The organism is Achromobacter sp. K91, from assembly GCF_003576205.1.
GTDB lineage: Bacteria > Pseudomonadota > Gammaproteobacteria > Burkholderiales > Burkholderiaceae_B > Achromobacter > Achromobacter aegrifaciens.
Map to the genome: position 1 here is coordinate 1 of NZ_QWFB01000030.1, position 55,966 is coordinate 55,966.

At 60.6% G+C, this 55,966-nt stretch carries 55 protein-coding genes (1 of these 55 cut by a window edge); 31 read left to right on the forward strand and 24 right to left on the reverse strand.

What is annotated here, in order from left to right:
* Positions 1-558 (reverse strand): carbon monoxide dehydrogenase subunit G (locus tag DXK93_RS11555; RefSeq protein ID WP_119450293.1); only part of this gene is annotated, 558 nt, incomplete at its 3' end.
* Between the two features lie 91 nt (positions 559-649).
* Positions 650-1,897 carry an O-antigen ligase gene (locus tag DXK93_RS11560; RefSeq protein WP_119450123.1) on the reverse strand — a complete coding sequence of 416 codons (1,248 nt, stop codon included), beginning with the start codon at positions 1,895-1,897 and terminating at the stop codon, positions 650-652.
* A gap of 653 nt (positions 1,898-2,550) precedes the next feature.
* On the opposite strand from DXK93_RS11560, the gene DXK93_RS11565 reads away from it, so the two are divergent.
* The 3 genes from DXK93_RS11565 (at position 2,551) to DXK93_RS11575 (ending at position 6,169) form a co-directional block, all read left to right on the forward strand.
* Positions 2,551-3,654 carry a glycosyltransferase gene (locus DXK93_RS11565; RefSeq protein WP_119450124.1) on the forward strand — a complete coding sequence of 368 codons (1,104 nt, stop codon included), beginning with the start codon at positions 2,551-2,553 and terminating at the stop codon, positions 3,652-3,654.
* Between the two features lie 171 nt (positions 3,655-3,825).
* Positions 3,826-4,866 (forward strand): lipopolysaccharide heptosyltransferase I, encoded by a 1,041-nt coding sequence (gene waaC / locus DXK93_RS11570; protein WP_119450294.1) that lies wholly within the window; start codon positions 3,826-3,828, stop codon positions 4,864-4,866.
* A gap of 1 nt (position 4,867) precedes the next feature.
* Entirely contained in the window at positions 4,868-6,169 is a 1,302-nt protein-coding gene (locus DXK93_RS11575) for a 3-deoxy-D-manno-octulosonic acid transferase (protein ID WP_119450125.1), read from the forward strand.
* 35 nt (positions 6,170-6,204) lie between these two features.
* On the opposite strand, the gene DXK93_RS32130 is transcribed toward DXK93_RS11575, so the two are convergent.
* Genes DXK93_RS32130 through DXK93_RS11585 form a run of 3 tightly spaced genes read right to left on the reverse strand, consistent with a single transcriptional unit; the run spans position 6,205 to position 8,046 of the window.
* Positions 6,205-6,378, reverse strand: a complete 174-nt coding sequence (locus DXK93_RS32130; RefSeq protein WP_166738313.1) for a hypothetical protein — start codon at positions 6,376-6,378, stop codon at positions 6,205-6,207.
* Positions 6,379-6,394: 16 nt separating this feature from the next.
* Positions 6,395-7,201: a type III pantothenate kinase gene (locus tag DXK93_RS11580; RefSeq protein ID WP_119450126.1), complete on the reverse strand. Its 807-nt coding sequence runs from the start codon at positions 7,199-7,201 to the stop codon at positions 6,395-6,397.
* The gene (locus tag DXK93_RS11585) at positions 7,198-8,046 is read right to left on the reverse strand and encodes a biotin--[acetyl-CoA-carboxylase] ligase (RefSeq protein WP_119450127.1); all 849 of its coding nucleotides are present in this window, start codon (positions 8,044-8,046) and stop codon (positions 7,198-7,200) included. The genes DXK93_RS11580 and DXK93_RS11585 overlap by 4 nt, the downstream gene beginning before the upstream one ends.
* 93 nt (positions 8,047-8,139) lie before the next feature.
* Between DXK93_RS11585 and DXK93_RS11590 the strand changes: the two genes are divergently transcribed.
* Genes DXK93_RS11590 through DXK93_RS11610 form a run of 5 tightly spaced genes read left to right on the forward strand, consistent with a single transcriptional unit; the run spans position 8,140 to position 12,341 of the window.
* Complete coding sequence (locus DXK93_RS11590) at positions 8,140-9,273, forward strand: ABC transporter permease (RefSeq protein WP_054457082.1); 1,134 nt, start codon at positions 8,140-8,142, stop codon at positions 9,271-9,273.
* The gene (locus DXK93_RS11595; protein ID WP_054457079.1) at positions 9,273-10,112 is read left to right on the forward strand and encodes an ABC transporter ATP-binding protein; all 840 of its coding nucleotides are present in this window, start codon (positions 9,273-9,275) and stop codon (positions 10,110-10,112) included. The genes DXK93_RS11590 and DXK93_RS11595 overlap by 1 nt, the downstream gene beginning before the upstream one ends.
* Positions 10,099-11,055, forward strand: a complete 957-nt coding sequence (locus tag DXK93_RS11600; RefSeq protein ID WP_199728289.1) for an MlaD family protein — start codon at positions 10,099-10,101, stop codon at positions 11,053-11,055. Before DXK93_RS11595 ends, DXK93_RS11600 begins: the two co-directional genes overlap by 14 nt.
* Positions 11,055-11,654: an ABC-type transport auxiliary lipoprotein family protein gene (locus tag DXK93_RS11605; RefSeq protein ID WP_054457293.1), complete on the forward strand. Its 600-nt coding sequence runs from the start codon at positions 11,055-11,057 to the stop codon at positions 11,652-11,654. Before DXK93_RS11600 ends, DXK93_RS11605 begins: the two co-directional genes overlap by 1 nt.
* 33 nt (positions 11,655-11,687) lie before the next feature.
* Positions 11,688-12,341 (forward strand): alpha/beta hydrolase, encoded by a 654-nt coding sequence (locus DXK93_RS11610; protein ID WP_054457076.1) that lies wholly within the window; start codon positions 11,688-11,690, stop codon positions 12,339-12,341.
* Between the two features lie 33 nt (positions 12,342-12,374).
* Here DXK93_RS11610 and DXK93_RS11615 read toward each other — a convergent pair whose 3' ends face one another.
* Complete coding sequence (locus DXK93_RS11615; protein WP_119450129.1) at positions 12,375-13,016, reverse strand: HD domain-containing protein; 642 nt, start codon at positions 13,014-13,016, stop codon at positions 12,375-12,377.
* Positions 13,017-13,148: 132 nt separating this feature from the next.
* On the opposite strand from DXK93_RS11615, the gene DXK93_RS11620 reads away from it, so the two are divergent.
* The 6 genes from DXK93_RS11620 (at position 13,149) to DXK93_RS11645 (ending at position 18,341) form a co-directional block, all read left to right on the forward strand.
* Positions 13,149-14,114, forward strand: coding sequence for a GlxA family transcriptional regulator (locus DXK93_RS11620; protein ID WP_119450130.1), 966 nt, complete (start codon positions 13,149-13,151; stop codon positions 14,112-14,114).
* A gap of 155 nt (positions 14,115-14,269) precedes the next feature.
* The gene (locus DXK93_RS11625; protein ID WP_118933510.1) at positions 14,270-15,535 is read left to right on the forward strand and encodes a D-alanyl-D-alanine carboxypeptidase family protein; all 1,266 of its coding nucleotides are present in this window, start codon (positions 14,270-14,272) and stop codon (positions 15,533-15,535) included.
* Positions 15,536-15,664: 129 nt separating this feature from the next.
* Complete coding sequence (locus DXK93_RS11630; protein ID WP_054457068.1) at positions 15,665-16,531, forward strand: D-amino acid aminotransferase; 867 nt, start codon at positions 15,665-15,667, stop codon at positions 16,529-16,531.
* Between the two features lie 161 nt (positions 16,532-16,692).
* The gene (locus DXK93_RS11635) at positions 16,693-16,968 is read left to right on the forward strand and encodes a YbeD family protein (RefSeq protein WP_054457066.1); all 276 of its coding nucleotides are present in this window, start codon (positions 16,693-16,695) and stop codon (positions 16,966-16,968) included.
* Between the two features lie 18 nt (positions 16,969-16,986).
* Complete coding sequence (lipB, locus tag DXK93_RS11640; protein ID WP_054457064.1) at positions 16,987-17,625, forward strand: lipoyl(octanoyl) transferase LipB; 639 nt, start codon at positions 16,987-16,989, stop codon at positions 17,623-17,625.
* The gene (locus DXK93_RS11645) at positions 17,622-18,341 is read left to right on the forward strand and encodes a tetratricopeptide repeat protein (RefSeq protein ID WP_119450131.1); all 720 of its coding nucleotides are present in this window, start codon (positions 17,622-17,624) and stop codon (positions 18,339-18,341) included. The genes lipB and DXK93_RS11645 overlap by 4 nt, the downstream gene beginning before the upstream one ends.
* A gap of 52 nt (positions 18,342-18,393) precedes the next feature.
* On the opposite strand, the gene DXK93_RS11650 is transcribed toward DXK93_RS11645, so the two are convergent.
* Positions 18,394-19,206 carry a substrate-binding domain-containing protein gene (locus DXK93_RS11650; RefSeq protein ID WP_054457060.1) on the reverse strand — a complete coding sequence of 271 codons (813 nt, stop codon included), beginning with the start codon at positions 19,204-19,206 and terminating at the stop codon, positions 18,394-18,396.
* 171 nt (positions 19,207-19,377) lie between these two features.
* On the opposite strand from DXK93_RS11650, the gene lipA reads away from it, so the two are divergent.
* From lipA to wecB, 9 genes are all read left to right on the forward strand, one after another.
* A complete protein-coding gene (gene lipA, locus DXK93_RS11655) occupies positions 19,378-20,382 on the forward strand; it encodes a lipoyl synthase (RefSeq protein WP_054457058.1) in 1,005 nt (334 codons plus the stop codon).
* A 241-nt stretch (positions 20,383-20,623) separates the two neighbouring features.
* The gene (locus tag DXK93_RS11660) at positions 20,624-21,442 is read left to right on the forward strand and encodes an ABC transporter permease (protein WP_119450132.1); all 819 of its coding nucleotides are present in this window, start codon (positions 20,624-20,626) and stop codon (positions 21,440-21,442) included.
* A complete protein-coding gene (locus DXK93_RS31995) occupies positions 21,432-22,724 on the forward strand; it encodes an ABC transporter ATP-binding protein (protein WP_158598555.1) in 1,293 nt (430 codons plus the stop codon). The genes DXK93_RS11660 and DXK93_RS31995 overlap by 11 nt, the downstream gene beginning before the upstream one ends.
* Before the next feature lie 120 nt (positions 22,725-22,844).
* Positions 22,845-24,155, forward strand: coding sequence for a glycosyltransferase family 2 protein (locus DXK93_RS11670; RefSeq protein WP_119450133.1), 1,311 nt, complete (start codon positions 22,845-22,847; stop codon positions 24,153-24,155).
* A 117-nt stretch (positions 24,156-24,272) separates the two neighbouring features.
* Entirely contained in the window at positions 24,273-24,818 is a 546-nt protein-coding gene (gene rfbC / locus DXK93_RS11675) for a dTDP-4-dehydrorhamnose 3,5-epimerase (protein WP_119450134.1), read from the forward strand.
* A 305-nt stretch (positions 24,819-25,123) separates the two neighbouring features.
* Positions 25,124-28,495, forward strand: a complete 3,372-nt coding sequence (locus tag DXK93_RS11680) for a methyltransferase domain-containing protein (protein ID WP_225596926.1) — start codon at positions 25,124-25,126, stop codon at positions 28,493-28,495.
* Positions 28,496-28,545: 50 nt separating this feature from the next.
* Complete coding sequence (locus DXK93_RS11685) at positions 28,546-30,726, forward strand: glycosyltransferase (protein WP_119450136.1); 2,181 nt, start codon at positions 28,546-28,548, stop codon at positions 30,724-30,726.
* 12 nt (positions 30,727-30,738) lie between these two features.
* Complete coding sequence (locus DXK93_RS11690; protein ID WP_119450137.1) at positions 30,739-32,109, forward strand: glycosyltransferase; 1,371 nt, start codon at positions 30,739-30,741, stop codon at positions 32,107-32,109.
* A gap of 30 nt (positions 32,110-32,139) precedes the next feature.
* Positions 32,140-33,261 carry a non-hydrolyzing UDP-N-acetylglucosamine 2-epimerase gene (gene wecB / locus DXK93_RS11695; RefSeq protein WP_119450138.1) on the forward strand — a complete coding sequence of 374 codons (1,122 nt, stop codon included), beginning with the start codon at positions 32,140-32,142 and terminating at the stop codon, positions 33,259-33,261.
* 110 nt (positions 33,262-33,371) lie between these two features.
* Here wecB and DXK93_RS11700 read toward each other — a convergent pair whose 3' ends face one another.
* Genes DXK93_RS11700 through DXK93_RS32615 form a run of 6 tightly spaced genes read right to left on the reverse strand, consistent with a single transcriptional unit; the run spans position 33,372 to position 38,099 of the window.
* Complete coding sequence (locus DXK93_RS11700; protein ID WP_119450139.1) at positions 33,372-34,118, reverse strand: glycosyltransferase family 2 protein; 747 nt, start codon at positions 34,116-34,118, stop codon at positions 33,372-33,374.
* A gap of 3 nt (positions 34,119-34,121) precedes the next feature.
* Positions 34,122-34,523 (reverse strand): capsular biosynthesis protein, encoded by a 402-nt coding sequence (locus DXK93_RS11705; RefSeq protein ID WP_233564544.1) that lies wholly within the window; start codon positions 34,521-34,523, stop codon positions 34,122-34,124.
* Entirely contained in the window at positions 34,516-35,982 is a 1,467-nt protein-coding gene (locus DXK93_RS11710) for a hypothetical protein (RefSeq protein WP_119450141.1), read from the reverse strand. Before DXK93_RS11710 ends, DXK93_RS11705 begins: the two co-directional genes overlap by 8 nt.
* Positions 35,979-36,857, reverse strand: a complete 879-nt coding sequence (locus tag DXK93_RS11715) for a lysylphosphatidylglycerol synthase domain-containing protein (protein ID WP_119450142.1) — start codon at positions 36,855-36,857, stop codon at positions 35,979-35,981. The genes DXK93_RS11710 and DXK93_RS11715 overlap by 4 nt, the downstream gene beginning before the upstream one ends.
* The gene (locus DXK93_RS11720; RefSeq protein WP_119450143.1) at positions 36,854-37,681 is read right to left on the reverse strand and encodes a glycosyltransferase family 2 protein; all 828 of its coding nucleotides are present in this window, start codon (positions 37,679-37,681) and stop codon (positions 36,854-36,856) included. The genes DXK93_RS11715 and DXK93_RS11720 overlap by 4 nt, the downstream gene beginning before the upstream one ends.
* 1 nt (position 37,682) lies before the next feature.
* Positions 37,683-38,099 carry a GtrA family protein gene (locus DXK93_RS32615; protein ID WP_119450144.1) on the reverse strand — a complete coding sequence of 139 codons (417 nt, stop codon included), beginning with the start codon at positions 38,097-38,099 and terminating at the stop codon, positions 37,683-37,685.
* Between the two features lie 191 nt (positions 38,100-38,290).
* On the opposite strand from DXK93_RS32615, the gene DXK93_RS11730 reads away from it, so the two are divergent.
* Together DXK93_RS11730 and DXK93_RS11735 are read left to right on the forward strand one after the other, a co-directional pair.
* Positions 38,291-40,015: a hypothetical protein gene (locus tag DXK93_RS11730; protein WP_147400238.1), complete on the forward strand. Its 1,725-nt coding sequence runs from the start codon at positions 38,291-38,293 to the stop codon at positions 40,013-40,015.
* Positions 40,016-40,039: 24 nt separating this feature from the next.
* Entirely contained in the window at positions 40,040-41,224 is a 1,185-nt protein-coding gene (locus tag DXK93_RS11735; RefSeq protein ID WP_119450146.1) for an acyltransferase, read from the forward strand.
* 94 nt (positions 41,225-41,318) lie between these two features.
* On the opposite strand, the gene rfbA is transcribed toward DXK93_RS11735, so the two are convergent.
* The 5 genes from rfbA to DXK93_RS11760 all read right to left on the reverse strand — a co-directional run bounded on the left by rfbA (position 41,319) and on the right by DXK93_RS11760 (position 45,930).
* Positions 41,319-42,200, reverse strand: coding sequence for a glucose-1-phosphate thymidylyltransferase RfbA (gene rfbA / locus DXK93_RS11740; protein ID WP_119450147.1), 882 nt, complete (start codon positions 42,198-42,200; stop codon positions 41,319-41,321).
* Positions 42,197-43,093, reverse strand: a complete 897-nt coding sequence (gene rfbD, locus DXK93_RS11745; protein ID WP_119450148.1) for a dTDP-4-dehydrorhamnose reductase — start codon at positions 43,091-43,093, stop codon at positions 42,197-42,199. The genes rfbA and rfbD overlap by 4 nt, the downstream gene beginning before the upstream one ends.
* Before the next feature lie 8 nt (positions 43,094-43,101).
* Positions 43,102-44,064, reverse strand: a complete 963-nt coding sequence (locus DXK93_RS11750; RefSeq protein WP_233564545.1) for a glycosyltransferase family 2 protein — start codon at positions 44,062-44,064, stop codon at positions 43,102-43,104.
* A gap of 66 nt (positions 44,065-44,130) precedes the next feature.
* Complete coding sequence (gene rfbB / locus DXK93_RS11755; protein WP_119450149.1) at positions 44,131-45,192, reverse strand: dTDP-glucose 4,6-dehydratase; 1,062 nt, start codon at positions 45,190-45,192, stop codon at positions 44,131-44,133.
* A 177-nt stretch (positions 45,193-45,369) separates the two neighbouring features.
* Positions 45,370-45,930, reverse strand: a complete 561-nt coding sequence (locus DXK93_RS11760; RefSeq protein ID WP_119450150.1) for a cob(I)yrinic acid a,c-diamide adenosyltransferase — start codon at positions 45,928-45,930, stop codon at positions 45,370-45,372.
* Between the two features lie 201 nt (positions 45,931-46,131).
* Between DXK93_RS11760 and DXK93_RS11765 the strand changes: the two genes are divergently transcribed.
* A complete protein-coding gene (locus DXK93_RS11765) occupies positions 46,132-46,437 on the forward strand; it encodes a copper-binding protein (RefSeq protein ID WP_054457046.1) in 306 nt (101 codons plus the stop codon).
* Between the two features lie 127 nt (positions 46,438-46,564).
* Here the strand turns inward: DXK93_RS11765 and hslU are convergent, their stop codons facing one another.
* From hslU to DXK93_RS11790, 5 genes are all read right to left on the reverse strand, one after another.
* The gene (hslU, locus tag DXK93_RS11770) at positions 46,565-47,899 is read right to left on the reverse strand and encodes an ATP-dependent protease ATPase subunit HslU (protein ID WP_054457045.1); all 1,335 of its coding nucleotides are present in this window, start codon (positions 47,897-47,899) and stop codon (positions 46,565-46,567) included.
* 73 nt (positions 47,900-47,972) lie between these two features.
* Entirely contained in the window at positions 47,973-48,512 is a 540-nt protein-coding gene (gene hslV / locus DXK93_RS11775; protein WP_013396837.1) for an ATP-dependent protease subunit HslV, read from the reverse strand.
* Positions 48,513-48,661: 149 nt separating this feature from the next.
* Complete coding sequence (dksA, locus tag DXK93_RS11780; protein ID WP_006389752.1) at positions 48,662-49,126, reverse strand: RNA polymerase-binding protein DksA; 465 nt, start codon at positions 49,124-49,126, stop codon at positions 48,662-48,664.
* Positions 49,127-49,252: 126 nt separating this feature from the next.
* Positions 49,253-50,371: a GTP-binding protein gene (locus DXK93_RS11785; RefSeq protein ID WP_054457043.1), complete on the reverse strand. Its 1,119-nt coding sequence runs from the start codon at positions 50,369-50,371 to the stop codon at positions 49,253-49,255.
* Positions 50,372-50,758: 387 nt separating this feature from the next.
* The gene (locus tag DXK93_RS11790; protein WP_013396835.1) at positions 50,759-51,265 is read right to left on the reverse strand and encodes a Fur family transcriptional regulator; all 507 of its coding nucleotides are present in this window, start codon (positions 51,263-51,265) and stop codon (positions 50,759-50,761) included.
* 330 nt (positions 51,266-51,595) lie between these two features.
* Here DXK93_RS11790 and DXK93_RS11795 point away from each other — a divergent pair, with 330 nt between their 5' ends.
* From DXK93_RS11795 to DXK93_RS11815, 5 genes are read left to right on the forward strand one after another with little or no spacing between them, the layout of a single operon-like run.
* A complete protein-coding gene (locus DXK93_RS11795; RefSeq protein WP_119450151.1) occupies positions 51,596-52,315 on the forward strand; it encodes a metal ABC transporter ATP-binding protein in 720 nt (239 codons plus the stop codon).
* A complete protein-coding gene (locus DXK93_RS11800) occupies positions 52,312-53,178 on the forward strand; it encodes a metal ABC transporter permease (protein WP_054457039.1) in 867 nt (288 codons plus the stop codon). Before DXK93_RS11795 ends, DXK93_RS11800 begins: the two co-directional genes overlap by 4 nt.
* Before the next feature lie 22 nt (positions 53,179-53,200).
* Complete coding sequence (locus DXK93_RS11805; RefSeq protein WP_119450152.1) at positions 53,201-54,184, forward strand: metal ABC transporter substrate-binding protein; 984 nt, start codon at positions 53,201-53,203, stop codon at positions 54,182-54,184.
* Entirely contained in the window at positions 54,145-54,828 is a 684-nt protein-coding gene (locus DXK93_RS11810) for a DUF1007 family protein (RefSeq protein ID WP_054457036.1), read from the forward strand. The genes DXK93_RS11805 and DXK93_RS11810 overlap by 40 nt, the downstream gene beginning before the upstream one ends.
* Positions 54,828-55,835: a nickel/cobalt transporter gene (locus tag DXK93_RS11815; RefSeq protein ID WP_119450153.1), complete on the forward strand. Its 1,008-nt coding sequence runs from the start codon at positions 54,828-54,830 to the stop codon at positions 55,833-55,835. The genes DXK93_RS11810 and DXK93_RS11815 overlap by 1 nt, the downstream gene beginning before the upstream one ends.
* Positions 55,836-55,893: 58 nt before the next feature.
* Here DXK93_RS11815 and xerC read toward each other — a convergent pair whose 3' ends face one another.
* Positions 55,894-55,966: the end of a tyrosine recombinase XerC gene (xerC, locus tag DXK93_RS11820; protein ID WP_054457032.1), read on the reverse strand. 923 nt of this gene lie beyond the right edge of the window; 73 of the gene's 996 nt are visible here — the last part of the coding sequence; its start codon lies beyond the right edge, outside the window; its stop codon occupies positions 55,894-55,896.

The following is a 55,966-nucleotide window of genomic DNA, read 5'->3' on the forward strand; positions in this document are numbered from 1 at the left end:
GGTGTGATACCCCCAGAAAACCGCGAGGCCAAGCACCACCATGATCCAAGACCAACGCGAATTGGACGGCCCGCGCGGCTCTGGTTCGGGGGGAGGGGGCGGCGGCGCGAGGCAGGGCTGGGCGGCCATGTAGTCGATGAAGGTGGCGAAGAACTTCTCGATGATCTTCTCGCCGGCCTTCAGCACCAGCCCCTCGCCGCATTCGGCCAGCTTGCCTCCGGTCATCCCCGCGACCGTGTAGGCCACGCGGGTACCCTGGTCCTTGGTGCTGAGATTGATCTGGGCGGTGCCGATGGCCAGACAAGCCGCACGGCCCTTGCCTTCGAACACCAGGGTGCAACTGTCGGGGGCATTGACGTCCGAGAGCAGGATCTCGCCGTCATAGTCCGTGTCCAGGCCGGCAATCTTGGCCCGCAGCGTGACCGCGTACTCCGTGTCGCTGCGCTTGTCGACAGCGATGCATCCGGGGATACATCGCTGTAAAACGGCCGGATCCGTCAGAGCGTCCCAAGTCTGGTGCTGGGTTGAAGGAATCCACTGGGCATCTGCAATGCGCATGGCTGTCTCCTTGGGAGAGTCACAGCCCTATTGTGGCCCTAGTTGCGCATTTTGACTATGGCCGCAGTGGTCGCAGGCATCCGGAGATTTGCTACGCGTACGCGCTTCGCTTCTTGTCGCTCAAGACCAGCAGCCACGCCAGCAGCGTCACATATAGCGAGATATTGTGCATTGAACGGAACATGAGCTCCGTCAGCCCGAAGATCGCGAACCCCAATGTCAGGGCGGTTCCCATGGCGGCAGCGACGCGGACCGGCTCGGGGTTTGTTGCGGTCATCCTGCGCAAAAAGATGCCAGCAGGAACAAAGTACAGCAGCGTTAGCGCCAGGCCGCCCAATAGCCCATAGCTGGCCAGCATCTGCAGCATGTCATTATGGGGTTCGCCGAAGTCTTGCGCGACAAAGGGCGAAACGACTCCCGTGGCCACTCGCGCTTCAAGTTCTGGAACGAATCTGGCGGTGCCCCCCAGGCCGAAGATGGGTTCCGCTTCGATCATTTCGCTCGTGGCTCGCCATAGCTGCAGCCGGATACAGACGGAGGTGTCTTCGGTGGCGTTGGCGCCTTGGCATGCCTGAAATTCGTTGATGCCTTGTTCAACGCGGGTGCGCAAGGCTTGATTGGTTGATCCGATGGCAACAAGAATGGCAACGCCTGCGATCAACAGGCCGAATGCGCGGAAAGGATGTCGCAGATGGCCGAACAACCACATCGCAAGGAACAGGAACAGGGGGATCGCCATCCACCCGGTGCGCGTCTGGGTGAGCACGAAGCCCGCGAAAACGACGATGACGGTCAGTGCTTTGACTGACTTTTCAAGTCGCGGGTGCTTTGTCAGTTGCCATCCCATGCTGCAAAAGGTGATGAAGAGCCAGAGCAGCATCAGATTGCTGTAGGTGACCGCGTTGTACTGCGGCGTATTAGGCCGATTCCAGGCAGGAAAGACCAGCCAGAAGACAATACAGGCCGAAGCCCACCCCGCAATCAAGATGCCCCAGGACGCATTCCGGAGCGCCGCCGGGTTGATGCTCAGCAGCGCGCCCAGAATGATGGGGAAGCCAAGGCTGATGCGCAGGCCTCGTTCCAGGGACGGACCATGGGTAATGCCATGTGCATACTGGCTAAGGCCAATTGCACAGAAGGAGACGAGCAGGGCTGCAATGACCCACTTGTAGTCCTTCAGGTCGCGCCAAGTCGCCTGCCATCCTCCCTCCCGGGCGAAGCACCGAACCAGGCACAGCGAAAAAATCAGGTAGAACAGCGCGCTACCGCCGCCGACCGTCATGGTGGCGATAGGCAAGATCCCGAGCAGGGCGACGAGGATAGAAGGCAGAATGGCCATGACTGGAGGCGAAGAAGGAGGGATGCCCGAGGCCGACACCGGCTTGGACGCATCCACCGCTAATCAATTTCTATAATTATGAGGGAGGGTTCGATAAATTAAATCGAATGCAAAAAGGGATGAACAACAGGGCATTGTATCGTTGTCTCCCTGTCAGGGTCGGTCTGCTAGCGCTTATGGGCGTGGAAGGGCAGCCACGGCGATACAGAGGGAGCCATAACTGCGGGGCCCCTGAGCGGGGCGTTTTTGGGAATTGGTACCCGGATGAAATGCTGGCCCTAGGGCCGCCGCTTCGCTTCCTTCAGTTGGCATTCATCACGAATGAACGCCGCATCCTGAACGGCTTTGACACAGGCACTTCAGCCAGGCAATTGCGACAGACTTCGGGCGAGCGGCTGGGTCTAGAGGCAACGGGGTTGTGAGAATGCGTCCCAGCTTGAATGAGTGCCTGGATCCCCATTGTCCGAGAGGCCCGCGTCGAAAGCTTCATCGCGGAGAGGCCAGTTCGTTGTTGGCACATTTTTGATGAAAGCCTCTTTATATTATTTTGCAAACCCTGGTTCCATTCTTTTCCACAACTGGCCAATTCGTTTGCATGTTTTATCTCCGTCTGACGCTACAATCGCGCCAGCTCCCTTCCGGTTACCTTCGCAATGCTGTACGTCCTTGTCGCGTTCTTGGTTTCGCTCATATCAACTTTGTTGATTGTGCGCTACCGCTCTTGGCATGATGGCCTGACGGCTGATCATGATGTCGAGGGCGTGCAGAAGTATCATTCGGTTCCTGTTCCCCGAATCGGCGGATTGTCACTGCTGATGGCCAGTGGAGTGACGTGTGCTCTAGTCGCAATTCGCGAGCCCGAAGTGCTTCCGAACCTAGTGATACTGCTTGTCGCCTCCATGCCCGCCTTCTTGGGTGGATTTGTTGAAGATCTGACCAAACACGTCAGGGTTTTGGTTCGGCTTGGTTTGGCGATGTTGTCCGGGGTAATTGCTTATTATTTTTTGGGCGCGGCGATAACTCGCTTGGATATTATTGGAGTTGATTGGTTGTTGCAGTTTTCAATGGTGTCGTTTGTTTTCACCGCCGTGGCTATCGGCGGCGCCGCGAATGCGATAAATATAATCGACGGATATAACGGTTTGGCGGCGGTGGTGTCGGCAATGATATTGGCCGGCTTTGCCTACGTTTCTTTTTATTTGGGCGACCGTTTCTTGTTGATTGTGGCGTTGAGCACCCTGGGCGGTATTGTCGGGTTTTTGGTGTGGAATTATCCGCATGGCCACATATTTCTCGGAGACGGCGGGGCCTATTTTCTGGGATTTGTCATCGGCGAATTATCGGTGCTGATGCTGGCACGACATCCGGAAGTTTCGGCTTGGTTTCCGCTGCTGCTGTGTATCTACCCCGTGTTTGAGACCTTGTTTTCCATCTATCGCAAGAAATGGCTGCGTGGCCGTTCGCCCGGGGCGCCGGATGGCGTGCACTTGCATATGCTGATTTACAAGCGGCTGGTGCGCTGGGCGATCGGTTCGCGGGAAATGCGCCACCAGACACAACGCAACGCCATGACTTCCCCCTATTTGTGGCTGCTGTCGTCGCTTGCCGTCATACCCGCCGTATTGTTTTGGCAAGAGCCTTATCTGTTGATGCTCTTTACGGCGGTGTTCTCGACGACATATGTGGTGCTTTACCGTCGACTGGTCTTGTTTCGCATGCCCAAGTGGATGATCTTGAAGAAAAAGAAGGGGCGTTGACCTTGCCGCAGCGAGCAGTAGCTGCGCATTTGTTTTAGCGCTGGGCGCGATCTCGTGCGCATGGTTGCGATTGATCGCGGGCAAGCACAATGTTGTTGTAAAGTTCGGGCTGCGTTGAGCGGCGTCTGCCACTATCAGGCCGAGGGTCGCGCCAAGCACGAATCTTTGCACATGCCTACAAGAATCCTCATCGTCCGCACCTCATCCCTAGGTGATCTCGTGCACATGTTGCCGGCAATATCCGACATTGCCCGCCATGTGCCCGATGCCCAGATCGACTGGATCGCGGAAGAAGCCTTTGCCGACATTCCTGCCTGGCATCCGGCGGTCAATCAGGTCATCAAGGTTGCTCATCGCCGTTGGCGCAAAGCCTGGTGGTCGGCGGAGGTGCGGGCGGAGCGCAAAGCGCTGAAAGAGCGGCTGCGCTCGGTGCAGTACGACATCGTCCTGGACATGCAGGCGCTCCTGAAATCCGCCTGGCTGGTGCGCCAGACCCGTGGCGTACGGCACGGGCTGGACTGGCGCTCGGCGCGCGAGCCGTTGGCGTCGCTGTTCTACAACGTGCGGCACAGGGTGGAATTCTGGCAGCCGGCGGTGATCCGCCAGCGCAAGCTGGCTGCCCTGACGTTCGGCTACCAATACGCCGGTGCGCCCGATTTCGGTCTGCAGGCTTTTGCGCGGCAGGCGACGCAGCCTGCGGCGGACCCCGTGCTGGAAGTCGGCAGCGAGGGTATGAACGTCGGCGAACTGCCGCGCTTGCACCATCTGGATACGGACCGCGGCTACGCCGTGATCATGCCGTCGGCCAGCCGCGACGACAAACTCTGGCCGGAAGAAGACTGGCGCGTCGTGTTCCGCCGCCTGCGCGAGGCCGGCTGCACCCTGAAATTGTTGGCGGGGAACGAGCAGGAGGCCGAGCGGGCCCGCTTGCTGATCGCCGGGATGGATGGGGCTGAGGTGATGCCCCGCATGGACCTGACGGCGGTGGCGCGTTTGCTGGCTGGGTCCCGCCTGATGGTGGGGCTGGACAGCGGTCTGACCCACCTGTCGGCCGCCCTGGGCCGGCCCACCATCGGCATTTACCGTGCGTCCACGCCGGTGCGCACGCCGCTGGTCGGTTCCAGCTACACCGCCAGCCTGGGCGACCGCGGGGCTTCGCCGTCGCGCGAGGCCGTGATGGCGGCGGTGGAGCAGGCCTTGGCCGCCCAGTGACATGAATCGCGGCGTTTACTCGCTGGCGCTCAGGGCTCTATCACCGCTGGTCTGGCTGTGGATGGGCCACCGCGCCCGGCGCGCGGGCGGACAATGGGAAATCTTCTCTTCTGAACGCTTCGGCCACGCCGCGCCTGCCACGGCTACAGCCGCTGCCGCGTCCTGGACCGCACCGGTCTGGGTGCATGCCGTCAGCCTGGGCGAGACGCGCGCCGCACAGCCTCTGCTGCAAGCCTTGCTGGACCGCGGCCTGCCGGTGTTGCTGACGCACATGACAGCCACCGGCCGGGCCGAGGGCGCACGCCAGTACGCGGATGCGATCGCCCACGGCCAGTTGCGCCAGGCATGGCTGCCTTATGACTTTCCCGGCGCGACCCGCCGTTTCATGGCGGCGTATCGGCCGCGTTGCGGCCTGCTCATTGAACGTGAGATCTGGCCGAATCTGCTGGCGGCCGCGCGCGGCGCCGGCGTGCCGATGGCGTTGGTGAGCGCCCGGTTTTCGGCGTCGTCGCTGCGCCAGGCGGGCAGGATGGGCGGCGTGATGCGTGAAGCGCTGGGCGGGCTTGACTCGGTGCTGGCGCAGACCGCGGAGGACGCGGACCGGCTGGTGCAGGCTGGGGCGCCGCAGCCCGTCGTGACGGGCAATCTGAAATTCGATCTGGTCTTGCCGGCGCCGCAGGTTGCCGCGGGGCAAGCCTGGCGCGAACAGCTGGGCCGGCGTGTGGTGGCGGTGGCCAGCACGCGGGAGGGCGAGGATAGCGGTTTCATCGAGGCCATCAAGCGTCACGCCGCGATGCCGGGCGCGCCCTTGTTCCTGTTGATTCCGCGTCATCCGCAGCGCTTTGATGAGGCTGCGCGTCTGTTGTCGGAGGCCGGGCTGCCGTATGTCCGGCGTTCCGAAGGCGTAGCGCCGGGGCCGGGTACGGCGGTGCTGCTGGGCGACACGTTGGGCGAGATGGCATTCCACTACGCCGCGTCGGATGTCGCGATCGTGGCGGGTAGCTTTGCGCCGCTGGGCGGGCAGAATCTGATTGAGGCCTGTGCGGCGGGCGTGCCGGTCATCGTCGGCCCGCACACCTTCAATTTCAAGCAGGCGGCGGAAGACGCCATCGCGGCGGGCGCGGTGCTGCGCGCGGCCGACGCTGGCCAGGCGGTGGAAGCGGCCATGGCATTGCTGACGGACGAGCCGCGCCGCCAGCGCACGGCTGAGGCGGCGCTGGCATGGTTTCGCATGCATTCGGGAGCCACGGGGCGCACGCTGGACGCGCTGGCGCCTTGGTTGGAGGCAGGAAAGGGGGGCTAGCGCCCGCTTCACCGGCGTGTGCGCCGGATGGGGCTTCAGGGGGCGGCAGGCGGAGTCTTGGGAACCAGCGTCACCGCGCCCGGATTCAGTTCCTGATTGAAGCGGCGCGGGTCGCGGCCTTCGTCCTCGGGACGCACGCCCAGCCAGCCCTGGCCCAGCGCATAAACCCCCAGATTCGCCAGCAGGATGAGGATGAAGAGCACGCGCATGGCCGGGGTCTCCCGTTCAGGCTTGGTCGTCCAGGGTGGCGCGGGCGACCGCGGCCAGGCCGTCCAGGACGGGGTGATCCAGATAGATGGGCACGGGGGCCGCACCTTCGGTGCCGCCCGCGTCCGCCAGCAGGCGTTCGATTTCCTGATGCACTTCGGGCCAACCGCCGCCCGCCGCGTAGATCTGCGGCGTCTGGCCGTAGCGCTGGCGTCCCGCCAGCCATTGGCGCACGACGGCGCCGGCCTGCGCGGCGGCGATGCCGGAGGCGATGGCTTCGTGCGTGTCCGTGGGATAGGCCACGACCTGGCCGTTGGCGATGGGCAGGTTGGCGGTGCCGTGGGCCAGCGCGCTGCGCATCATGGCCGGGCCTGGCAGGATCAGGCCGCCGGCAAAGACGTTGTCGGGGCCGACGGTGTCGATGGTGGTGGCGGTGCCGAAGCTGGCCAGCACGAAGGGCGGGTGCGCGCCAGGCAGGCGCGACAGCACGCCCAGCAGTGAGGCCCAGCGGTCGGCGCCCAGCTGCGTGGGCGTCTTGTAGCTGTTGACCAACCCCAGCGTGGTTGCTTGCGACGGCGACCAGGTCACCGTGCAGCCATGTTTTTGCAGGATGGCGGCGATGGCCGCGCCGCGGGCGTCGCCGGCGACGTTCACGCCCAGCGCGCGCAAGGGGCGGCGCGGCAAGGCGGACAGCCAGCGGTCCAGGGCGTCCAGGTCCAGCCCGTCGAAGGCGACCGCCGCGGGTTCGCGCGGCGTGTCGGGGTTGCTGGCGTCCAGCCAACCCACCTTGAGACGGCTGTTGCCGGAGTCGATGAGAATAATCATGCTTGGCGTCGAATCGAGATTTCACCGACCAGGATCGGTTGGGTGCCCTCGGGGGTTTGCACCAGCAGGCGGCCTTGTTCGTCCACGCCGCAGGCGGTGCCGCCTAGAAGAATAGCGCCCTTGTCCAGCACGTTGACCTTGCGGCCGGCCAAAGCGTCCACCTGGTCGAAACGCGGCCTGAAGGCGCCAAAGCCTTCGTGCTCCAGGGTCTGGACCGCTTCCAGCCAGGCCATGGCGCTGGCGCAGACCAGGTCGGCGGCGGAGGCCTGGCGGGCGGCGGCTGCCTGCACCTGGCTCCAGTCGGCGACTTCGCGTTCCAGCGCGAGCGACAGCCGGGCGGCGTCGGTCAGGTTCACGCCCATGCCGATGACGACCGTATGGCCGGCCTCGCTGCCGCCGGGGTTGCGGGCGGTCTCGACCAGTACGCCTGCCAGCTTGGCGTCGTGCCACTGCACGTCGTTGGGCCACTTCATGCACAGCCCGGCGACTTGCGGGCCGGCGACGGTGCGCAGAGCTTCGCAGGCGGCGATGCCGGCCAGCGGCGACAGGGCGGGCAGTTGCGCGGGCGGCAGGTGCACGTCGAAGGCACAGGAGAACATCAGCGTGGAGCCCGTGCGGTTCTGCCACGGACGGCCGGCGCGGCCGCGGCCGGTTTCCTGCAGGTGCGTGCCCAGCAGCCAGGGTTTGCCGCCGCTGCCTGCGCGAGCGCGGGCCAGGAGGTCGGCATTGGTCGATCCGGTGCTACCGATCCAGGAGATGTCCTGGAAGGCGGGCAGGCGCGTGCTGAGCGTGCGGGCCAGGGTTTCCGGCGCGGGCAGGTCGATGGGGCTGGCTTGAGCGGACATGGCGGCGATTGTAGGGCACGCGGCCCGCGCTCGCGGTCTGCCGGCGCCAGCGTTTATGATTGGCGATACATTTTGCATCGGTATTCTGTCTTCATGCCGCATTCCGCTTCGTCCGCACCTGCCGCTGCCGCGCCCTTCCGTTTCGAAGGAGGCGTGTGCCATGTGGCCGGCGACTGGAGCGTGCTGGCGCTGGCAGAGCCTGGAGAGGTCCAACGCCGCCGCGAGGCGCTGGCCTGCGCCACCGATGGCGGCGCGCGCTGGGACCTGCACGGCATCGGCCGGCTGGACACGATAGGCGCGCTGCTGATCTGGGAAGCCTGGGGCCACAAGCTGCCCGAGCGCGTGCGCTGGTCCGCCGGCCAGCAGGACGTTTTCAACGCGCTGGCCCTGAACAAGGGCGAGACCCCGGCCGCCGCGCCCAAGCGCGACCCATTGAGCTGGCTGCGTGCGATGGGCGAGGCGATCTTCCAGGCTATCGACAATGGCCGCGCCTTGCTCATCATGCTGGGGCAACTGGTCCTGGACCTGGGCGGCATGCTGCTGCGCCCGCGGCTGGGGCCGTGGCGCGAAATTTCGGCGCAGGTGTACCGCACCGGCGCTCAGGCGCTGGGCATCACGGCGCTGGTCGGGTTCCTGATCGGCGTGGTGCTGTCCTACCTGTCGGCGCAGCAGCTACAGATGTTCGGCGCCGACCGTTTCATCGTGCGTCTGCTGGGCGTATCCATCGTGCGCGAACTGGGGCCGGTGCTGGCCGCCATCCTGGTGGCGGGCCGTTCGGGCTCGGCCATCACGGCACAGATCGGCGTGATGCGGGTGACGCAGGAACTCGATGCGATGCTGGTCATGGGCATTTCGCATGGGCAGCGCCTGATCCTGCCGCGGGTGGTGGCGCTGGCTGTGACCATGCCGTTATTGGTGCTGTGGACGGACGCCATGGCGCTGTTGGGCGGCATGCTCGCCGCGCAGATGCAGCTGGGCGTGTCGGCGCAATGGTTCCTGCAGTCGCTGCCGGACGCGATTTCGCTGACCAACTACTGGATCGGCATCCTCAAGGGCGTGACCTTCGGCATGTTGATCGCGCTGATCGCCTGCCATTTCGGGCTGCGCATCCAGCCCAACACGGAAAGCCTGGGTCGCGGCACCACCACATCGGTGGTCACCTCGATTACCGGCGTGATCCTGCTGGACGCGCTGTATGCCGTGATTTTCAGCTCGGTGGGCATCTGATGAACAGCGCCGCCCAGCACAAGCTTTTCACCGAGGATGGCGTTACGGTAGAACCCGTCATCACCGTGCGCGGGCTGCGCACGGCGTTTGGCGACCACGTGGTGCACGACAATTTGGACCTGACCGTCTTCCCCGGCGAGATCCTGGTGCTGGTGGGCGGCTCGGGCACGGGCAAGACGGTGCTGCTGCGGCAGATCATCGGGTTGGACCGGCCGGCCGCGGGCACGGTGCGGGTGCTGGGTCATTCGCTGTTCGAACTGACGGCGGCTGAACGCCGGCGGCTGTCCTATCGCTGGGGCATGCTGTTCCAGGCGGGGGCGTTGTTCTCCGCGCTGTCGGTGTTCGACAATGTGGCCTTGCCGCTGCGCGAACTGCGCACCGTGCCGGAAGACCTGGTGCGCGATGTCGTCATGTGCCGGCTGGCGATGGTGGGCCTGTCGGCGCGCGATGCCGACAAGCGGCCGTCGGACCTGTCCGGCGGCATGGTCAAGCGCGTGGCGCTGGCGCGTGCGCTGTCGCTGGATCCGGAGCTGCTGTTCCTGGACGAACCCACGGCTGGCCTGGACCCCCTGCGCTCCGACGAGTTCGTGGACCTGGTGCGCAGCCTGCACCGGCAATTGGGATTCACCGTCGTCATGGTGACGCACGACCTGGACACGCTGCTGGCGCTGGCCACGCGCGTCGCCGTGCTGGCGGACAAACGGGTGATCGTGTGCGACACGGTGCCGGAAGTATTGAAGGTCGATCACCCGTTCATTCACACGTTCTTCCTGGGCGAGCGCGGCCTGCGCGCGCTGGGGGATCTGGCGCCGAAGGGATTGCATCATGGAAAACCGTAGTCATGCGCTCATGGCCGGCATCTTCACGCTGGCCTTGCTGGCCGCAGCCGCTTTGGTGGCCATCTGGATCGGACGCGACCGGACGCAGCTGCAGCCATACGAAATCGTCTCCGCCACCGCCGTCAGCGGCCTGAACCCGCAGTCCACGGTGCGCTACCAGGGCGTGCCGGTGGGCAAGGTGCAGTCGCTGGCCCTGAACCCGGACAAGCCCGGGCAGGTGCGCATCCGCATCGGCGTGGCGCCGAACACGCCGATCACCGAGTCCACCTGGGCCGAACTGGGCGTGCAGGGCGTGACCGGCATTTCCAACGTGGAGCTGCGCGATGACGGCACCTCGATGAAGCGGCTGGCGTCGTCGGCCGCGCATCCGGCAGCCATTCCGCTGCGCCCCGGTTTTCTCGACCGCATCGAGCAGCGCGGCGGCAAGCTGATCTCCAACGTCGAGGAGGTCACCGAGCAGCTGCGGCGCGTGCTCAGCGAGCAGAACGTGCAGGCGCTCACCGCCACGCTGCAGAACGCCACCGACATCACCCAGTCGCTCAGGGGCGCCAGCCAGGATCTGGCGCCCACGCTGGCCAAGCTCGGTCCCCTGATTGATTCGCTGGACAAGACCTCGCGCCAGGCCGACCGCGCCGCGCGGGAAGTCGGCGACCTGGCCGCGCAGGCCCGCCAGTCGCTGGCGCGCCTGAACGCGCCCGACGGCCCCCTGTCCGCCGCCACCAGCAGCCTCAACGACATCGCCCTGGCCGCCGCGCGGCTGGATGGCGAGACCCTGCCCGCCATCACCAGCATGGCCACCAACGTCAGCGCGGCCGCGCGCGGCGCCACCGTTACTCTGCGCCGTGTGGACAACACGCCGCAATCGTTCCTGTTCGGCCCGGCGCCCCGCGAGCCCGGGCCCGGCGAGGCCGGTTTTGCAGGCTTCGGGAGATCGCCCAAATGATGAAGATGCGTAGCGCCGTTCTAATCCTGACGCTGGCCCTGGCCGGTTGCGGCATCGGCCGCGTGGCAGCCCCGCCTTCGGTATTCGACCTGGGCCTGGACTCCCGGCCCACGCCGGCCTTGCCCGCGCGCGCGCCGCTTGCGCTGGTCTTCCAGGCCGTGCCCAGCCTGTCCGACACGGGGGTGATCTGGCGCGTGGGAGACAGCGCCGCGCCCAAGGCCTATGCCAGTTACCGCTGGGCCTCGCCGCCGGCGGACCTGGTGCGTCAGCGCCTCACGGAGCGCCTGTCGCGCCAGGGGCCGGTGCTGGACGAGCGCGTCACCCTGCAGACGCCGCAATTGCAGGTGTCGTTGTCCCAGTTCGAACAGGTATTCGCGGCCGACGGCCAGTCCAGCGAAGGCCGCGTGCTGCTGCAGGCGGTCTTGCTCAGCGGCCGCAGCGTGGTGGGCCAGACGCGCATCGAGGCCCGCGCGCCCGCGCCCACGCAGGACGCGCAGGGCGGAGTCGCGGCATTGCGTCAGGCGACGGACGATGCCGCGGACCAATTGGCGCAGTGGCTTGCCACGACGCCCAAGCCCGCCGCCAGGCCGGGCGGTTAAGATCGCTGTTTTTCCCGCATCCTGAGTCACGCCATGTCCGCACGCACTGAAACCCACGCCTTCAACGGAGCCGCCGGCCGCATCGATTGCGCCGTGGACTGGCCCGCGGGTACGCCGCGAGGCTGGGCGCTGGTTCTGCATCCGCACCCGCTGCAGGGCGGCGCGCGCGAGAACAAGGTGGTCACGACCCTGTCGCGCGCCTGCGTGCAGCATGGCCTGGTCGCGGTGCGGCCCAATTTCCGCGGCGTCGGGCAGTCCGAGGGCGTCTTCGACAAATCCGTGGGCGAAACCCAGGACATGCTGGCGGTCGTGGCGCAGATGCGCGAGCTGCACCCGGAACTGGCCCAGGCGCCGTGGGTGCTGGCCGGCTTTTCGTTTGGCACTGCCGTCGCCGCGCAGACCTATGCCGCCCTCGCCGAGCAGGGCGACACGGTACTGCCCTCCGCCCTGATGCTGATGGGCCCCGCCGTGAACCGCTTCCAGTCGCACGAAGTGCAGGTGCCGGACGATACGCTGATGGTGCATGGCGAGGAAGACGAAGTCGTGCCGCTGTCCGAAGCCATGGACTGGGCGCGCCCGCGTTCCATCCCCGTGGTGGTGGTGCCGGGCGCATCGCACTTCTTCCACGGCAAGCTCCTGGTGCTGCGCCAGCTGGTGCAGGCGCGGCTGAAGGTTGCGCTGGACTAAAACCGGGGGCGCCGCTCGCGCGGCGCAGCAGGTTCAGGCCGGCCAGCGCGAGCCGCGGATCACGCTGCAAAAATTGCCGGGCCTGAAGGCCGGTTCCTTGTCGGCGATGACATCGGCCTTGACGTTGCCGAAGGTCGTCTGCGGCTTGTGTTTGATGCCGTCGTAGAACGCCTGGATGATTTCTTCCTTGAAGCCTGGCCCGCGTGGATGCGCAGCGACCACGGCTTCGCGCTGGGTGTCGCTGTAGTCGCCGTAGGTCAGGCCCAGCACGTCCATTTCCACGCCCGCCGTCACCAGCGCGACCACCGGATGCATGAATTCGGGAATGCCGGGCGTCGTGTGCAGCGCAATGGCGGTCCACACCAGATCGATGTCCTGTTGGGCGATGCCGCGGCTGCCAAGGAAATCGCGCGCCGCGTTGGCGCCGTCCACTTCGAAGCGGCAGCAGTCGCTGCTGTGCTGATGCGTCAGGCCCATGTCGTGGAACATGCAGCCGCAATAGAGCAATTCCGGGTCGAACTTCAGTCCGCGCCGCTTGCCGGCAAGCGCGCCGAAGTAGTAGACCCGGCTGGAATGGTGGAACAGCAGCGGGGTGGCGGTGTCGCGCACCAATTCCGTGATTTCGCGGGCGAGCTTGCTGTCGGGGATCTGAATGCCGTCGATGACAGGGTTCATGGCGGGAGTCCTTGCGTGGGGTGGGGGTTCGATAAATTCTCCCGCCGCACTAGAATGGCTTCAATTGTCGTAATACGCCAGATTCCGCCAAAACATGCGATTTCCCGACGCCTGGCGGCCAGGCGCGATGCCATGACCAAGACCATAGCCATTCTTGCGCTGCCCGGCGTCCAGATGCTGGATGTCTCCGGCCCCCTGGACGTATTCGCCCAGGCCAATGTCGAACTTGGACGCGAGCTATATGCGCTGCGCGTGGTGGGCTATGAGGCCGGGCCCATCCGCTGTTCGTCGGGCGCGCGCCTGCTGCCCGACCTGGCGGTGGGCGATCCGATCGCGCGCCTCGATACCCTGTTGGTCGCCGGCACGCCGCAGGCCGCCAGCGCAATGCTCAGCAGTTCCGCCTTGCGCTGGCTGCGCGTGACGGCCCGGGGCGCCCGGCGCTATGGCTCCGTCTGCACTGGCGCGTTCATGCTGGCCGCAGCCGGCCTGCTGGATGGCCGGCGCGTGACGACCCATTGGAACGCGGCTGCGCAATTGCGCCTGGCCTATCCCAAGGTGACCGTCGAGGAAGACGCCCTGCATGTGCGCGACGGCAAGGTGCGCACTTCCGCCGGCGTCACGGCCGGACTGGATCTGGCGCTGTCGCTGGTGGAGGAGGATCTGGGCCGGGAGGTGGCTGCCAACGTGGCTGCGCAGTTGGTGATGTTCTTCAAGCGCCCCGGCGGACAACTGCAGTTCAGCCGCAAGGGGCAGGCCGGTCCGGTCGGGCGCTCGGCCCTGCAAGAAGTCCAGCGCTGGGTCGCCGGCAATCCCGGGCTGCCGTTGTCGGTGGACGCGCTGGCCGAGCACGCCGGCCTGAGTCCCCGGCATTTTGCGCGGCTGTTCCATGCCGAGGTCGGCGTCACGCCGGCCGCGTGGGTGGAGATGACGCGCATCGCTGCGGCCCGCGCGCTGCTGGAGGCGGGCGCCGCCACGCCCAAGCAGGCGGCCGCGCAATGCGGCTTTGCCAACGTCGACACCTTGCGTCGCGCCTTCGTCAAGCACGTGGGGGTTTCTCCGGCCGTGTACCGCCGGCATCACGGCGGCGGTACGGATTGATCCGTTGCCACATCCCGAGGGCGGCAGGTTGCATCAAGTTGCATGTTTTAAATGCGCGGGAACCCCAGGCGGGCCGGACGGGTCTGATCGACTGCCTATAATTGTCAGCCACTTGCCCCGCGCCGGCGGGCGTCATTACTGGACCCACGTTGCCGATGAAGAATTTGCCTTACTCCGCTCACTCCCCCGTTGTCTTTACCCGTCGCCTGCTGTCAGGCGCGGTGCTGTCAGCCATGCTGGCGGCTTCGATGCCGGTCTGGGCGCAGCAGGCTCCCGCCGCGGCGCCCGCCGCAGCCGCCGGCGCCGCGGCCCCGGCGCCGAATGCTTCGGCGGTGGTGCCCGTGGGCGACGTCTCGGCCGTGCCGGCCCCCACGATCGCGGCCAAGGCCTGGATCGTGATGGACGTGAACAGCGGCCAGACCCTGGCCGCTTCCAACCCGGACATGAAGGTGGAACCGGCATCGCTCACCAAGATCATGACGGCCTATGTCGTGTTCAACGCGCTGGACGAAAAGCGCCTGACGCTGGAGCAGACCGTGCCGGTGTCCGAGCGCGCCTGGCGCACGGGCGGTTCGCGCATGTTCATCGAACCGCGCAAGCCGGTAACGGTCGACGAACTCAACCAGGGCATGATCGTGCAGTCCGGCAACGACGCCTCCGTGGCCCTGGCCGAGGCCGTGGGCGGCAGCGAGGCTTCGTTCGCTTCGCTGATGAACCAGGAAGCCGAACGCCTGGGCATGCGCAACACGCACTTCATGAACGCCACGGGTCTGCCCGATCCGCAGCATATGACGTCCACGCGCGATCTGGCGATCCTGTCGTCGCACCTGATCACGGATCATCCGGACCACTTCCACTACTACAAGCAGAAGAGCTACACCTACAACAAGATCACCCAGCCCAACCGCAACCGCCTGCTGTGGGCCGACCCGTCGGTGGACGGCATGAAGACCGGCCACACCGATTCGGCCGGCTATTGCCTGGTGTCGACCGCGGTACGCGGCGACCGTCGCATCCTGGTGGTCGTGGTGGGCACGGACAGCGAAGCCACGCGCGCCGAGGAAAGCCTGAAGCTTCTGAACTGGAGCTTCCAGAACTTCGATACCGTGAAGCTGTTCGACAAGAGCCAGCCCGGCATCGATGCGCGCGTCTGGGAAGGCACGGTTGAAAACGTCAAGCTGGGCCCGCCCAACCCCGTGTCGATCGCGGTGCCGCGCGGCAAGGCCGGCGACCTGAAGCCGGTGGCGCAGCGCACGGATCCGCTGATCGCCCCGCTGGCCAAGGGCCAGCAGGTCGGCACCCTGCAGTTCACGCTGGACGGCAAGGTGCTGCGCACCGAACCGCTGGTGGTGCAGGATGCGGTCGAACGCGCTGGCTTCTTCGGCCGCATGGTCGATACCGTCAAGCGCTGGTTCGAGTAATTCCGCCGCGCCGCGGGCGCTATCGCGGGTGTAAGCTAGCAACGGGCGTTTCGCATGAAACGCCCGTGCTCTATTCACGGGACGGACCGGACGGTTCGTCCCTCTCCATTTCATATTCAGGAGTGCCTCATGATTCCGGGCGTGCCGGGCGAAAGCCAGGTGTATCTCAACGGTGAGTTTCTGCGCGTGGACGAGGCCAAGGTCTCCGTCCTGGACCGCGGCTTCATTTTCGGCGATGGCATCTACGAAGTCGTCCCCGTGTACCAAGGCAATGCGTTCCGCATGGCCGAACACCTCAACCGCCTGGACCGCAGCCTCGCTGCCCTGCGGATCGCGCAGCCCTTCGACCGCGCGGGCTGGATCGACCTGATCCAGCAATTGCTGGCGCGCACCAACCTTGAAACCTGCATCGTCTACCTGCAGGTGACGCGCGGCGTGGCCAAGCGCGACCACCAGTTCCCCTCGACGCCCGTGGCGCCGACGGTTTTCGGCATGATCTCGGCCTGGGCGCCGCCGCCTGCCGCGCAGCGCGAACGCGGCTTGAGCGCCATCAGCATCCCGGACGAGCGCTGGCTGCATTGCGAGATCAAATCGGTGTCGTTGCTGGGCAACGTGCTGGCCAAGCAGCAGGCCGTCGATGCGCAGGTCGACGAAGTGGTGCAGTTCCGCGACGGCTATCTGACCGAAGGCTCGTCCACCAATATCTGGGTGGTCTCCGGCGGCAAGCTGCTGGCGCCGCCCAAGAACAACCTCATTCTGGAAGGCATCCGCTACGGCCTGATGGGCGAGCTGGCCGCCGAGGCCGGCATCCCGTTCGAGTCGCGCCCGATCTCGCGGCAAGAGGTGGAAGAGGCCGACGAGCTCATGCTGTCCTCGGCCACCAAGGAAGTGCTGGCCATCGTCTCGCTGGACGGCAAGCCGGTGGGCTCGGGCAAGCCCGGCCCTGTTTTTGCACAATTGCGGGCGGGTTATGATGCCCGCATCGCCGCGCTCTGAGTCCGGCGTTACCGGGCGGCTCCCGCGGGGCCGCCCCGGCGGCCTTGCCGGCTGGCGGTTTGCCCCCATATAGACAAGATCTGGCCGCCCCGTGGCAGGCTCCCCGGGTGCAGTATCGAGCCGTGGCCGCGCCCTGGGGGGCAACACCTTATAGGCACATCATGCAACATATCCCGCCCGAAGACTCCCTCATCGAATATCCCAGCGACTTTCCCATCAAGGTCATGGGCAAGCAGCATCCCGAATTCGCGCAGACGCTGACCGAAGTCGTGCTGCAGTTCGATCCCGAGTTCGACGCCGCCACGGTGGAAATGCGGCCCAGCAAGGGCGGCAACTACATGGGCCTGACCTTCACGGTGCGCGCGACCTCGCGCGAGCAGCTGGACGCGCTCTACCGCGCCCTGCACGGTCATCCGATGGTGTCCATCGTCCTCTAGCGCAAGAGCAGGACAGCTGTGATCAAGTGGCTCGCGCGGCCTGCCGACTACCTGTCGGTCTGGCACGACATGCAGGCGTACACCAATCTGCGCGGCGCAGATACGCCTGACGAGATCTGGCTCTGCGAACACGCGCCGGTCTACACCCTGGGGCAGGCAGGCCTGCCTCAGCACGTGCTCAACCCCGGCAACATTCCCATCGTCCATTGCGACCGCGGCGGGCAGGTGACCTACCACGGTCCTGGCCAGGTCATGGCCTATGCGCTGTTCGACCTGCGCCGCGCCGACATCTACGTCAAGGAATACGTCAATCTGCTGGAAGGCGCGGTCATCGACACGCTGGCCCAGATGGGCGTGGCCGACGCCTGCCGCAAGCCCGGCGCGCCGGGCGTCTACGTGCCCGATCCGGACGGGGGCGAGCTGGCCAAGATCGCGGCGCTGGGCATCAAGATCCGCAACGGCCGTGCCTACCATGGCGTGTCGTTGAACGTGCAGATGGACCTGACGCCGTTCCTGGGCATCAATCCCTGCGGCTATGCGGGCCTGCGCACCGTGGACATGGCGGCCTGTGGCGCGCGCCGCGAGCCCACCGAGACGGGCGAAGCGCTGGCGCGCAATCTGGCGCAGGCCTGGGACCGCGCAAGGAACAAAACATGAAGACCTTTAGCGCGGCCGACGTGGCCGCAACCACGCCAGAAGAACTGGCCCGCCTGCGCGAACAAGGGCCGGCCGAGGACTATGCGGCCTGGATCCGCGCGGCGGCCGAACTGGGGCTGATCGAAGCCCAGACCATCTACGGCCAGATGCTGCTGGACGGCGCCGGCGTGGAGCGCGATCCGGAACAGGGGCTGACGTGGTTCAAGCGCGCCGCCCATGCCGATCACCCCATGGCCATCAACATGGTGGGCCGCTGCTACGAGAACGGTTGGGGCGTGCCGCGTGACGACACGGTCGCGGCCTACTGGTTCCGCCTGGCCGCGGACAAGTGTCTGGACTGGGGCATGTACAACTATGCTCACATGCTGCGCAGCGGCCGCGGCAGCGTGGCGCAGGATCCCGCGGCGGCGCTGGCCCTTTACCAAAAGGCGGCAGACGCCGGCCACGTGAAGTCCATCGGCGTCGTCGGCCGCTTTTACGAGGCTGGCGAGGTGGTCGAGCAGGACATGGAACGCGCCTTCGACTGTTATCAACGCTGCGCCGAAGGCGGCGATTTCCGCGGCATGTTCCACCTGGGTCGGCTGCTCTTGCTGCGCGGACGGAAGCAGGACGCCGTGCAATGGCTGGTGCGCGTGCCTGAAACCGCCACGCCTGCGTTTCTGCAGGAAGCCAACACCATGCTGCAGGACAGCGGTTTTCCGGCGTTGTACGAGTAGGAGAGGTGTAGCGCGGCAGGGCAGAGGTAAGCACTCTCGCGCTTTACGCATCCTACGTGCTCAGTCTTTCCTCAAAAACCACTTCCACCGTAATCCGCTCGCCCGTGCCGCATTCGCCATCCAGGCGGTCCAGCAGCAACTGGCCGGCGCGCCGACCCAGGAGGGCGGCGTCGGCGCCCAGGGTGGTCAAGCCCTGCGCCCACTGCGCGGCGCTGCCGTCGTCCGAGTAGCCCAACACCGCCAGGTCCTGCGGCACGTGCAGGTCGCGGTTGTGGGCTTCCGAGACCGAGGCCGCGGCCAGCAGATCGCTCGTGCAGAACACCGCATCGAAGATCGTGTTGGTGGTCAGCAAGCGCAGGAAGGCCATGCGGCCGTCGTTCATGTGCTGCACTTCAGGCTGCACGATGTCCGCTGCCAGTTCCAATCCGAGTGCGGCTGCGCTGCTGATGAAGCCTTCGCGCCGGGCGCGTTCCCACGGGTTGTCGGCGCTGACGCAGGCGACGCGCGCATGGCGCTTGGCGGCCAGGTGCCGCGCCGCCATGCGGCCGGCTTCCGCGTTGTCGACCACCACGGCGCCGTCCAGCGGCTGTGCGGACAGGCTCCAGGTCTCCACGACGGGGATCTCCAGCGCCGCCAGGGCAGCGCGCAAAGCAGGATCGTCCAGCGGGCCGATGGCCAGGGCGGCGGCGGGGCGCAGCTCGCCCAGCAGGGGCTGTGACTGGGCCTCATGCCAGGGGCCGGCGGCCAGGTAGTAGCCCGCAGGCAGCAGCAATCCGGCGCAGGCCTGGATGGCGCGGGCCGCGGGCGCCCAGTCCAGTCGGGGTGCGATCAGAGCGATGGGGCGGGGCGGGGGCAGGGAAGACATGGGCAAAACCGGCGGATTCGTCAGGCGTGACGATAACCCAGCCCGGCTGCGGCCAAGGAGGCTTGCCGCCCGGGGGACGGGACCCCGCGCGGCGGATCCGGGCGGCGGAGGGTAAAATGCCGTTTTTGTCTCAGACCCGGCGCGCGCTCGCGCCGGTCATGAAGGTGCTCCATGTCCACGCTCGCCGAGTCTCCTGTTCCCTCGAACGAATCCGCCGCTGCGCCCGCGGAAGCGGTCTACGATCCGACGCAAAAGCAGAAATCGCAGGCCAAGACCGCGCGCATCCCGATCAAGATCGTTCCGGCCGAGCGCCTGAAGAAGCCTGAATGGATCCGCGTGAAGGCCGCCGCGCCCGGCTCGCGCTTCTACGACATCAAGCGCATCCTGCGCGAGCACAACCTGCACACGGTGTGCGAGGAAGCGTCCTGCCCGAACATCGGTGAATGCTTCGGCAAGGGCACGGCCACGTTCATGATCATGGGCGACAAGTGCACCCGCCGCTGCCCCTTCTGTGATGTGGGCCACGGCCGCCCGGATCCACTGGACACCAACGAACCCCTGAACCTGGCGCGCACCATCGCCGCGATGAAGCTGTCCTATGTCGTGATCACCTCGGTGGACCGCGACGACCTGCGCGACGGCGGCGCCGGCCACTTCGTGGATTGCATCACGCACATCCGCGAACTGTCGCCCAGCACCCGCATCGAGGTGCTGGTGCCCGATTTCCGCGGCCGCCTGGACCGCGCGCTGACCATCCTGAACGCCGGTCCCCCGGACGTCATGAACCACAACCTGGAAACCGTGCCGCGCCTGTACAAGCAGGCGCGCCCGGGCTCGGACTACATGCACTCGCTCAAGCTGCTGGCCGAGTTCAAGAAGCTGCACCCTGAAGTCCCCACCAAGTCCGGCCTGATGCTGGGCCTGGGCGAAACCGACGAGGAAATCCTGCAGGTGATGCGGGATATGCGCGAGCACAACGTGGACATGCTGACGATCGGGCAGTATCTGCAGCCGTCGGAACACCATCTGCCGGTGCTGCGGTACGTGCATCCGGATACTTTCGCCATGTTCGAGCGCGAGGCTTATGCGATGGGGTTCTCGCATGCGGCGGTGGGCGCGATGGTGCGGTCTTCGTATCATGCCGACGAACAGGCGCATGCGGCTGGGGTGAATTGACCTGCCGGCATCAGAAGCGCCGTTGGTTGGTGGGTCATGGTGGCGGCCGCGTGTCCGCGGAAATTCTTGAGAAATAGCGCATGACCCTGCTAGAGAAATATAGCGATAGCATGCGTGCCTGCGTCATGCCGGGTTGTCCCTATTCGGCATCCGAATCCCGAGTTCACTTGCGCTACCCGTCGCGGCCAATTGGTACGATGGGTGGGCGTCGCGCTGTGGCACCAATGGAGGTATTTCCACAATGAGGCAGTTTCCGAGCAATCCGCTTGCGCTTGTATCGAGCGGGGTGCGTAACGGAGGTTTGATCGTCGCTTCAATCAAGCGAGAAGTGATTGGGCGCTATAAAGGCTCCGTCATGGGATTGATGTGGTCGTTCATCAATCCCATCATCATGCTTGCGATCTACACCTTCGTGTTTAGTGTCGTCTTTAAAGCACGATGGAATACTGGCAGTGACTCTCGAACCGAGTTTGCCTTGGTATTGTTTTTGGGACTGATCGTCTTCAATCTTTTTGCCGAGTGCTTTAACAAGGCGTCTGGATTGATTGTTGGTAATCCAAATTTCGTCAAGAAGGTGGTGTTTCCGCTGGAAATTCTGCCCTGGATTACGCTAGGTGCCGCTCTGTTCCATACGTTGATAAGCTTGGTGGTATGGCTGCTGGCATATATGGTCCTATTTGGCGTGCCTCACTTGACCACGCTTTATGTGCCAGTGATCCTGGTGCCGTTTTGCCTTTTTATCTTGGGGCTATGTTGGATACTGGCATCGCTGGGTGTGTACTTGCGTGATGTGTCCCAGTTCATCGGAATCATGACGACCGTGGTGATGTTCATGTCGCCCATTTTTTATCCGCCCCAACAGTTGCCTGAACCATATCGTCACTTGCTGTACCTGAATCCGCTTACTTTCATTGTCGAGCAAATGCGCGCCGTAGCCTTTTTCGGTAACCCGCCGGATCCGTTGGGATTGGCGCTATACGCTGCTGCGGCGGCAGTGTTTGCATGGCTGGCATTTGCGTGGTTCCAGAAGACCAGGAAGGGGTTTGCTGATGTCCTCTGAGACTTCGATATCGGTATTCAATGTCAGCAAGTGCTATCACGTTTATGAACGTCCGCGCGATCGTCTTTTGCAAATGTTGGCGCGCGGTCATAAGCAGTTCTTTAAGGAATTCTGGGCGCTGAAGGATATCTCGTTCGAGATAAAGAAAGGCGAGGTGATCGGCATCGTGGGCCGCAACGGCTCTGGCAAATCGACCCTTTTGCAGCTTATTTGCGGCACCTTGAATCAGAGCGCGGGCGAAGTGTCTACCGTCGGACGGGTTGCTGCGCTGCTTGAGTTGGGGTCCGGCTTTAATCCCGAGTTTACGGGGCGTGAGAATGTCTTCCTCAATGGCGCAATCCTGGGTCTGACTCGTCAAGAGATTGCTTCCAAGATGGATCGCATTCTTGCCTTCGCGGAAATCGGCGATTTCATTGACCAGCCGGTCAAGACTTATTCCAGCGGGATGTATGTCCGATTGGCGTTCGCCATCCAGGCCAATATCGATCCGGATATTCTGATCGTCGATGAAGCCTTGGCGGTTGGCGATGCCTATTTCACCCATCGGTGCATGTTGCGCTTTGAGCAATTACGGGAACGTGGAACCACGATTCTCTTCGTATCTCACGACGCGAATGCGGTGAGGTCGTTGTGCGAGAAATGCATCTGGTTGGAAAACGGTCAAATGGTCGCTTTCGACACGGCATCGAAGGTGGTCGACCGTTACTTGGCGGCGCTTTTCGGGTATGAACAGGGCGAGGCCCAAACGCCTGCAGCTCAGGTGGAAGATCAGCCTGCTCCTACCAGTCCAGCTGCGGGCATCGAACGGGAAATTCCCAATATCGATCGGCGTATCGGGGATGGTATCTGTTCGATTATCGGTGTAGGTCTTTACGACGAAGAGATACGCCCGGCGCAGACAGTCATCCATGGTTCTCGAGTCGTTCTTCGGTTTAGTATCCGAAATGAGTCCATGGAAGCGGGTGAGAAGATCATTGCGGGCTATATTTTTCGTACTCAGAAAGGCATAGAGCTGGCCAGCACGAATAGTGATGTCGAGAAGACGACTGTGAATGTCGGAGGGGTAGGCAGCATTACGACGGTAACGTTCACTGTCGATTTGCCGCTGCTACATCCTGGCTCTTACGCATTCAGTCCCGCAGTCGCATACCGTTCCGAGCTGGGTGATATAAAAATGGCAGACCGCGTGGAAAATGCCATTGTTTTCATGGTGTCATCAGAGAGACAGGTGCACGCGATGATGAATTTTCCGACCACCGTTTCGGCGATGTGTGGCGAATGATTGTCAGAATCAGGCCGCCAGCTGTGTTCAGCGCACGAAGGAAATTTCAGGCGTTGCTCGCGTGGCGGGATTTTTACAGGTTGTCTGTTCGCAACTCGCCGAACAATAGCAGGGGCATTTATGAGTAGCCATCCATCCAAGACTAACATTCACGCTTCCATCATTGTTTTGGCGTACAACAATCTCGAGGAGACCACGGCGCCTTGCCTGGAATCGATACTCGAGCATACCGACCTGACTCGTCACGAATTGATTGTTGTCGATAACGCATCCAGTGATGGTACGGCCGAATATCTGCGCCAGTTTCAATCGAAGCATCCATATGTTCGGATGTGCTTGAACGATGTAAACAAGGGATACGCCGGCGGCAACAACGACGGCATGCGGCTCTCCAATGGACGCATCCTTGTCTTGCTGAATAACGATACGCTTGTGGGGCCAGGCTGGCTGGAGCCGTTGGTAGAAGTGTTGGATAAGGATCCCAGTGTTGGAATGGTCGGCCCTGTAACCAACTCAGCTGGTAATGAGCAACGAGTCGTGCTGCCAGAAGTCACTCAAGACGCCTTCGTACCAGCTACCGTTTCCTATCTGGCTCTACAAAGCGGCATCTATTCCGAAACGGAGAAATTAGGATTTTTCTGCGTGGCCATACGTCGGGATGTCATTGACAAGATCGGGATGTTGGACGAAGCCTTCGGCATCGGCATGTTCGAAGACGATGACCTCTGCGTGCGGGCGCGAAAGGCCGATTATCGACTGCTGATCGCGGAAGGCTCTTTCGTATATCACAAGGGTAGTGTCTCTTTCAGCAAGTTGGGGGCTGAAAAATATCAGGGTTTGTTTTTCAAGAACCTCGCTTATTTCTTTGAGAAGCACAACATAGCGTGGACTTACACGGATATTGCCATCGCTGCATGGAAGCGACTTAAACAGGACATGCGGAGCGCGATATCGGGAGATGCGGCCGCGACTGCCAGGGTGAACAGTAGAGCTTCACTAATGGACGAAACCTTGGGCCAGGCGCGACGCCAGGAAGAGACTGCCTTGCAGTCGTCGTCTACTGACCTGTCCAACCGGATTGCCGCGAAGAAGCACGCTGAACTAATGGCAATATCAGATTGGGCAACGTCGCTCAAGGAGGAAAACGCAAAGCTGTTGCACGAGCACGCTCAACTGATGGAAATGTCGGATTGGGCAGCGTCGCTCAAAGAGGAGAACGCAAAGCTTCTGCAGGAGCATGCCGAACTGATGGAGATGTCAGATTGGGCAACGTCGCTCAAGGAGGAGAATGCAAAGCTGTTGCGTGCGCTGGACGAGCAGGGACGGATGCTCGAAAGTACCGCGCCGACAGCCGCTCCCGGGGTGCTGCCCGCCGCTCGCGCCTTGGCGCGCGCGGTGAAAGGCAGTCTCAAACAGCTCATCCGCGGATAACCAAGCCGTGCTTTAGCGTCATGGCTTGGAGCTCACGGCGAGGGGCCGCATCTTTGGAAAGTGCGGTCAAGCTGCGGCCATTGTCTGCTTGAATGTCTTGAAGAACGAGATGCTTGTATGAATATCATTCAAACCGAAATACCTGAAGTCCTGCTTATCGAGCCTCGCGTTTTTGGCGATGAGAGAGGATTTTTCTTTGAGAGTTTTAATAGTCGAAGTTTCAATACTGCGGTAGGGCGGGATGTCAATTTCGTTCAAGACAATCACTCTCGCTCCGCACAAGGAGTGCTCAGAGGCCTGCACTATCAGATCGTCCAACCGCAAGGTAAGCTGGTGCGGGTGGTAACGGGATCGGTGTTCGATGTCGCGGTAGATATGCGCAGGGGCTCTCCCACGTTCGGAAAGTGGGTAGGTGAGGTTCTGAGCGCGGACAACAAGCGGATGTTGTGGGTCCCTGAGGGCTTTGCGCATGGCTTCCTGGTGCTATCCGAGACCGCGGACTTCTTGTACAAGACCACGGACTTCTATGCACCGCAGCATGAACGCTGCGTGATCTGGAGCGATCCTACATTGGCGATAGATTGGCCTGCCGATGTGGTGCCTCGCTTGTCGAAAAAGGATGAGCTGGGAGCCAAGTTCGTGGAAGCGGATGCGTTCGCCTGAAACCTGGTCATTGTGCTTGCTGTGATGTGCGGTCCCTAAAGGCTTTTCTTCCGACCAAATTATCAGTGTCTCCTGGTTGCACTCCTCTTGACCATCAGTGAGAAACTGACCGGAAGTAAAAGGCACTTTTTGCCTTTCGCATGTGTGTGCCCGAGATCAACCATGGCTATTCATCTTTCCCGTAGGTGGCGGTGCGAATTTCCACTTGACGCTTGTATGACGTGCCGTCGCGCCCGGTAGAACGGCCGAGAATTCCATTTGAATAGCAGATTTATAGAGGTATAGCGATGTGTAATGCCTGGTGCATGGATTGGGGAAAGGAAGCCTTGCCGCACGTCAAGAAAGGGGCGCGCGTATTGGAGGTGGGATCTCGCGACGTGAATGGAACTTTGCGGACGATCTTCGCTGATCCGCAGAGCGAGTACGTGGGTATCGATATTTTCGAAGGCCCCGGGGTCGACCTCGTATTGGATGCTTCGCGCATTGTCGGCCAATTCGGAACGGAAGCCTTCGATGTCGTGCTCTCCACAGAGATGCTGGAGCATTGCTACGATTGGCAAGGCGCGCTGTACCAGATGGCTGCCACCTTGCGGGAGGGGGGCATACTCGTGCTGACGACTCGCTCCCCGGGATTCGAGTTGCATGATTATCCCGCCGATCATTGGCGCTTTTCGCACCAGGACTTTGTCGACATTTTTTCACCCTTGGGCGAGTTGATCGCCGTCGGCGACGATATGACGTTGGGCTGGCCCTGCGGCGTCGGCGTGATCGTTCGTCGTACCTGCTCGGCGGAAGAGCTTCAAGCCTGGGTAAAGCGCTTGCGGGAATTTCCCGTGTACTCAATGGAAGAAGAAGCGCGTAGCCAGGAAGTTGAAACGCGAAGCAGCACGGGCTCGCCCACCACCGATTCCATGGTCTTTGATCAATACAGCCGCTATCAAGGTTGTGTGCGTATCCTGCGGGATGCTGGTCTACAACCGGGCGCTACGGTGCTGGACGTCGGTAGCGGGCCCGAATGTCTTCTTGGCTCTTTCCTTGGAGAAGCAACCATCACGTATGTCGATCCGTTGCTTGCGGGTAAGGACGGCCCACATCGGATCAGCGGTGACGTGTTCACCCAGCGCCTGGATGATTGCAAGTTTGATTATGTATGTGCCGTGGATGTGTTGGAGCACGTTCCCGCGCAACACCGCGAAGCGTTCTTGGATCGACTGACTGAATTGGCCGACAAGGCCGTGCTTGTGGGTTTTCCGCCGGAAGAGGGTGGCTATGCCCGCGAGACGGATGACATGGTCAACTCGGAGTACGAGCGGATCCATGGCAGTGTTTACAGCTGGCTGGCGGAACACTATCACTACGGCCTTCCTGTGGCGGCATCGGTCAACGATCACTTCGCCCGAAACGGGTTTCCAACAACCTCCGTGGGCCATGGCCACGTGCCCTGGTTGAAGCGCCTGCTCTCCAAAGTGATTTGCTATTGGGACGTACAGCCACTCAAGCCGGAGGTTCTGGATGTTTCGAAGAGCTTCAACGAGGACCTGGCCCCCTATGACTTTGCTCCGCCACACTACAGAATCTTCGTCCTTGCGTCGAAGTCGGGGACACCGATCAAGTTGCCCGACTACCAGCCATCGCCGGAACTGCAGGCAGTTCTGGATTCCAGATTCGAATCGTTGGCTTCCGCTTTGGACGATCTGATTCTTAAGAGAGCTGTGGGGCTGCTCAAACACCAAGAACAGGAGTTGGCGTCTGCCAAGGCAGACGCACATACCGCTTCGCTCTGGGGAGTGCGGGCGACTGAAGAAATCAAAACTCGCGATGATGAGATCCGCCGCCTGCAATCCGAACTCAGTCGCATGACCGAGTGGGGCGGAGAGGTGAATGAGGAAATCAAAAGTCGCGACGATGAGATTCGCCGCCTGCAATCCGACGTCGGCCGTATGAACGAGTGGGAGGGTGGGGTACAGGACGAGATCAGAAATCGTGACGATGAGATTCGTCGTCTGCAATCCGACATCAGCCGTGTAACCCAATGGGGGGGGGAAGTGAATGAAGGGGTTAGAAGTCGCGATGACGAGATTCGTCGCCTGCAGACCGAGGTCGGCCGGATGAGCGAATGGGGGGAGGAGGTGAAAGAAGGGTTTAGAAGTCGCGACGATGAGATCCGTCGCTTGCAATCCGAGGTCGGTCGTATGAGTGAGTGGGGCGGGGGAATGAACGAAGAGATCAAAATTCGCGACGATGAGATTCGTCGCTTGCAATCCGACGTCAATCGCATGACAGAGTGGGGGAAATCGCTGGATATCCAGCTCGCCCAACGAGACGCTGCGCTCGAAAAGGCCCGTGCGGAAATGGAGGACTATACCCGCGTGAATCAACGGGGGAGCGTTCGCATGGGTGTGCGCCTTATCAAGGCGGCAGCCCGGCGCCATTTGGCGGCGTCGCCGGTTGGCGACGTCGTACGCAGCGTCCGTAGCTACAAGGCCAGACGGCAGTCTCGCACCAATGTGGACGCGATTACTCAATCCTTGAAGCGGAACAATGGCCGTCTTTTGCTGGTGTTTCCAATCATCACCTGGGACTTCCGCTGGCAGCGGCCCCAGCATTTCGTGACGCGGCTGCGCGACAATGGATATTCGGCGTGCTATTTGGCAATGTCGATGACCCCCTTGGGTAGAAAATTCGCCTCGCCTGCCGAAGCTGCGGCCACGCTGAGCCTGAATGAGCTGGACAAGGACGTAGCCCAGGTATGGTTGCATACCAAGGATCCAATCAATATCTATACCGACACCCTGGCTGGCGACGATCTCGACAACGTCGTGGCAGGCTTGTCCGAGTTGATACGTGATACCAAACCCAAATCCATCCACTACCTGCTCCAGTTTCCTGGATGGTGGCCGGTCGCCCAACAGCTCAAAGAAAAATTCGGCGGAAAGATAGTCTTTGATTGCATGGATGACCACGCGGGATTCAGTACGAATACGGCACAGGCGCTGAAGGTTGAACAAGCCCTCATCGAGGCCGCAGATCTGGTCATAGCGTCCTCGGCATTGCTGGAAGATCGATGCCATTTGCTTAACCCGCGTACTGTTCAGATTAAAAACGGGACCGAGTTCAAACACTTTGCGCAACCCGTTCGTAATGGATTGCTCGAAGCCTACAGTGATAAGCCCATTGTGGGATATTACGGTGCAATATCGGATTGGTTTGACACTGAACTTATCGCACATTGCGCCCGGGCAAAGCCAGATTGGAATTTCGTGCTCATCGGGGCCACCGCGGGAGCAGACCTGAATCCCCTCCAAGGATTGCCGAACGTTCATCTGTGCGGGGAGAAGTCGTATGTCGACCTTCCCGGATATCTGGCGTACTTCGACGTTTGCACGATTCCATTCAAGTTGGTACCCCTGACTCTCGCCACCAACCCGGTCAAGTTCTATGAATATATGAGCGCGGGCAAGCCGGTCGTTTCCATCGATCTACCCGAGCTGGCTGCTTATGCAGATGATTGCTATCTGGCTCACAATGCCCGTGAATTCATCGAGCAGCTAGAGAAGGCCATGGAACAGCGGCAAGATGAAGAGAAAATCAGGCGGCGTATTGAGCTTGCCAAGGAAAACTCATGGGACGCTCGGGTAAAATCACTGCTGAAGACCGCCGCTTTTTCCAAGCCGTGAAGCTAGTGTTTTGACCCTGGCAAGTACTTTCCAATTTATTGTGAAGACCCATGGACGCATCCATCGTCGTTCTGACTTATAACAATCTAAACGAAACAACAGCTCCTTGCCTTGAATCGATCATCGCGAACACGGACCTGACACGTAACGAGTTGATCATTGTTGACAACGCGTCCGCTGACGGCACGCGTGAGTATTTGCTGGAATTTCAACGCAAGTACCCATTCATCCATCTTCGCTTGAATGAAACGAATAAGGGTTACGCCGGGGGGAACAACGACGGCATGAAAACGGCGCGGGGCGAGGTGGTCGTTTTGCTCAATAACGACACGTTGGTGCCTCCTGGATGGCTTCCTCGCTTGACCCGGCTGTTCACTGAAAATAAGCAGGTCGGACTGATCGGTCCGGTAACGAACTCGGCCGGCAACGAGCAGAGGCTCGAACTCGACGGGGTCAACGAAAACACCTACGAAGAAATAACTTCGGCATATATCCAACGCCACCAAGGAGTTTGGTTTGCAACCGAGCGCCTTGGATTCTATTGCGTTGCGGTTCACCGGCGAGTTATAGAAAAGATCGGATATCTGGACGAAGGTTTTGGCCTGGGCATGTTCGAAGACGATGACTATTGCGTGCGAGCCAGGCGCGCGGGTTTTGTCTTGGCCGTAATTGAAGACTGCTTTGTCTATCACAAGGGTAGTGTGTCTTTCGGCAAATTAGCTACCCAAAAATACAAGGCCTTGTTTGAGCGAAACAAGGCCTTGTACACAAAAAAACACGACGTCACATGGTCGTTTTCGGAAATCGCCCTAAGCTATTGGGAAAAACTGGATAAAGACCTCAGAGTCATGTTTGAAGGTCCCCGGACTCCGGAAGCTGTGGCGGCGCTGGAGCGAATTGAGTTGCGGTGGGAAAACTTTCGTCACCTACTTGTGCAAGTTCATTCCGCTGAAGTATCAAATCAGATTTCCGGCGGACAGCCACCTGCTGTGCTGGCTCGTTCAAAATGGCAGACCAGGTGGTTCAATTTTCGTCGGAACGTCTTGCGCGGAACTTGGCGTGAGAGGGTTCGTTATGGACGATATATAGCATCGCGCTTGGCGATTCGAGCCGGTGTCAAGGGAGCGGAATCGGATCCATCGAAGGAGTTGATGGAAAAGGTAAGGCGGACGCTGGGAAATTTCGAACAGCGGCGTGTGGTGATTTTTCCCGCGACCATTGATTACTCCTATATGCGGCAGCGCCCGCAGAGTTTGGCGAAGGCGTTCGCCGACATGGGATTTCTCGTCATATATGGCACGCTCAATCACACAACAGACAAGGTCAAGGACATAGAGGAGGTTTCTCCTGGATTGTTTTTAGTGCAGGAATGGGATATTTTCCCGCTGCTGCCACATATCCTGGAGCCTGGAAACGTAATTTATTATTGCCTCTGGCCAAACAATCTTCGGCATGTGGAATACCTGCCATATTCCAGGCTTGTGTATGACTACATGGATGATTTGTGCCTGCTCGATTTGCCTTCGGAGCAAGTAAAGGCCATGCACGATGAAATGCTGCAACGTGCGGACCTCGTAACCGTCTCGGCGCAGCGTTTATACGATACCTTGCCGGCGGATCGCCGGGATGCAGCGTTGATACTGCCCAATGCTGTTGGCGAAGAGTTCATTGCTGCCTTGGCCGTGCCGCAGGCGGTGCCTGAAGCTCTCAAGGATTTTGAACGGCGCCCGGTAATCGGTTATTACGGAGCATTGGCGCCGTGGATCGACTTCGAACTGTTGGAGCATGTCGCCGATAGTCTGCCCGACCATGTCCTCGTAGTAATTGGCCCCGTACTCGACGGTGCCGATGAAAGCCTAAATTCACTTTGCACTCGGGCCAACGTACGCCATTTCCCGGCGATGGAACAATTGGATTTGGTGCCGTACCTGCAGCATTTCGATCTTTGCATCATTCCCTTCGTAGTCAATCAGATCACCAACTCCGTCTCGCCTGTCAAACTCTATGAGTACTTGGCGGCTGGCAAACCGGTTATCGCGACTGCAACAGAGGAGTGTGGTCGGATCCCATTCGTGAAGATTGCGGTCGATAAAGAAGAGTTTGTGACGTTGGTGCGTAGCTCCTCTCTATTGGAGGCCGAGGCGGCTGAGAGTCGCGCCTACGCTGCTTCGCAAACCTGGTCTGCACGCGCCGCTGAGGTGGCGAGCCGGCTGAAGTTGGATTCGTACTAGGGCGGAAACATCGTGCTCGGAAAACTCAAGGCTTTGGCCAGCTTTGCACTGAGCGATCCAAAACTGACGCTTCGTTTGTTGACTTGGCGGCGTGTGCGCAATGCCTTTGCGGCGCTCTTCGGCCAGCAAGGCAACATGGGGCAGCTCGTGACGCGTTACGAGGCGATCTACCGGCCAGACGCCGGCGGTGAAACCGTAACCGACTGGGGGCTGCCCACCGCGGCGGGAGACGTGTTTTTCTTCTCGGTCATAGACTGGGACTTCCGGTTCCAGCGACCCCAACATCTCGCGCTGGGACTGGCAAATCAAGGATATCGGGTCATCTATGTCTGCCCGACGCCCCTCGTGGCTGGGGGGAAGCGCGATTACGTCGTCCTGAAGAGTCCTGCGTCGGGGCTTTTTGTAGTGCAAATCTCCTCTGGAAAATTCCGCCTGCCCGATTTGCATCAGAGCGATATCACCGAGCAGGAGGCACGGGGTTTCCTGCATTCCCTGCATTCTTTGTTCAACGATATGGGTGCCAAAACGGCGTCCGCAATTGTGGAGCACCCGGCCTGGTATCCCGTCGTGAGTTGTCATTCCTGGCATAGTCTTGTATATGACTGTCTGGATCAGCACGCGGGGTTCGGAGGGTCCGCGTCAGACCGATTGGCGGCGGTGGAGCGAGCATTGGTTCAACGCGCGACGTGCAATGTTGCCAGTTCGCAAGCGTTGCTGAACAGACTCCAAGAGTACGGAGGGGATGCTAGCGAATATATGCTTATCCGCAACGGCTGCGAATTTGACAGATTCGCGGCGGTGAGTCGAGCGCAATGTAGCGCGATGCCCGTTATCGGCTATGTTGGAGCAATTTCCGAGTGGTTTGATTTTGACCTGCTGCTCGCTGTTGCCCAAGGAAATCCGAAATGGACCTTTGTTTTGGTCGGGGCCTCGGTTGGGGCTGAAGAAAAGAAAGCGAATCTTCCTTCGAATGTGAAATTTATCGGCGAAATCCCCTACAGCGATGTCCCTGGGATGCTATCGACCTTCGATGTTTGCGTGATTCCGTTTATCCTCTCTCCACTAACCATCGCTACCAATCCCGTCAAGCTTTACGAATATTTGGCCGCAGGTTGCCCTATTGTTGCCACGCCACTGCCGGAATTGGCTGGCCTCGAAGCGTTGGGTGTGTGCTGTGCGGAAAACGCGTCGGGGTTTGCAGAAGCAATCGAAAAATTGCTTCCCGACGCTCGTGATGCGGAATCGGTGACGCGGCGTCGAGAATGGGCCGCTCAGCATGGTTGGTCGGGCAGGAGTACTTCGCTTGCGCAAGCGCTTGAAATCGGCGGTGGCCGCCGGCACTTAGATGGTCAAGATGCTTTAGAATCTCCTAAAAAAAATTGAGTTTCCAAAAAATACAAAGTTGAGCATCAAATGAAGATACTAGTTGTGTTCGGCACGCGTCCTGAGGCCATCAAGATGGCTCCCGTCGTGCACGCTTTTCAAGCTGATTCAGGCTTTGAGTGCAGAGTTTGCGTGACCGGACAGCACCGCCATATGCTCGATCAGGTGCTTTCGTTGTTTGAGATCAAGCCGAATTATGACTTGAATATTATGCGTCCCAATCAGGATATAACCGACGTCACTTCGTCGATTCTGCTGGGCTTGCGTGAGGTTTTTTCCCAATTCAAGCCGGACTATGTCCTGGTGCATGGAGATACCGCTACGACGCTGGCTGCGTCGCTTGCGGCCTACTATCATCGAATTCCGGTCGGTCACATTGAAGCCGGTTTGCGAACCGGAAATTTGTACTCGCCGTGGCCGGAAGAGGGAAATCGAAAAATTACCGGGGCGCTTGCGAAATTGCATTTCGCTCCGACCGGGCTGTCGCGTGACAACCTTCTGCGCGAGGGCGTCGTCGAAGAAGACGTAGAAGTCACCGGAAATACGGTGATTGACGCCCTTCTTTGGGTAAAAGACAAGCTGGAATCAGATGCCGAGGTTCGGCAGCAGGCATCGGCCGGATATGAGTACTTGTCGCCAGACCGAAAAATTGTCCTGATTACAGGTCATCGCCGAGAGAGTTTTGGCGACGGTTTCGAGCGGATTTGCACGGCGATCCAGCGGTCGGCTAGCGAGTTTCCCGAGGTGGACTTTGTCTATCCAGTCCATATGAATCCAAACGTCAGGGAGCCGGTCCAGAGGATCCTGAGCCGACAGCGGAACGTGCACATTGTGGAGCCCATCGACTATCTACCCTTTGTTCATTTGATGAATCAGTCCCACATCATCTTGACGGACTCGGGAGGAATTCAGGAGGAAGCGCCATCGCTTGGCAAGCCTGTACTGGTCATGCGCGATACTACGGAGCGGCCGGAGGCGGTCCAAGCAGGCACGGTACGTCTCGTGGGAACGGATGTGGAAGCCATTGTCGGCGGTATACGGCTGCTGCTGACGGATGCAGACGTCTACGCCAGCATGAGTCAAGCCCATAACCCGTATGGCGATGGAAAGGCGTGCTCGCGTATCCTCAATCGATTGAAAATGGCTGATTGAAGGCGGCAGGCCAATAGCGGGGAACCAAGGCACTGCGGCAATGGTCTCCCCGCTTGTCTCTGATCGCTCGATGCGCTCGCCCTAAATGATCGGCGATCATGTGTACTAGATTACTCTATCCTCGGACATTCACAAGCCAGAAACTGCTTCAATTCATCGGGTGTTCCGAGTACGTGCACGGTAGAAACCGGCACGTCTTGAATAGAAATATTCAATCCCTTGTCGACGAGATGATTGTACAAAGGGGCAACATATTTCTCCCCTTTTACCAAATTGTCGGCATTGCTGAAATAGTCGTTATAGGCCTTTTCATAGTCCGCGGCCTTGGCAAACCAATACAAACCAATCGATGCGTGATCGGAGATTCGCGTTTTCTCCGTTACGCGTGTCGCCCATTGCTGGTCGGACAATTCTACAAAGCTCCAATGATCCCCGGGTGCGGAAAAACAAGGTATCCAACCATCGGACTGTGGGCGGATATCGGTAGGCTGTAGCGCCTTCGGCTCGACAAATGTATCTATGTTGTAGATCAGGAGAGGCTGGTCTTTTCGCCAAATATCACTTGCCTGCATTGCGGTTGTTGCTTGTCCATCAGTGACTGCCGAGAGTTCGATGATGTGAAAATCCTGTATGTCCAAGGCTGCGCAGCGGGCGCGCACATAGTCAGCCGATGCGTTGGATTCCAGGGTTACAAAAATAATCCGACTCTCAGGAGTAATGAAATTGCGTAACGAAAGCAATGACCAGTCGAACAGGCTCCTGCCGTGAGCAATGATCTCGTATTTGGGAACGGTGTAGCCTGCCGTGTAAAAACGGGAGCCGCGGCCAGCCATGGTTATGACTATATTGGTGGCCATTGTTCAATGTTCCTTGCCGAGCATGGTGTGGATCTCTTCTTCGGAAAGGCTGAGAAATTCGTTTGGTCGGATTGCTCTGTCGTCGATGTAAAAGCCATTTTTTCGAGGCCAGGGCTTGCCGAATAAAATCTCGTCGTACGGCACGTTCCATCTCTCGAGCCATTCCAACAAGACCGGTGCGGTGTGGCGGTTTATTAGGCCCACATTGTTGCTATATGTCTTCATGTTCCGGGACGTGTACAGCAATATGCGATAGCCCTTGTTGTGATACTCGCGCAATTTCTCTATGAAATCAAGCCGCGGGCGGACATCGCTATAACTCTCGCCTTCGCGTTTTATGTCGCATATGGTTCCGTCAACGTCAACAACGAGCGTTCCGTCCTGATGTAGGTGCTTTTCATCCATTTTCAATTTCATCCAGAATACTTTTCGCTCGAAGAAGAAACGCTACGATCTTGTTCGGGTGATCTATATGAAGCGGCAACATAGAAAGAAACAACGAGGCCTCGGCGAGGCGCACGGTTCTCGTATCGTATCCCATCGCCGACAATTGGTTGGTGAATATCTGCTTCAGTTGCGGCGGATGGCTATAGTGTATGTCAAGCGTCAAATGGTTGCTCGCCGTGAAGCCAATCGTGTATAGGCCATTGTTTATAAAATCGTAATCCCCTAACACGCTGTGCGAAACCTTGGCAAAATCATAGAATGGATGAGTCCATAGCTCGTCCTCTGAGACGGCGCCTTTTGGATCAATCAGCATTAACAGATAGCGCTGTGGGTCGTACAACAAATTGGAGAAACACGGATCTCCATGCCCGATCGCCAGGTAGTTCAGAGCGAAAGACTTTTCCATTTTGGAATACAACCGCAGATATCGCGCCAGCTGTTGTTCCATACCAAGTTCGGTATTGGCCGCCAACACCAGGTTATTAATCCTGGCGCCCTCCGGCAGTGCGAGAAAGGCCGCGGCACGTTCTTCTACTTTCTTAACGAACAAGCTATGTGCATAACCGACGCAGTCGACCAGGGATGCTTGTTTGCGAGGACGTTCCTGCAGAAAGAAGAGCAGCTTGCTGACAAAGGGTGGAAAGGACTCGATGCTGAACGCGCCGTGCACCCACTGCAAGGCTGCGTCGGCCAAGTAGTAGCGAAGCATGCGGTAGGACGCGGTATCGCCTTCGTCCTTGTAGTCGAACGGTTGAATAAGCCAAGGCCGCATCGCCTCGGGGACCAAATGGTGGAAGGCGTACTCGCTGCGCATCTTCCTTTTGTCACGAGAGCGCTTGGTGTAATAGTAAGCGTCAATGTGAACTTCATTGAAATGCCTGGTGGCGGTTGAGCCCGTCGTGAAAGTCAGAAAGTCCTGAATACGGCTCAAGTCCAGCGGCCGAATCGACTCCAGTCGCTGCGCCTGTTGCCAGGCAGGACTGCCTTCATGCAGAGGTGACGCCTCAAATTCTGGCCATAGCTCAGCCAATGCGTGGACATTGCTCAGAAACACCATCAGAGGCTTATACAGGCGATCCGTGAAGGCTTCCTCGGCGTAAGGCAGGCGTTCGATGAGCTGAAACAGACGCTCGGGTTGAGGAAAGCCGGCACGCGCGGCGACGATGCATATTGCCGTGTCTTCAGGACTTATGCTGATCCGTGCCAGAAGATCCTCTTGGTCGCTTTTCGAGCGCAGCCGAATCAAATTCTCCCGCGCCCATTGGGGAATGCAGCTGCGGAAGTGTTCGAAAAGGCTCTGACGGCGAAAAATAATGTCCCCAAAGCGACGGTTTCCAACAATCGCCTGTAACTCCGTACCGACCAGTTCCCGGTCGTCGTATACCAATAGGATATTTCGTCGCGAAGAGTTGTTCATTTGGTTCTGCGGATGCGATGAAAAGTCAAAGTGAGCAAGATGACGAACAGCAGAGACAGAGCAATCACCGATACGGACTGATAGACGAGAGCCGCTGTTTCTACCTGTTCGTTTGAACTGGCGATGCTTGCGAGCAGGCCAGAGGTCACGATTTCTGCAATGTCGGGGTATGCCGTCATGATCTGGCGTGTGGCCACAGTCACGGCAGCTATTTCACAGCCCCAAATCAGCATAGAGATCAAGAGCAGTGCAGAAAGACGGCCTTCAATGGAGCGTTGGATTGTTGCTTCAAATGCTCTCAATGCATAGCTGACTTTCAATATCCAGAGTCCCCGGCGAGTATGACTTGACAATACTAGATGACGATTGAGATACACAAAGACTTTGGTGACGGCAAAAAAAATAGCAAGGCCCAGGCTGCTCGCAATCACGAAGATGAAAAATAGCGCGCGCACCGAAGAGGGCACATCGAAGTTGAACAGATAAAGACAAAGAATTAAACCTGTCAAAACGACAACGTCACCGAACCTCTCGGATACCCATACTGCCAGCGCCTTTTGCCTGCCGTCGTAGACGTGAAAAAATGCGGATAGCCGTAGAATCTCGCCCAACTTGAACGGAATCAAGCTGCTTGGGAACGCGGTCAAGGCGTGGGCGGTAACGAGATCGAAGGAGGCCTGCCGCTCGTCCAGTGTGAGTAGCGTAAGCCTGGCCATGCGCAACACGTGCCCAAGCGTGTAGAACACGGCAGCCACGGTAAGAGTTATTATTCCGAAACTCGACGTGGCTAATCTCAAGGCGTCAAAATGGTATGCGAGCCAGCCAAAAATAATAATGAGCAGGCCAGCAAGATATATTCGGATTCCGCGACTCATGAGCCGGTACTTTGAGGGGGGGTATTAACCTGCACGGCGTCAGATGCATAGGTGGCATGAGGCCGTGCGCGCATCTCGTGCGTTAGAAAACGCCCGCGACCGATAAAGTATCTTCCCAAAAGTCCAAGTACTTTGAATGCCTGTTGGAAGAGCTTGACATTGGAGCGTTGGTCCTCTTCTCGCCAGCTGATTGGAAAGAACTTCACATTCTGGCGCCTGTGATAACTCCCCAATAGCATCACATAATTGAATGTCAAGTCATCCGGGAATTTCTCGTAGTAGAAATCGCGGAATGTCGATAGTTTGTAAAGGTTGAGGCCGGATCCAAGGTCCTTGATCCCCCGCCAAGCCACCAAGGAGAAGAGAAAGTTGTATACGACATTTCCAAAAGTTCTGAACTTGGAATAGCCCTTTAATTGACTGCCTTGCATGAAGCGGGATCCTAACAGGCAATCGATGTCTGAAGGTATTCCATTGGAAAGTATGAGTCCAAGGTCTCGAATGTCGGCTTGATCGTCGCCGTGTAACACAACCAAATAATCAAATCCATGCTCCACGCCATAGCGAAAAGCAACCTTGTGCGAGCCGCCAAGTCCATAATTGTCTTGATTTCGGCATGCCAGAAAATGACATTCGGTGAACTTCTTGGCGCCATGTGATGCGGCGACTTGCAGAGTGGCGTCAGGCGACCGGTTGTCCAAAACCATGACTGTGTCAAACAGCCTCTGGGTATCTCTATCGAACTGATCCAACACGCGGGTTATTTGTGCTTCACATCGATACGCGGGAATGAAAACCAGAATCTTTGGTTTGGTGTTTGTCATTTTAGTGCGCCGGCATACGCTTGGTAAGCAGCTTCATAAAAATAAAGTTCGTGAAAAGATTGATTGGTGTGATTATTATCTTTGCAATTATGCCGAGAGATCCGGGGTCGCTATATGTCGTGAAGGCGCGGTAATCGGATATGCCGATGCTTAGAAGCGAAAGTGCCTTGGAATAGAAAAGGATGGACGCTAGTTGGTAAGCCCAATATACAAGTAGGAATCTACCTCGCGAGCGCGAGTCGATATGGAATACCGACTTTAAGGAGGTAAACCAGACGAATGTTATTCCGACATAGGAAGACGCAAGATTACCCCAAAAAGCAGGAAGGCCGGTCAATTTGACTAGTATGGTGAAGGTGAGTAAATCACATAACCAGCCAACTCCCGAAAAGATAGCAAATCCTAAGAAGCGTTTCATCGAATGTCGAACGAGCACCAGCGGCGTTGAGGGAGGAGGACGGTGGGCCCGAGCCCGACCGTGTCACGGCTAGCGCGCCGTACATACTTTATTGTACCCGGATGGCGCTGTTTTGGTGTACCGGACTTGGACGTCCTACGCTATACTGGTCGATTAGACTTTCGATGCCATCTTTGAGTCCCGCTTGCGCCTTGGCAAGCGGCATCACAGAAAATATGAAAAATCATTTTAAAGGTAATTGGATTTATCTAGCTCCGATATTGCTTTTCGCAATTCTCGGGCTGAAAGACTTGATGTTGCCGGGCATCTATATGGATGCCGCAAATCCGGATTACCATGCTGCCTACATGCTGCGAGGGGACATTCCGGCGCCATCGTGGACATATCCAGATAACTATCTTTTCAGAAATTTCCCTTTATTGAATTCCCTCTACGGAGGGAATTTTGCTGCTTATCCGGCGATGGCCTTCTTCTCGGCTCTAGGGTATGGAATACCGCAATTTCGGATATATCACGTTCTCTTGGGAATCGTCCTTCTTGTTTGTTTGATGTGGTGCTTGCGTAAATGGCAAACCCCGAGGTTAGCCATCGCACTCGTGGCGTGTGTGCTGGCAATCGATCCGACATTCCTTTTTTCCTGGAGGACGCAGTACTATCTGCAGTTGGTTCCCCTCATATTTTTCTTTCTAGCGCTTGGGCTGCTTGCCCAGTGGCATATCGATGCGACCGCAGCTAGGCGATCCAGCGCTCGCTATTGGTGGGCGGGAATATTCCTGGGTTTTGCAGCCTATTGCTATTTCGTTTTCGCCTTCTATGCTGCGGCGATCGTATTGGCCATGGCTTTTCAGATTCGACGTTCTTGGAATTGGCGCATGGTCACTGCGTTGGTGTTGGGAACGGTGATTGGCTGGCTGCCATATGTTTACGCCCACCTCTCGATTATTCTGAACATGGGCTTGCATGGCTATCTGGATCAGCTACGCGGGCTGCAAAGCATGTATGGAGTGGTTAACGCTACGCAGAGTTTTTCCGAGCGATGGCATACCGTGATTGATCGTATTTTGTTCTTGCGAGCCGGATCCACCATCGAAGACATGATCTTTGCCGGTGCGCGAGTTGGCCCGATAAGCAAGACTATCGGTGCGGTCGTGCTGGCTACCGGTCCGGTTCTTTGGCTATGTTTTCGGCTGTGGCCGCGTGGGGCGGCCGTTGACCACGTTGTGGCAGCCGCACCGAAGCGGGTAATGCTCGGGGACGCCATCTTGGTGGTTTTCATCAGCCATATCGCGCTGGGGATCACCGTGGGTACGCCGCTGAGCCTTCAGCATTACATAATGCTGCTTCCCTTGGCCTATGTAATGCTGGCTCTGGCGTGGCCGGCATCCGGGGCGGGAAGTGCGAGCACGGATGAGGGGAGGTCTAGCGGTTTGCGCCCTGCGGCGAATCTTGCATTTGCATTGTTGTGCGTTGCGATGCTCGCTTTCAACTTTTCCTTGACCCGCAAGTTTGGGGATAGGTTGGTGCAGGAGGGCGGCGCGGGGATGTACACCGAGGCTATTAACGTCGCCATTACACAATTAGCCACTGAGCCACGCGATACTACCCTCTTGTTTCCGCAATGGGGCTATTGGATGGGTGCCCTTACCGCCATCGGGCCAAGGCTGGCCATGTTTGAAGCGCCAACGCTGGAAAGGATGAAGGAGAGACTAAATACAGATCCAGAATTGATGCCGCGTCAGAGCTTCGTGTTGGCGCTCGGTACGGCAGATCTGGACGCCAACGACGAAATCAGTCGTCAGAAAATCGAGCGGTTCGCGGAAGCGGCGCGCCTCCGAGTGGAAGGCATTGTTCCTTGTCATGGCCGCAGTGGTCATGAGCGTATCTGGCTTGTCAAGATGAAGAGGATTGGCGCCTAATAGGGGCCGTCGATAAGGAACGTCATGTCTAGCGTCTTATTACCTAAATCGAATAACTTTAATGCGGTGCGTTTGCTCGCCGCGCTCTTGGTTATCTATGCCCACAGCTACGCATTTACAGGTCAGGCGGAATGGGTCGCCCGGAAGTCTGGGGTGACTCATGCTGGTGAGCTAAGCGTAGTAGTGTTCTTTTTTATTAGTGGAGCGTTGATTACCAAAAGTCTGGACAGCAGTCGCAGTATTGGTGGTTACGCAGTCAAACGCGTGATGCGGATTTATCCCGCATTGATACTATGTTGTTTCTTAGTGCCCTATGTTTTTTCTTGGATGTTTGGTGGGGCGAATTTCAGCGAAATCTTGGCTAGCAAGGATGCGCTAAATTATTTTATTACAAACTCTCTGGGCGTTTGGAATCTGTATTTTGTGCCAGGGATATTTGAAACTCACCCAGAAAAGGCGTTGAATGGATCGTTATGGTCCATTACGCTGGAATTGCGCCTGTATCTTGCTTTAGGAGTGCTTTCGCTATTGGGTCTGATGAAAGACAAGGGCATGCAATGTTTGGTGTTTTTGTTCTTGATCCTATGTCTTGCGCTCATTCCTGATAAGGTGCCGCTGCTGGGTAATAACCCAGCGCTCTATGGCACGCCGGCTTACCCCGCGTTTTCCATCATTTTTCTAATTGGGGGGCTCTTTTACGTCCTCGAAGACAAGATCGAGTTCCGCCCTGTCGCGATGATCATCTTCTTTGCCGTATTGATGCTCTGGGCGCACAAGGCTGGCTTCGTGGATTTAAAGCGTTTTGTAATTTTCGGCCTCTCAATAGCTGTCGCGATGTGGTTGGCCACACTAGGCCCTTTGATCAAGCGCCTACCGATCACGCATGACTATTCCTACGGCGTCTATCTTTACGGATGGCCCAGCCAGCAAATCGCGTATTCCATCTTGGTGGATTTCCAAGTGCGGCCTACGGCGATTGCCGTGACGGCAATTGCAATGCCGCTTGCGCTTTTGCTAGCTGCGCTATCTTGGCATTTGCTGGAAAAGCCTAGCCTGAACTTTGGTCACCGTTTTGCGCGTCGACTCGATGATGCACGGCTTCGTTTTAAATTGCGTTCCGGGTCAGCACAGGCTGCGGCGGCGGGAACCGCCGATGCCAAACTTGAGGGCGGGTATGCAGCGACCAGCCCGCAAGCTCCACGGCGCTAAACAGACGGGGCGCTTGGCCGTCTCCGCTTGTTAAGCGAAGGTCGGCCTTGGTTATCCGGGGCAGCAGCCAAGTCGGTTGCAGCCCCAGCTTTGCTTAGTAAACTTTCTCGACGAGCAAGCGTTGCAGATACTTGCCGTAGCCGTTCTTGGCTAACGGTTCCGCTAATGTCTCCAGCTGTTCGGGCGTAATCCATCCATTGCGGAATGCGATTTCTTCCGGGCACGAGACTTTCAAGCCTTGGCGGTTCTCTAGGGTGGAGATGAACTGGCTGGCTTCGAGCAACGATTCGTGGGTGCCGGTATCGAGCCAGGCATAGCCGCGGCCCATGATTTCGACATTCAGTTTGCCTTGGCCGAGGTAGACTCGATTCAGATCGGTAATCTCGAGTTCGCCGCGGGCCGATGGCTTGATTTGCTTGGCGATTTCGACTACGTCCTTGTCGTAGAAATACAGGCCCGTGACCGCGTAGTTGGATTTAGGTTTGGCCGGCTTTTCTTCGAGAGACAGGACAGTCCCGCTGTTGTCGAATTCCGCCACACCATAGCGTTCGGGGTCGTGTACGTGATAGGCGAACACGCTGGCGCCGTCGGCGCGGGCGTCGGCATTGGCCAGTAGCTGGTGGAAGTCATGGCCGTAAAAGATATTGTCCCCAAGAACGAGTGCGGACAGGTCATTGCCGAGGAATGATTCTCCGATGAGAAAGGCCTGAGCCAGGCCATCGGGGGACGGCTGGACGGCATACTGGAGAGCCAGGCCCCACTGCGACCCGTCGCCGAGCAGCTGCTGGAAGCGGGGAGTGTCCTGGGGGGTCGAAATAATGAGAATGTCCCGAATCCCCGAGAGCATCAGGGTACTTAAGGGGTAGTAAATCATCGGTTTGTCAAAAACCGGCAGTAATTGCTTGCTGATTGCCAGGGTGGCTGGGTGCAGCCGGGTACCGGACCCCCCAGCCAGGATGATACCTTTGCGTTTCATGTCGAAAGTTCCGTTGACGTAAGTTGGTCCACTGTGCGGTCGACGTGGACCGTCCAGTGAGGTAACTGTAGTTTCAAGGGGGACGCCAATGCGCTGGTGTTCAGCCTAGAGTTCTTGGGTCGGACAGCCGGGACCGGATACTCCTCGGTCGTAATGGGTTTGATGTGGTCGCGGTCGGTCTTTAGCTTCACACCATTGCGCCACGCGCGATCCACGACATGCGATGCCAAACCGTGCCATGTCGTGTCGCCGGAAGCGGTCAGATGATAAATGCCGCAGGCCAGGCGGCCCTGCAGCCACCCTGCGATGGCCAGTGCCGTGACATCAGCAATGAGTTCGGCAGAAGTCGGAGCGCCATGCTGGTCCGCAACGATACTCAATGCATCGCGCTCCTTGGCTAGACGGAGAATCGTCTTGATGAAATTGCCGCCATGCGCCGAGAACACCCAACTGGTGCGTAACACCAGGGCATTGCAGCCGCTCGCCAGGATGGCCGATTCGCCTGCCAACTTGGTGCTGCCATACACGCTTTGCGGGTTGGTCTGATCATCTACGTCGTAGGGACCGCTTTTGGTGCCGTCGAAGACATAATCCGTGGAGTAATGCACCAGTAATGCCTGCTTTGCCTGAGCGTAGCGGGCAAGCACCGCCACTGCGTCGGCGTTGATCTGGCGGGCGACATCTTGATGCGTTTCGGCCTTGTCCACCGCGGTGTAGGCCGCGGCATTGACGATGATGTCAGGCGTCTGTGCTTCCAGCAGGCGGCGCAGGCCGTCAGGATCTTCAAAGTTGGCGTCTGCGCGACCAGAGGCATGGACGTCGCCGAGCGTCAGCAACGTTCGCCGCAACTCATGGCCAACTTGGCCGTCTTTGCCAAGCAGTAGAATTTTCATGGCTATCTTCAAATCCGGTTGGATATTGCTGCAGCCAGCAACCCCAGGTTTCCCAAGGCCGTCTGGCGATAGACGCCTGAGCATTTGAGTCCGACAATGCGGGGCAGAAGGCTGCGTTGGCGAGCTTTGACAAAACGCTCATAGATCTTGCGGTTGACAGGCGTCAGCCTGGGTAGCAACGGCCCCAGCCCAACGATATGTTGGTCGGTCCAGGTCTTCAAACGACCGCGGAACAACAGCCGGATCCTTTGCAGCCGTGCAAACAATCCAGTATTGGCGCCGATGAGGTTGCCGCCATGCTGACGATACTTTAGTGACGGTTGGCTGTCATAGTAAACACGACCGCCACAGGCGCTGATGGCGATGTATATCCACCAGTCATGGGCGACGACATCGAGGTCGGCGCCGGCCTCTAGCAGCAAGGCGCGCGCCGCATTATTGATTACCATCGTATTGCCGCCCGCTACATTCTGTACAAGTGCATTAGCAAAAGAAGGCGGTCGTTTGAACAACGGCGAATAACCGAGCGAATGGCCCGCTTCGTCTATGAGTTCGGTGCGCGTACAGTAGAGCGCCGGCACATCTTCGGGTATTTGGCGCAGCCAATCTGCGGCCCGCTGCAGTTTGTCAGCGTGCCAGATATCGTCTTGGTCGGAAAGCGCGTAATAATCGGCGGCCAGTCCGGGGTTGCACAGCAACGACATGAAATTCGTAACGAAGCCCTTGCGCGGGCCGGCGAGTATCATCAGTCGGCCGCACGCCCAGCGGCGTTGGTAGTCCTCAAGCACCCGTGGCGTGGCGTCGGAAGAGCCATCATCGGATGCCCAGACGATCCAGTCGGAATGAGTCTGTGCAGCGAATGAGTCCAGTTGCTCTGGCAGGTACGTTTCACCCTGGTACGTGCACAGAAGGATGGCAATCCGCTCATTCACCTGCTCGTCCGTGCGGATAGGTTGTTGGCTAATTGGCAATGCGGAAACTCGACTTATCGTGATGGGCGGTGCGCGGTGTGTCGTGGTTATGCGAACGCCGGTGCGTCAGGTTGCGTATTGCGTGCTGATCCAGTCGCGATAGGTGCCGCTGGTGATACCGGCCACCCATTGCTGGTTCTCCAAATACCACATTACGGTCTTGCGGATGCCGGTTTCGAAGGTCTCCGCAGGTTTCCAGCCCAACTCGCGCTCAAGACGCGAGGCGTCGATGGCGTAGCGTTGATCGTGGCCGGGCCGGTCCTTCACGAACGTTATCTGATTCTTATAAGGCTGGCCATCAGCCCGAGGGCTGAGTTCGTCCAGCAAGGCGCAGAGGGTGCGGACGACTTCCAGGTTGGTCTTTTCGTTCCAGCCGCCCACATTATAAGTTTCGCCCAGCTGTCCAGCGGCAAGGACGCGGCGTATCGCTGCACAATGGTCCTTCACATACAGCCAGTCACGGATTTGCTGACCGTCCCCATATATTGGCAGCGGTTTGCCGGCGAGGGCGTTGTGGATGACCAGCGGAATCAACTTCTCGGGGAAGTGATAGGGGCCGTAGTTGTTCGAGCAATTGGTGGTCAGTACCGGCAAACCGTAGGTATGGTGGTAGGCACGCACCAAGTGGTCGCTTGCAGCCTTGCTGGCCGAGTACGGGCTATTGGGTTCGTAGCGGTTGGTCTCGCTGAAGGCGGGATCGTCTTTTTGCAGGGAGCCGTAAACTTCGTCGGTGGACACATGCAGGAAGCGGAACGCGGCGCGCTCATCGTCTGGCAAGCCGTTCCAATATGCGCGCACGGCTTCGAGCAGGTGGAAGGTGCCCACGATGTTGGTCTGGATAAATTCGCCGGGGCCATGAATCGAACGGTCGACATGTGATTCAGCGGCAAAATTCAGAACGGCGCGGGGCGTGTGTTCAGCCAGAAGGCGGCTGACCAGCTCAAAGTCTCCGATGTCGCCCTGGACCAGCTTGTGAGCGACATTGTCTTTGAGCGAAGCAAGGTTTTCGGGGTTGCCCGCGTAGGTGAGTTTGTCCAATGTCACGACCGGTTCACTGCTTTCCTGGAACCAGTCGAGTACAAAATTGGAGCCGATAAACCCTGCCCCGCCGGTAACAATGATACTCATTCTTATGTAGTCCTTGAGCCTTGAGCGTGCACGCAAACCCGCTAATTAACCCTCAATTATGCCGCAAGTGCTTTAGCTCAACCTAAAAAATGAAACAAACCGTGCGGTGAAATAGAGACGTTCCAAGGTTCGCCAGCGCCGATGGCCGGTACTTCATCTTGCATTTCATCTCATGAGTTACGTGGCCTTACGCGCATTAGGGCTGGCCCAGAACACATCAGCCGTCCCCCGCGCCCGATTAACGCAACGCGCCAGGACAAAGAGCAGATCCGACAGCCGGTTCAGATACTGCCGCACGGGCGGGTTCACCGGTTCGACCCGGGCCAGCGCCACCACGGCCCGCTCGGCCCGGCGGCAGACCGTGCGCGCCATGTGCGCCTGCGCCGAACCGCGCGAACCGCCGGGCAGGATGAATTCGCGCAGGGGCGGCAGCGCCGCGTTGTAGTGGGCCAGGCGCGCGTCCAGGCGGGCGATGTGGTCGTCCGTGAGCGCGGTATGGCCAGGGATGCAGAGTTCCGCGCCCATGTCGAACAGGTCGTGCTGGATGGCCAGCAGATCCGCGGATATCTCGGCGGGCAGGTCTTCGGTCAGCAGTACGCCGATCACGCTGTTCAGTTCGTCGACGTCGCCGATGGCCGCGATGCGCGGGGCGTCTTTGGGCGTGCGTGATCCGTCCCCCAGGCCCGTGGTGCCGTCGTCTCCCGTGCGGGTGGCGATGACGGATAAGCGATTGGCCATGGGGGCTCCTGAAATGAGTGACGAAAGGTATGGGTTTTGCGTCCAGCCATGAAACATGGGGGGGCGCGTCGCGGGTTCCGCAATCAACTGTCAGAATTGTTGCGTCCGGGCGAAGGAACTGTTGCACAAGGGCGGTATCCTAGCACTGTGGAAAGCGGGGACGCCGGTTCCGTGCTTTCCCTGCAATCGGAGGATATCTGCATGATTTTTGACCGCAAGTATGCAATACCCATGGCCGCCGCGGCAGCCGTGGCCGTCGTCACGCTGGCCGCGCCGCTGGCGTTCGCGCAGCAGGCCGATGCCAGCGGGGAAGTGCGGCGGGTGGACCCCGCGGGCGGCAAGGTCACGATCAAGCACGACGCCATCAAGGCGCTGGACCTGCCCGCGATGACGCTGGTCTATGAAGCGGATCCGGCGCTGCTGGCCAAGATCAAGGCGGGCGACAAGGTGCGCTTCACGGCGGTCCGCAAGGACGGCAAGTACATCGTGACGGCGATCAGCAACTAGCGTCGCCGGGATGGCGCCGCGCGCACGCCGGGCGGCGCAGCGGGCCTGCTGGTCAAAAGAAAACGCCGTGCGCAGCGCCAGGCTGCGGACGGCGTTTTGCTGGCGGCGCGCAAGGCGCGCCCGCGGTTTACAGCACGTAGCGCGCCAGATCCTGGCTGCTGGCGGCTTCGGCCAACTGCGCGTTGACGTAGGCGGCGTCGATCTTCACATGCTTGTCGCTGCTGGAGGTCGCGTCGAAGGACAGTTCGTCCAGCAGCTTCTCCATTACCGTATACAGGCGGCGGGCGCCGATATTCTCGGTGGTTTCGTTGACCTCGTAGGCGAGCTCCGCCAGGCGGCGCACGCCTTCTTCCGTGAACTCCAGCTGCAGGTCCTCGGTGGCCATCAGCGCCGTGTACTGCTTGGTCAGCGAGGCGTCCGTGTCGGACAAGATGCGCACGAAGTCCTCGGCGGTCAGCGATTCCAGTTCGACGCGGATCGGGAAACGGCCCTGCAGTTCAGGGATCAGGTCCGAGGGGCGCGACAGGTGGAAGGCGCCGGACGCGATGAACAGGATGTGGTCGGTGCGGACCATGCCGTAGCGCGTGTTGACGGTGGTGCCTTCGACCAGCGGCAGCAGGTCGCGCTGCACGCCTTGGCGCGAGACGTCCGCGCCACCGGATTCCTGGCGGGCCGCGATCTTGTCGATTTCGTCCAGGAAGACGATGCCGTTCTGCTCGACGTTGTTGATCGCCACGGTGCGCAGGTCTTCTTCGTTGACGCGCTTGGCGGCTTCTTCGTCGACGATCAGCTTGAAGGCTTCGCGCACCTTCATCTTCTTGGGCTTCTTCTTGTCGCGGGCCATGCCGGCGAACATGCCGCGCAGCTGCTCGGCCATTTCTTCCATGCCGGGGGGCGTCATGACGTCCATTTGCGGCACGGCCTGGGCGACTTCGATTTCGATTTCCAGGTCATCGATCTTGCCTTCGCGCAGGCGCTTGCGGAAGGTCTGGCGGGCGCTGTTGTCTTCGCCGCGTTCCGGCTCGCCGGAGGCGCCGCGCGGGGGCGGCACCAGGGCGTCCAGGATGCGGTCTTCGGCGGCGTCTTCTGCCTGGGTGCGCACGCGGCGCATTTCCAGTTCGCGGGTCTGCTTGATCGAGTATTCGGTCAGGTCGCGGATGATGGTGTCGACGTCGCGGCCCACATAGCCCACTTCGGTGAACTTGGTGGCTTCGATCTTGATGAAGGGCGCGTTGGCCAGCTTGGCCAGGCGGCGCGCGATTTCGGTCTTGCCCACGCCGGTGGGGCCGATCATGAGGATGTTCTTGGGGTGGATCTCGTGGCGCAGGGGTTCGGCGACCTGCTGGCGGCGCCAGCGGTTGCGCAGCGCCACGGCCACGGCGCGCTTGGCGCGGTTCTGGCCGACGATGTACTTGTCGAGTTCGGAGACGATCTCTCCGGGCGTCATGTTGGATGCGGACATGAGGGCGGATCCTTGAAGCTAGGGCGGGCTGGGGTGGCGGCCGCGGCGCGACAGGCGCGCCGCGTGGCGGGCGTCAGTCGCCCAGCGTTTCGATGACGTGGTTCTGGTTGGTGTAGATGCAGAGGTCGCCGGCGATTTCCAGCGATTGCTTGACGACGGCTTCCGGCGAAAGCTCGGTGTTGCGCAGCAGCGCCAGCGCGGCCGACTGCGCATAGGCGCCGCCAGAGCCGATGGCCGCCAGGCCGTGTTCCGGCTCGAGCACGTCGCCGTTGCCAGTCAACACCAGCGTGTGCTCGGCGTCGGCCACGATCAGCATGGCTTCCAGGCGGCGCAGGACGCGGTCGGTGCGCCAGTCGCGGGTCAGTTCGACCGCGGCGCGCATCAGGTTGCCCTGGTGTTTTTCCAGCTTGGCCTCGAAGCGTTCCTGCAGGGTGAACGCGTCGGCGGTGGCGCCGGCAAAGCCGGCCAGAATCTTGTCGTGGTACAGGCGGCGGATCTTGCGGGCCGTGCCCTTGATGACGATGTTGCCCAGGGTGACCTGGCCATCGCCGCCCAGTGCGACGCGGTTGCCGCGGCGCACGCACACGATGGTGGTGGCGTGAAATTGTTCCATGCGTTCCTTCCTATGAAGGGATTAGCTGGGGGCGGTTCTGGGGAAATCAAGGCGGGACGGTTGCGTCCCCTTTGCGTGCCGGCCCAAGAAAAAAGGCCATGCTGGAAACCAGCATAGCCTTTCAGCGTAGGGCTTGAATACGGGACGGATCAGTCGCCGTAGAGCTTCTGGCGCATCTCGCGGCGTTCCTGCGCTTCGAGCGACAGGGTGGCCGTGGGGCGGGCCAAGAGGCGCGGGATGCCGATGGGTTCGCCGGTTTCCTCACACCAGCCGTATTCGCCGCTGTCGATGCGGGCGATGGACTGTTGCACCTTTTTCAGCAGCTTGCGCTCGCGGTCGCGGGTGCGCAGCTCCAGGGCGTGTTCTTCCTCGATCGTGGCGCGGTCGGCGGGATCGGGCACGAACTGCGTTTCGCGCAGGTGCTCGGTGGTTTCGCCGGCGTTGGCCAGGATGTCCTGCTCGAGTTGTTTGAGCCGTTCCTTGAAGAAAGCCAGCTGGCGTTCGTTCATATAGTCGGACTCGGGCATGGCCAGCAATTCCTTCTCGCTGGGCAGATCAATCGCCGTATCGCTCGTCGACTTGCTTGATTTCTTGGTTGCTGCCTTGGTAGCCATGAAAACACTCCACTATGAATCGATCCTGGCGCGGGCGTTCATTCCCGGTCCGTATTACTTGTTGCCTACGCTATTCGTACCTCACAGTACTGCCTTCGTCGCATCACGTCACGTCAGGAAGGGGGATTACCCCGCCAGGCACTGCTCCAAGCCCCGGGTGAAAATCTCCTGGGGCAGCTTACGGCCGATGAAAACCATCTTGGTGGACGGTTTTTCGGCTGCGGTCCACGGCTTGCCGGGTTCGGCGCCCATCATCATGTGCACACCCTGGAACAACATGCGGCGGTTGATGCCCTTCATGTACAGGATGCCCTTGTAGCGCATCAGGTCGGGGCCATAGACCTGCACCACGCCGCCCAGGAATTCCTCAAGGCGCGCGGGATCGAACGGCTTGTTGGAACGGAACACGAACGCGCCGATTTCGTCGTCGTGCTGGTGGTGGTGATGATGGTGGGCATGATTGCAATGCGCCCCGCAGTCGCCTTCGTGATCATGGTCATGATCGTGGCCATGGTCATGCCCATGGTCGTGATCGTGGCCGTGGTCATGGGCGGCGTCGGGGTGCTCATCGGCCAGGAAATCCGGGTCGATGTCCAGAATGGAATTCAGGTTGAAGCCGCTGATGTCGATGATGGACTTCAGGTCGACTTCGCCGAAGTTGACCGGCGTGATCGGCGCGCGCGGGTTCATGTGAACCAGGCGGTGGCGCAGCGCTTCGTAGTCGACTTCGTTGACCAGGTCGCGCTTGGAGATCAGGATGCGGTCGGCGAAACCGACTTGCTTCTGGGCTTCGGGCTGGGCGTCAAGGGTGGCCATGCCGTGCTTGGCGTCGACCACCGTGACCACCGCGTCCAGGCGGTAGTACTCGGCAATGTCGTCATCCATGAAGAACGTCTGGCAGACGGGGCCGGGGTTGGCCATGCCGGTCGTTTCGATGATGACGCGTTCGAAAGACAGTTCGCCGGCTTCGCGCTTGGCGCGCAGTTCGCCCAGCGTGCGCATCAGGTCGCCGCGCACCGTGCAGCAGACGCAACCGTTGGACAGCTCGATGATTTCTTCGTCGCGGTCCTGCACCAGCAGGTCGTTGTCGATGCTTTCCGGCCCGAACTCGTTTTCGATGACCGCCACGCGGCGGCCATGGTATTCGGTCAGGATGCGTTTGAGCAGGGTGGTCTTGCCCGCACCGAGAAAGCCGGTGAGGATGGTGACGGGAACCATTTTGTCCAAACTGCGCGGGGTGTTCATGGCGAAGCTGCTAGCGTGAAGTCAAGGCGTTAAACAGGAACTCTCGGCGGGGATCGCAACCCTGTCTTGCAACGCCGTCTTGCGACGTTTGGACGGGGTTTCCCAGTCTTTGCCGGAGGGTGTTTGCCGCAGGCTGCGTGGGCCGCCTGCAGCGGCCGGACGCAGGATTACAGCACAGTCGGGGGCAGGGGGCAAACCCAGGGTCAACCCTGGGGCCGTAGCCATCCAGATGGCGTCCGTACGCCGTCAAGTATCGGGCGATACCACTATTTGGGGGCGGTTTGCCCGATTTCAAGAGCGCGATGCGCGCATCCGGATGAAACGGCCTGTACGGGCTTGCTGCCGATGGCGGAGAACCGCGGGCGGGCTGCCCGCCAGCACTAGTTCTTAATGATGGTGGTGGCCGTGGCCGGCGTCCGCGGCGGGCTGCTTCTGCTGGCATTGGGGGCACAGCGCGCGGATTTCGGTTTCGTGGGTGGCCAGGGCATAGCCGGTCTGGGCGACGCGTTCGGCCAGTTGGCGGCTCATGGCAGGGTCGGACACTTCCGCGACTGCGCCGCAGCCCGTACAGACGACCAGCAGGTCGTGGGGCGCGCCGCCCGCGTCGTGGCAGGCGCTCCAGGCGTTGACGGCGTCCAGGCGGTGGATCAGGCCCTCGTCCATCAGGAAGTCCAGGGCGCGGTACACGGTCGGGGGCGCGGCGCCCGGATGCACGGCGCGCATTGCATCCAGCAATTCATAGGCCTTCAGGCTGCGGCCATGGCGCAGCAGCAGTTCCAGCACCTTGCGGCGGATGGGGGTGAGGCGGCGCCCGCGCTGCTCGCACAGCGCTTCGGCGACGCTGAGCTGGGCGCCGACGGTATCGCTGCGAGGGGTGCGGGGCGGTGCGGACATGGCTGGCTTTATCTCTATGGAAAACGCGCGCGATGCGCGCGAGATGCCTGGAAGGTAGCAGAAAACATCCAGATGCGGGCGAACGCCGTGGAATCAAGCCGTTTAGTTATGATATAACATAATAAAACTGGCTGTAGCCGCTATTTGCCTCCGCATTCTTTCCATGTCCCATTTCACGCTTTTGCCCCGGCGGCCCGGCGCCGCGCCGCGGCAAACACTCCCGCCGCGTTCCGCCTTCCTGGTCTCCGCCTGGCGCCGCATGGCCGCGGCCGTGGTCGCTGCGGCGGCCTTGTGGGCCTTGACCGGTTGGGCGCTGGATTGGTGGGTGCGATGAACGCGCCGGTCACCATCGAGCTGGACGACGCGTCCTTCGGTTGGCATGGGCACGCCGCGCTCAAATCGGTGTCGGGGCGTTTCGCCGCGGGCGGCATGACCGCCGTGGTGGGTCCCAACGGAGCGGGAAAGTCCACGCTGATCAAGGGCATCATGGGTGTGCTGCGTCCCATGGCCGGCAGCGTGCGCATCAGCGGCGCGGGCCGTTCGGAACTGGCCTGGCTGCCCCAGGCCGCGGAGCTGGACCGTTCGTTCCCGGTGTCGGTGCTGGACCTGGTGGCAATGGGCGCCTGGCGCCGAGTGGGGGGATGGCGCAGATATGCGAACCAGGAGCTCGAGCGCTGCATGGACGCGCTGGAGACCGTGGGCATGGCCGACGCGGCCGGACGCGGCGTGGACGCGCTGTCGGGCGGGCAGATGCAGCGGGCGCTGTTCGCGAGGATGCTGGTGCAGGACGCGCCCGTGCTGCTGCTGGATGAACCCTTCGCCGCCGTGGACAGCCACACGGCGGACGACCTGATGGCCCTGCTTTGCGGCCTGCATGGCCAGGGCCGCACCGTGATTGCGGTGCTGCATGACCTGGATCTGGTGCGCGACCATTTCCCCGAATGCCTGCTGCTGTCCGGTTCGGTGGTGGCCTGGGGAGACACCGAGCACACGCTGAACGACGCGCATCTGAAGCGGGCGCGGCAGTGGTTGGCGGAGGTCCGCGCATGAGCCTGGCGCAATGGGTGGCGTCGCCCTTCCTGGATTACGGTTTCATGCGACGCGCGCTGGCCGGCGCCTGCGCCCTGTCGCTGGGCGCGGCGCCGCTGGGCGTGTTCCTGGTGCTGCGGCGCATGAGCCTGATGGGCGATGCCATGTCGCATGCCATCCTGCCTGGCGTGGCGGCGGGCTTTCTGTTGGCCGGACTGTCGCTGGGCGCAATGATGCTGGGCGGCATCGTCACGGGGCTGGCCGTGGCGTTGCTGGCGGGATTGGTGGCGCGCATGACGCCGCTGCGCGAGGACGCCAGCTTTGCCGCGTTCTATTTGATATCGCTGGGGCTGGGCGTGCTGCTGGTGTCCCTGCGCGGCTCCAATATGGATCTGCTGCACGTGTTGTTCGGCACGGTGCTGGGGCTGGACGACGCGGCATTGCTGCTGGTGACGGCCACGGCCAGCGTGACCCTCCTGGCGTTGGCCGCGATCTACCGGCTGCTGGTGGCCGAATGCCTGGACCCGGGTTTCCTGCGCGCCAGCGGCGGCGGCGGAGGCTGGGTCCACATGGCTTTCCTGGTGCTGGTGGTGGTGAACCTGGTGGCGGGCTTTCAGGTGCTGGGCACGTTGATGGTGGTCGGCATCATGATGCTGCCGGCCGCCGCCGCGCGCTTCTGGGTCCGTTCTGCCGCCCGCCAGATCCCGCTGGCCGCGGGACTGGGCGTGACAGCCTCGACGACCGGTCTGCTCATTTCGTACCACTTCAATGTGCCGGCCTCGCCCGCGATCATCCTGGCGGCCGGCGCCTTTTATCTGTTTTCCATCGTGGGCGGCCCGCAAGGCGGGCTGCTGCCGGCGCGACGCCGCATGCGCCGCGCCTGACTCATCCAATAGGAGATACGCCATGCGTTTCCATTCCCTGGCGCGCCGCCGCGCGCTGTTCGCCACGGCCGGCCTGTGCCTGTCGGCGCTGTTCGGAACCGCGCAGGCCGCCGAACCGTTGAAGGCCGTGGCCAGCTTTTCCATCCTGGGCGACATCGTGCGGGAAGTGGGCGGCGCCGACGTCAGCGTGGCCACGCTGGTGGGGCCCGATGGCGACGCGCACGAATATGAGCCGACGCCGGGCGATGCGAAGAAGCTGGCTGCCGCGCGCGTGCTGTTCGTCAACGGCCTGGATTTCGAGACCTGGATGCCGCGCCTGGCGAAGGCGTCGGGTTTTGCCGGCGCTACCGTGGTCGCGTCCCAGGGCGTGAAGACGCGCACGTTCGCGAGCGGCGGGCATGATGATGGGCACGACCACGACCACGACCACGACCACGACCATGGCCATGGCCATGATCATGGTCATCACCATCACGGCGGCGCCGATCCGCACGCATGGCAGAACCTGGCCAATGGCGTCATCTACGCCCGCAATGTGGCCGAAGGGTTGGCTGCCGCCGATCCCGCGCATGCCGACGCCTACCGCCAGCGCGCGCAAGCCTATATCGCGCGCCTGCAGGCGCTGGACGCGCAGGTCCGCAAGACCTTTGCCGCGATTCCGGCCGAGCGCCGCAAGATCGTGACTTCCCATGACGCCTTCGGTTATTTCGGCGATGCCTACGGCGTGGCGTTCATTCCCGTGATGGGCGTGTCGACGGATGCGGAACCCGCCGCAGGCGAGGTGGCCCGCATCATCGAACAGGTCAAGCGCGAGCGTGTGCCTGCGGTATTCGTGGAGAACATCAGCAGCCCCAAGCTGGTCCAGCAGATCTCCCGCGAAACCGGGGCCAAGGTGGGTGGTACGCTTTATTCCGACGCCCTGTCCAAGCCCGGACAGCCCGGCGCCACCTACCTGGAAATGTTTGAATGGAACGCACGTCAGCTCGCCGCGGCCATGCAGCCCTGACCGCGGCGGCGATGCTGCTGGCGGCAGGCGCCGCCAGCGCGCACCCGCATATGTGGATCGATGCCCGCGCGGCGATCGATATCGATGGACAGCAGCGCATCACGGCGGTGCGGCAGGTCTGGCTGTTTGACGAGATGTTCGGCGCCTACGCCACGCAGGGATTGAAGAAGGGCAAGGACGGTTCGCTGTCGCCCGAGATCCTGCAGGGCATGGCGCGGGACTGGATGCAGGCGTTGGGCGAACCGATCTCGCACTACTTCACCCGCGTCACCGTGGACGGCAAGACCTTGGCTTTCGCGGCCCCGCAAGATGCGCGCGTCGACTGGAACCCAAAGACCACGCGGCTGACGCTGTCCTTCACTTTGCCGCTGGCCACGCCAGTGGCGCCGGACGCAGGCGGCGCGCAGGTGGACATCTACGATCCCACCTATTTCGTGGCCTACGCCTTCGATGAGAGCGGCGCGGTATCGCTGGGCGGACAGGGCGCCAAGACCTGCACGTCCGCCTACCGCAAGCCCAAGGAACTGGATTGGAAAACCATGCAGCAATTGGCCGCGATCCCGGCCGACCCGGACGCCTTGCCGGACGAGCTTTTTGCGATCACCAAGGGGCTGACGCACCGCATCGAGGTGCGTTGCGGGTAATGCTCGCGCTGCTGGCCGTGCTGCTGCTGGGCGGCGCGGGTGCGGCCGCGGCCCAGGGCGCGCATCCCTTCGGCGTGCCGGAGAGCGGGGCGGGCGTGGGCGGGCCGGGCTGGCTGGCCGGCTTCTTTGGTCAGGTGTCGGTCTGGCAAAGCCATTTCTACCGGCAGCTGACGGGCGCGGTGCGCGCCTGGCAGGCCGAAGGCGGCGCGGCCTGGGCCTTGATCGGCCTGTCCTTTGCCTATGGCGTATTCCATGCCCTGGGGCCGGGACATGGCAAGGCCGTGATCTCTTCCTACGTGCTGGCCAACCGCCAGACCGCGCGCAACGGCGCGCTGCTGGCGCTGGCGTCCGCGCTGATCCAGGCGTTGGTGGCGATTGCGCTGGTGGCGGTGCTGGCGCTGATCTTCAACGCCACCGCGGCCACGATGAACAACGCGACGCGCTGGCTGGAACTCGGCTCCTATGCGCTGGTGACCTTGTTGGGCATGTGGCTGGTGTGGGTCAAGGCGGTTCGTCCGCTGTTGCGGACCCGTGCTGGACGGGCGTCTACGGGGTCGATGCCAGAGCACGGCCATGGGCATGGACATGAGCACACTCACCATCATCACCACGATCACGATCACGATTGCGGCTGCGGCCACGCACATGTGCCCGCGCCGGCGCAGGTGTCTGGCCCGTTGAACTGGCGTCGCGCGGCAACGGCGATTCTGGCCGTGGGCTTGCGCCCGTGCAGCGGCGCGTTGATCGTGCTGGTGTTCGCGTTGGCGCAGGGCTTTTTTCTGGCCGGCGTGGCCTCGGCCCTGGCGATGGGCCTGGGTACCGGACTGACGGTGGCGGCGCTGGCGTGCCTGGCGGTTGCGGCCGGGGGCGCGGCCACGCGCGTCGGCAGCCGGCTGTCCAGTGTTGGCGCGGCGCGCCTGCGCTATGGCGTGGAAGCGCTGGCGGCACTGGCGGTGCTGTTGCTGGGGGTGATGCTGCTGGGCGGCGTGATCGCGGGAGGTGGCTAGGGAACGGTCGCGCGAATTTGCGTAGCTGTTTCACCAGAATGCGTCGGACCCGACGCGTTCAGGATTTGCGTCCGGCCCGAGGATGCGCCTGGTCGTAGGCGCGGGCCAGGTGCTGGAAATCCAGCCGCGTA

Excerpts from the sequence above, each read along its gene's own strand:
- DXK93_RS11560 (WP_119450123.1), bottom strand. The coding sequence starts at position 1,897 with ATGGCCATTCTGCCTTCTATCCTCGTCGCCCTGCTCGGGATCTTGCCT.
- DXK93_RS11565 (WP_119450124.1), top strand. The coding sequence starts at position 2,551 with ATGCTGTACGTCCTTGTCGCGTTCTTGGTTTCGCTCATATCAACTTTG.
- waaC (WP_119450294.1), top strand. The coding sequence starts at position 3,826 with ATGCCTACAAGAATCCTCATCGTCCGCACCTCATCCCTAGGTGATCTC.
- DXK93_RS11575 (WP_119450125.1), top strand. The coding sequence starts at position 4,868 with ATGAATCGCGGCGTTTACTCGCTGGCGCTCAGGGCTCTATCACCGCTG.
- DXK93_RS32130 (WP_166738313.1), bottom strand. The coding sequence starts at position 6,378 with ATGCGCGTGCTCTTCATCCTCATCCTGCTGGCGAATCTGGGGGTTTAT.
- DXK93_RS11580 (WP_119450126.1), bottom strand. The coding sequence starts at position 7,201 with ATGATTATTCTCATCGACTCCGGCAACAGCCGTCTCAAGGTGGGTTGG.
- DXK93_RS11585 (WP_119450127.1), bottom strand. The coding sequence starts at position 8,046 with ATGTCCGCTCAAGCCAGCCCCATCGACCTGCCCGCGCCGGAAACCCTG.
- DXK93_RS11590 (WP_054457082.1), top strand. The coding sequence starts at position 8,140 with ATGCCGCATTCCGCTTCGTCCGCACCTGCCGCTGCCGCGCCCTTCCGT.
- DXK93_RS11595 (WP_054457079.1), top strand. The coding sequence starts at position 9,273 with ATGAACAGCGCCGCCCAGCACAAGCTTTTCACCGAGGATGGCGTTACG.
- DXK93_RS11600 (WP_199728289.1), top strand. The coding sequence starts at position 10,099 with ATGGAAAACCGTAGTCATGCGCTCATGGCCGGCATCTTCACGCTGGCC.
- DXK93_RS11605 (WP_054457293.1), top strand. The coding sequence starts at position 11,055 with ATGAAGATGCGTAGCGCCGTTCTAATCCTGACGCTGGCCCTGGCCGGT.
- DXK93_RS11610 (WP_054457076.1), top strand. The coding sequence starts at position 11,688 with ATGTCCGCACGCACTGAAACCCACGCCTTCAACGGAGCCGCCGGCCGC.
- DXK93_RS11615 (WP_119450129.1), bottom strand. The coding sequence starts at position 13,016 with ATGAACCCTGTCATCGACGGCATTCAGATCCCCGACAGCAAGCTCGCC.
- DXK93_RS11620 (WP_119450130.1), top strand. The coding sequence starts at position 13,149 with ATGACCAAGACCATAGCCATTCTTGCGCTGCCCGGCGTCCAGATGCTG.
- DXK93_RS11625 (WP_118933510.1), top strand. The coding sequence starts at position 14,270 with ATGAAGAATTTGCCTTACTCCGCTCACTCCCCCGTTGTCTTTACCCGT.
- DXK93_RS11630 (WP_054457068.1), top strand. The coding sequence starts at position 15,665 with ATGATTCCGGGCGTGCCGGGCGAAAGCCAGGTGTATCTCAACGGTGAG.
- DXK93_RS11635 (WP_054457066.1), top strand. The coding sequence starts at position 16,693 with ATGCAACATATCCCGCCCGAAGACTCCCTCATCGAATATCCCAGCGAC.
- DXK93_RS11645 (WP_119450131.1), top strand. The coding sequence starts at position 17,622 with ATGAAGACCTTTAGCGCGGCCGACGTGGCCGCAACCACGCCAGAAGAA.
- DXK93_RS11650 (WP_054457060.1), bottom strand. The coding sequence starts at position 19,206 with ATGTCTTCCCTGCCCCCGCCCCGCCCCATCGCTCTGATCGCACCCCGA.
- lipA (WP_054457058.1), top strand. The coding sequence starts at position 19,378 with ATGTCCACGCTCGCCGAGTCTCCTGTTCCCTCGAACGAATCCGCCGCT.
- DXK93_RS11660 (WP_119450132.1), top strand. The coding sequence starts at position 20,624 with ATGAGGCAGTTTCCGAGCAATCCGCTTGCGCTTGTATCGAGCGGGGTG.
- DXK93_RS31995 (WP_158598555.1), top strand. The coding sequence starts at position 21,432 with ATGTCCTCTGAGACTTCGATATCGGTATTCAATGTCAGCAAGTGCTAT.
- DXK93_RS11670 (WP_119450133.1), top strand. The coding sequence starts at position 22,845 with ATGAGTAGCCATCCATCCAAGACTAACATTCACGCTTCCATCATTGTT.
- rfbC (WP_119450134.1), top strand. The coding sequence starts at position 24,273 with ATGAATATCATTCAAACCGAAATACCTGAAGTCCTGCTTATCGAGCCT.
- DXK93_RS11680 (WP_225596926.1), top strand. The coding sequence starts at position 25,124 with ATGGATTGGGGAAAGGAAGCCTTGCCGCACGTCAAGAAAGGGGCGCGC.
- DXK93_RS11685 (WP_119450136.1), top strand. The coding sequence starts at position 28,546 with ATGGACGCATCCATCGTCGTTCTGACTTATAACAATCTAAACGAAACA.
- wecB (WP_119450138.1), top strand. The coding sequence starts at position 32,140 with ATGAAGATACTAGTTGTGTTCGGCACGCGTCCTGAGGCCATCAAGATG.
- DXK93_RS11700 (WP_119450139.1), bottom strand. The coding sequence starts at position 34,118 with ATGGCCACCAATATAGTCATAACCATGGCTGGCCGCGGCTCCCGTTTT.
- DXK93_RS11705 (WP_233564544.1), bottom strand. The coding sequence starts at position 34,523 with ATGGATGAAAAGCACCTACATCAGGACGGAACGCTCGTTGTTGACGTT.
- DXK93_RS11710 (WP_119450141.1), bottom strand. The coding sequence starts at position 35,982 with ATGAACAACTCTTCGCGACGAAATATCCTATTGGTATACGACGACCGG.
- DXK93_RS11715 (WP_119450142.1), bottom strand. The coding sequence starts at position 36,857 with ATGAGTCGCGGAATCCGAATATATCTTGCTGGCCTGCTCATTATTATT.
- DXK93_RS11720 (WP_119450143.1), bottom strand. The coding sequence starts at position 37,681 with ATGACAAACACCAAACCAAAGATTCTGGTTTTCATTCCCGCGTATCGA.
- DXK93_RS32615 (WP_119450144.1), bottom strand. The coding sequence starts at position 38,099 with ATGAAACGCTTCTTAGGATTTGCTATCTTTTCGGGAGTTGGCTGGTTA.
- DXK93_RS11735 (WP_119450146.1), top strand. The coding sequence starts at position 40,040 with ATGTCTAGCGTCTTATTACCTAAATCGAATAACTTTAATGCGGTGCGT.
- rfbA (WP_119450147.1), bottom strand. The coding sequence starts at position 42,200 with ATGAAACGCAAAGGTATCATCCTGGCTGGGGGGTCCGGTACCCGGCTG.
- rfbD (WP_119450148.1), bottom strand. The coding sequence starts at position 43,093 with ATGAAAATTCTACTGCTTGGCAAAGACGGCCAAGTTGGCCATGAGTTG.
- rfbB (WP_119450149.1), bottom strand. The coding sequence starts at position 45,192 with ATGAGTATCATTGTTACCGGCGGGGCAGGGTTTATCGGCTCCAATTTT.
- DXK93_RS11760 (WP_119450150.1), bottom strand. The coding sequence starts at position 45,930 with ATGGCCAATCGCTTATCCGTCATCGCCACCCGCACGGGAGACGACGGC.
- DXK93_RS11765 (WP_054457046.1), top strand. The coding sequence starts at position 46,132 with ATGATTTTTGACCGCAAGTATGCAATACCCATGGCCGCCGCGGCAGCC.
- hslU (WP_054457045.1), bottom strand. The coding sequence starts at position 47,899 with ATGTCCGCATCCAACATGACGCCCGGAGAGATCGTCTCCGAACTCGAC.
- hslV (WP_013396837.1), bottom strand. The coding sequence starts at position 48,512 with ATGGAACAATTTCACGCCACCACCATCGTGTGCGTGCGCCGCGGCAAC.
- dksA (WP_006389752.1), bottom strand. The coding sequence starts at position 49,126 with ATGGCTACCAAGGCAGCAACCAAGAAATCAAGCAAGTCGACGAGCGAT.
- DXK93_RS11785 (WP_054457043.1), bottom strand. The coding sequence starts at position 50,371 with ATGAACACCCCGCGCAGTTTGGACAAAATGGTTCCCGTCACCATCCTC.
- DXK93_RS11790 (WP_013396835.1), bottom strand. The coding sequence starts at position 51,265 with ATGTCCGCACCGCCCCGCACCCCTCGCAGCGATACCGTCGGCGCCCAG.
- DXK93_RS11795 (WP_119450151.1), top strand. The coding sequence starts at position 51,596 with ATGAACGCGCCGGTCACCATCGAGCTGGACGACGCGTCCTTCGGTTGG.
- DXK93_RS11800 (WP_054457039.1), top strand. The coding sequence starts at position 52,312 with ATGAGCCTGGCGCAATGGGTGGCGTCGCCCTTCCTGGATTACGGTTTC.
- DXK93_RS11805 (WP_119450152.1), top strand. The coding sequence starts at position 53,201 with ATGCGTTTCCATTCCCTGGCGCGCCGCCGCGCGCTGTTCGCCACGGCC.
- DXK93_RS11810 (WP_054457036.1), top strand. The coding sequence starts at position 54,145 with ATGGAACGCACGTCAGCTCGCCGCGGCCATGCAGCCCTGACCGCGGCG.
- DXK93_RS11815 (WP_119450153.1), top strand. The coding sequence starts at position 54,828 with ATGCTCGCGCTGCTGGCCGTGCTGCTGCTGGGCGGCGCGGGTGCGGCC.